The organism is Streptomyces sp. P13-3-3 (genome assembly GCF_050571355.1).
GTDB classification, from domain to species: Bacteria; Actinomycetota; Actinomycetes; order Streptomycetales; family Streptomycetaceae; genus Streptomyces; species Streptomyces althioticus.
The window spans coordinates 2,612,501-2,668,132 of the sequence record NZ_CP192228.1; the positions used below are offsets into that span (position 1 = coordinate 2,612,501).

At 72.1% G+C, this 55,632-nt stretch carries 55 protein-coding genes, 2 rRNA genes and 1 riboswitch (2 of these 58 only partly in view); of the genes, 33 read left to right on the plus strand and 24 right to left on the minus strand.

The window, feature by feature from the left end:
- From ACQZOG_RS11830 to ACQZOG_RS11885, 12 genes are all read left to right on the plus strand, one after another.
- Positions 1-2,252 (plus strand): 23S ribosomal RNA (locus ACQZOG_RS11830) (it extends 875 nt beyond the left edge of the window).
- Between the two features lie 84 nt (positions 2,253-2,336).
- A 5S ribosomal RNA gene (rrf, locus tag ACQZOG_RS11835) occupies positions 2,337-2,453 on the plus strand.
- A 109-nt stretch (positions 2,454-2,562) separates the two neighbouring features.
- Positions 2,563-3,171: a CDP-alcohol phosphatidyltransferase family protein gene (locus tag ACQZOG_RS11840; RefSeq protein WP_033278099.1), complete on the plus strand. Its 609-nt coding sequence runs from the start codon at positions 2,563-2,565 to the stop codon at positions 3,169-3,171.
- A 114-nt stretch (positions 3,172-3,285) separates the two neighbouring features.
- Positions 3,286-5,781 (plus strand): mannose-1-phosphate guanyltransferase, encoded by a 2,496-nt coding sequence (locus tag ACQZOG_RS11845; RefSeq protein WP_033278098.1) that lies wholly within the window; start codon positions 3,286-3,288, stop codon positions 5,779-5,781.
- 110 nt (positions 5,782-5,891) lie between these two features.
- Entirely contained in the window at positions 5,892-6,794 is a 903-nt protein-coding gene (locus ACQZOG_RS11850; RefSeq protein WP_193456285.1) for a DUF881 domain-containing protein, read from the plus strand.
- Positions 6,791-7,123, plus strand: coding sequence for a small basic family protein (locus ACQZOG_RS11855; RefSeq protein WP_006134295.1), 333 nt, complete (start codon positions 6,791-6,793; stop codon positions 7,121-7,123). Before ACQZOG_RS11850 ends, ACQZOG_RS11855 begins: the two co-directional genes overlap by 4 nt.
- Positions 7,124-7,128: 5 nt before the next feature.
- Entirely contained in the window at positions 7,129-8,157 is a 1,029-nt protein-coding gene (locus ACQZOG_RS11860) for a DUF881 domain-containing protein (protein WP_058915694.1), read from the plus strand.
- A 61-nt stretch (positions 8,158-8,218) separates the two neighbouring features.
- A complete protein-coding gene (locus tag ACQZOG_RS11865) occupies positions 8,219-9,145 on the plus strand; it encodes an FHA domain-containing protein (RefSeq protein WP_078492761.1) in 927 nt (308 codons plus the stop codon).
- Positions 9,146-9,184: 39 nt separating this feature from the next.
- Positions 9,185-9,925, plus strand: coding sequence for a transcriptional regulator FtsR (locus ACQZOG_RS11870; RefSeq protein WP_351030751.1), 741 nt, complete (start codon positions 9,185-9,187; stop codon positions 9,923-9,925).
- 99 nt (positions 9,926-10,024) lie between these two features.
- On the plus strand, positions 10,025-10,498 hold the full coding sequence (locus ACQZOG_RS11875) for a bifunctional nuclease family protein (protein ID WP_004934251.1): 474 nt from the start codon (positions 10,025-10,027) through the stop codon (positions 10,496-10,498).
- 187 nt (positions 10,499-10,685) lie between these two features.
- Positions 10,686-11,369: a MerR family transcriptional regulator gene (locus ACQZOG_RS11880; RefSeq protein WP_078492760.1), complete on the plus strand. Its 684-nt coding sequence runs from the start codon at positions 10,686-10,688 to the stop codon at positions 11,367-11,369.
- Positions 11,370-11,434: 65 nt separating this feature from the next.
- Positions 11,435-12,835, plus strand: a complete 1,401-nt coding sequence (locus ACQZOG_RS11885) for a DNA polymerase IV (protein WP_078492759.1) — start codon at positions 11,435-11,437, stop codon at positions 12,833-12,835.
- A gap of 906 nt (positions 12,836-13,741) precedes the next feature.
- On the opposite strand, the gene ACQZOG_RS11890 is transcribed toward ACQZOG_RS11885, so the two are convergent.
- Positions 13,742-14,107, minus strand: coding sequence for a PRC-barrel domain-containing protein (locus ACQZOG_RS11890; protein WP_033278091.1), 366 nt, complete (start codon positions 14,105-14,107; stop codon positions 13,742-13,744).
- 113 nt (positions 14,108-14,220) lie between these two features.
- Positions 14,221-14,316: riboswitch (glycine riboswitch) on the plus strand.
- A 175-nt stretch (positions 14,317-14,491) separates the two neighbouring features.
- On the opposite strand from ACQZOG_RS11890, the gene gcvP reads away from it, so the two are divergent.
- On the plus strand, positions 14,492-17,380 hold the full coding sequence (gene gcvP / locus ACQZOG_RS11895) for an aminomethyl-transferring glycine dehydrogenase (RefSeq protein WP_037638501.1): 2,889 nt from the start codon (positions 14,492-14,494) through the stop codon (positions 17,378-17,380).
- Between the two features lie 69 nt (positions 17,381-17,449).
- Here the strand turns inward: gcvP and ACQZOG_RS11900 are convergent, their stop codons facing one another.
- From ACQZOG_RS11900 to ACQZOG_RS11930, 7 genes are all read right to left on the minus strand, one after another.
- Positions 17,450-18,508 carry an ABC transporter ATP-binding protein gene (locus ACQZOG_RS11900; protein WP_033278089.1) on the minus strand — a complete coding sequence of 353 codons (1,059 nt, stop codon included), beginning with the start codon at positions 18,506-18,508 and terminating at the stop codon, positions 17,450-17,452.
- A 4-nt stretch (positions 18,509-18,512) separates the two neighbouring features.
- Positions 18,513-19,346, minus strand: coding sequence for an ABC transporter permease (locus ACQZOG_RS11905; RefSeq protein ID WP_193456290.1), 834 nt, complete (start codon positions 19,344-19,346; stop codon positions 18,513-18,515).
- On the minus strand, positions 19,343-20,113 hold the full coding sequence (gene modA / locus ACQZOG_RS11910; RefSeq protein WP_193456291.1) for a molybdate ABC transporter substrate-binding protein: 771 nt from the start codon (positions 20,111-20,113) through the stop codon (positions 19,343-19,345). The genes ACQZOG_RS11905 and modA overlap by 4 nt, the downstream gene beginning before the upstream one ends.
- Positions 20,114-20,272: 159 nt before the next feature.
- Positions 20,273-20,653 carry a TOBE domain-containing protein gene (locus ACQZOG_RS11915; protein ID WP_261676247.1) on the minus strand — a complete coding sequence of 127 codons (381 nt, stop codon included), beginning with the start codon at positions 20,651-20,653 and terminating at the stop codon, positions 20,273-20,275.
- Complete coding sequence (locus ACQZOG_RS11920; protein ID WP_382004295.1) at positions 20,535-20,891, minus strand: substrate-binding domain-containing protein; 357 nt, start codon at positions 20,889-20,891, stop codon at positions 20,535-20,537. The genes ACQZOG_RS11915 and ACQZOG_RS11920 overlap by 119 nt, the downstream gene beginning before the upstream one ends.
- A 159-nt stretch (positions 20,892-21,050) precedes the next feature.
- A complete protein-coding gene (locus tag ACQZOG_RS11925) occupies positions 21,051-21,251 on the minus strand; it encodes a DUF5999 family protein (protein ID WP_033278085.1) in 201 nt (66 codons plus the stop codon).
- A gap of 331 nt (positions 21,252-21,582) precedes the next feature.
- Positions 21,583-22,167 carry a hypothetical protein gene (locus ACQZOG_RS11930; RefSeq protein ID WP_380826427.1) on the minus strand — a complete coding sequence of 195 codons (585 nt, stop codon included), beginning with the start codon at positions 22,165-22,167 and terminating at the stop codon, positions 21,583-21,585.
- Between the two features lie 565 nt (positions 22,168-22,732).
- On the opposite strand from ACQZOG_RS11930, the gene ACQZOG_RS11935 reads away from it, so the two are divergent.
- A complete protein-coding gene (locus tag ACQZOG_RS11935) occupies positions 22,733-24,253 on the plus strand; it encodes a glutamate--cysteine ligase (protein WP_430741489.1) in 1,521 nt (506 codons plus the stop codon).
- Between the two features lie 100 nt (positions 24,254-24,353).
- Positions 24,354-25,157 (plus strand): CPBP family intramembrane glutamic endopeptidase, encoded by an 804-nt coding sequence (locus ACQZOG_RS11940; protein ID WP_037638492.1) that lies wholly within the window; start codon positions 24,354-24,356, stop codon positions 25,155-25,157.
- Positions 25,158-25,207: 50 nt separating this feature from the next.
- Here ACQZOG_RS11940 and ACQZOG_RS11945 read toward each other — a convergent pair whose 3' ends face one another.
- Positions 25,208-26,017, minus strand: a complete 810-nt coding sequence (locus ACQZOG_RS11945) for a PhzF family phenazine biosynthesis protein (RefSeq protein WP_193456292.1) — start codon at positions 26,015-26,017, stop codon at positions 25,208-25,210.
- A gap of 102 nt (positions 26,018-26,119) precedes the next feature.
- Between ACQZOG_RS11945 and ACQZOG_RS11950 the strand changes: the two genes are divergently transcribed.
- The 4 genes from ACQZOG_RS11950 to ACQZOG_RS11965 all read left to right on the plus strand — a co-directional run bounded on the left by ACQZOG_RS11950 (position 26,120) and on the right by ACQZOG_RS11965 (position 29,829).
- Entirely contained in the window at positions 26,120-26,767 is a 648-nt protein-coding gene (locus tag ACQZOG_RS11950) for a PadR family transcriptional regulator (RefSeq protein WP_084207107.1), read from the plus strand.
- A gap of 187 nt (positions 26,768-26,954) precedes the next feature.
- A complete protein-coding gene (locus tag ACQZOG_RS11955) occupies positions 26,955-27,488 on the plus strand; it encodes a Clp protease N-terminal domain-containing protein (protein WP_430741872.1) in 534 nt (177 codons plus the stop codon).
- Between the two features lie 170 nt (positions 27,489-27,658).
- Entirely contained in the window at positions 27,659-28,642 is a 984-nt protein-coding gene (locus ACQZOG_RS11960; protein WP_193456294.1) for an EamA family transporter, read from the plus strand.
- A gap of 224 nt (positions 28,643-28,866) precedes the next feature.
- A complete protein-coding gene (locus tag ACQZOG_RS11965) occupies positions 28,867-29,829 on the plus strand; it encodes a DMT family transporter (protein WP_430741490.1) in 963 nt (320 codons plus the stop codon).
- Between the two features lie 795 nt (positions 29,830-30,624).
- Here the strand turns inward: ACQZOG_RS11965 and ACQZOG_RS11970 are convergent.
- Both ACQZOG_RS11970 and ACQZOG_RS11975 read right to left on the minus strand, forming a co-directional pair.
- On the minus strand, positions 30,625-31,260 hold the full coding sequence (locus tag ACQZOG_RS11970) for an FMN-binding negative transcriptional regulator (protein WP_033276895.1): 636 nt from the start codon (positions 31,258-31,260) through the stop codon (positions 30,625-30,627).
- On the minus strand, positions 31,260-31,946 hold the full coding sequence (locus ACQZOG_RS11975) for a pyridoxamine 5'-phosphate oxidase family protein (RefSeq protein ID WP_430741491.1): 687 nt from the start codon (positions 31,944-31,946) through the stop codon (positions 31,260-31,262). Before ACQZOG_RS11975 ends, ACQZOG_RS11970 begins: the two co-directional genes overlap by 1 nt.
- A 35-nt stretch (positions 31,947-31,981) precedes the next feature.
- On the opposite strand from ACQZOG_RS11975, the gene ACQZOG_RS11980 reads away from it, so the two are divergent.
- Positions 31,982-33,319, plus strand: coding sequence for an aminotransferase class I/II-fold pyridoxal phosphate-dependent enzyme (locus ACQZOG_RS11980; RefSeq protein ID WP_193456298.1), 1,338 nt, complete (start codon positions 31,982-31,984; stop codon positions 33,317-33,319).
- 99 nt (positions 33,320-33,418) lie between these two features.
- On the opposite strand, the gene ACQZOG_RS11985 is transcribed toward ACQZOG_RS11980, so the two are convergent.
- A complete protein-coding gene (locus tag ACQZOG_RS11985) occupies positions 33,419-34,375 on the minus strand; it encodes a DMT family transporter (protein ID WP_037638472.1) in 957 nt (318 codons plus the stop codon).
- A 75-nt stretch (positions 34,376-34,450) separates the two neighbouring features.
- Here ACQZOG_RS11985 and ACQZOG_RS11990 point away from each other — a divergent pair, with 75 nt between their 5' ends.
- Positions 34,451-35,401, plus strand: coding sequence for a LysR family transcriptional regulator (locus ACQZOG_RS11990; RefSeq protein WP_351030730.1), 951 nt, complete (start codon positions 34,451-34,453; stop codon positions 35,399-35,401).
- Here the strand turns inward: ACQZOG_RS11990 and ACQZOG_RS11995 are convergent.
- Together ACQZOG_RS11995 and ACQZOG_RS12000 are read right to left on the minus strand one after the other, a co-directional pair.
- Complete coding sequence (locus ACQZOG_RS11995) at positions 35,376-35,846, minus strand: pyridoxamine 5'-phosphate oxidase family protein (protein ID WP_033276899.1); 471 nt, start codon at positions 35,844-35,846, stop codon at positions 35,376-35,378. The two genes, ACQZOG_RS11990 and ACQZOG_RS11995, sit on opposite strands and share 26 nt — an antisense overlap.
- A 71-nt stretch (positions 35,847-35,917) precedes the next feature.
- On the minus strand, positions 35,918-36,412 hold the full coding sequence (locus ACQZOG_RS12000) for a Rieske (2Fe-2S) protein (protein ID WP_033276900.1): 495 nt from the start codon (positions 36,410-36,412) through the stop codon (positions 35,918-35,920).
- A 201-nt stretch (positions 36,413-36,613) separates the two neighbouring features.
- Between ACQZOG_RS12000 and ACQZOG_RS12005 the strand changes: the two genes are divergently transcribed.
- Both ACQZOG_RS12005 and ACQZOG_RS12010 read left to right on the plus strand, forming a co-directional pair.
- Positions 36,614-37,378 carry a HipA family kinase gene (locus tag ACQZOG_RS12005; protein ID WP_351030726.1) on the plus strand — a complete coding sequence of 255 codons (765 nt, stop codon included), beginning with the start codon at positions 36,614-36,616 and terminating at the stop codon, positions 37,376-37,378.
- On the plus strand, positions 37,375-37,758 hold the full coding sequence (locus ACQZOG_RS12010) for a DUF3037 domain-containing protein (RefSeq protein WP_033276902.1): 384 nt from the start codon (positions 37,375-37,377) through the stop codon (positions 37,756-37,758). Before ACQZOG_RS12005 ends, ACQZOG_RS12010 begins: the two co-directional genes overlap by 4 nt.
- A gap of 138 nt (positions 37,759-37,896) precedes the next feature.
- Here ACQZOG_RS12010 and ACQZOG_RS12015 read toward each other — a convergent pair whose 3' ends face one another.
- Entirely contained in the window at positions 37,897-38,445 is a 549-nt protein-coding gene (locus ACQZOG_RS12015) for an excalibur calcium-binding domain-containing protein (RefSeq protein WP_033276903.1), read from the minus strand.
- Between the two features lie 275 nt (positions 38,446-38,720).
- Here ACQZOG_RS12015 and fabG point away from each other — a divergent pair, with 275 nt between their 5' ends.
- The 5 genes from fabG (at position 38,721) to ACQZOG_RS12040 (ending at position 43,543) form a co-directional block, all read left to right on the plus strand.
- Positions 38,721-39,482, plus strand: coding sequence for a 3-oxoacyl-ACP reductase FabG (gene fabG / locus ACQZOG_RS12020; protein WP_033276904.1), 762 nt, complete (start codon positions 38,721-38,723; stop codon positions 39,480-39,482).
- A gap of 11 nt (positions 39,483-39,493) precedes the next feature.
- Entirely contained in the window at positions 39,494-40,252 is a 759-nt protein-coding gene (locus ACQZOG_RS12025) for an SDR family oxidoreductase (RefSeq protein ID WP_033276905.1), read from the plus strand.
- A gap of 272 nt (positions 40,253-40,524) precedes the next feature.
- Entirely contained in the window at positions 40,525-42,111 is a 1,587-nt protein-coding gene (locus ACQZOG_RS12030; protein ID WP_359497848.1) for an ABC transporter substrate-binding protein, read from the plus strand.
- Positions 42,112-42,202: 91 nt separating this feature from the next.
- Complete coding sequence (ung, locus tag ACQZOG_RS12035; RefSeq protein ID WP_048459475.1) at positions 42,203-42,886, plus strand: uracil-DNA glycosylase; 684 nt, start codon at positions 42,203-42,205, stop codon at positions 42,884-42,886.
- A 147-nt stretch (positions 42,887-43,033) separates the two neighbouring features.
- Positions 43,034-43,543 (plus strand): tetratricopeptide repeat protein, encoded by a 510-nt coding sequence (locus ACQZOG_RS12040; protein ID WP_058915679.1) that lies wholly within the window; start codon positions 43,034-43,036, stop codon positions 43,541-43,543.
- 227 nt (positions 43,544-43,770) lie between these two features.
- Here the strand turns inward: ACQZOG_RS12040 and ACQZOG_RS12045 are convergent, their stop codons facing one another.
- The 3 genes from ACQZOG_RS12045 to ACQZOG_RS12055 form a co-directional block, all read right to left on the minus strand.
- Positions 43,771-44,244: a hypothetical protein gene (locus tag ACQZOG_RS12045; RefSeq protein ID WP_359671001.1), complete on the minus strand. Its 474-nt coding sequence runs from the start codon at positions 44,242-44,244 to the stop codon at positions 43,771-43,773.
- A gap of 146 nt (positions 44,245-44,390) precedes the next feature.
- Positions 44,391-44,903 carry a DinB family protein gene (locus tag ACQZOG_RS12050; protein ID WP_359670778.1) on the minus strand — a complete coding sequence of 171 codons (513 nt, stop codon included), beginning with the start codon at positions 44,901-44,903 and terminating at the stop codon, positions 44,391-44,393.
- Between the two features lie 42 nt (positions 44,904-44,945).
- Positions 44,946-45,548 (minus strand): TetR/AcrR family transcriptional regulator, encoded by a 603-nt coding sequence (locus tag ACQZOG_RS12055; RefSeq protein WP_365164559.1) that lies wholly within the window; start codon positions 45,546-45,548, stop codon positions 44,946-44,948.
- A gap of 89 nt (positions 45,549-45,637) precedes the next feature.
- Between ACQZOG_RS12055 and ACQZOG_RS12060 the strand changes: the two genes are divergently transcribed.
- Both ACQZOG_RS12060 and ACQZOG_RS12065 read left to right on the plus strand, forming a co-directional pair.
- Positions 45,638-46,921, plus strand: a complete 1,284-nt coding sequence (locus tag ACQZOG_RS12060; protein WP_033276911.1) for an FAD-dependent monooxygenase — start codon at positions 45,638-45,640, stop codon at positions 46,919-46,921.
- A complete protein-coding gene (locus tag ACQZOG_RS12065) occupies positions 46,918-47,823 on the plus strand; it encodes a Gfo/Idh/MocA family protein (protein ID WP_033276912.1) in 906 nt (301 codons plus the stop codon). The genes ACQZOG_RS12060 and ACQZOG_RS12065 overlap by 4 nt, the downstream gene beginning before the upstream one ends.
- Here ACQZOG_RS12065 and lnt read toward each other — a convergent pair.
- Positions 47,747-49,315, minus strand: a complete 1,569-nt coding sequence (gene lnt, locus ACQZOG_RS12070; protein WP_430741492.1) for an apolipoprotein N-acyltransferase — start codon at positions 49,313-49,315, stop codon at positions 47,747-47,749. The two genes, ACQZOG_RS12065 and lnt, sit on opposite strands and share 77 nt — an antisense overlap.
- 59 nt (positions 49,316-49,374) lie before the next feature.
- Positions 49,375-49,857, minus strand: a complete 483-nt coding sequence (locus tag ACQZOG_RS12075) for a nuclear transport factor 2 family protein (protein WP_033276979.1) — start codon at positions 49,855-49,857, stop codon at positions 49,375-49,377.
- Between the two features lie 141 nt (positions 49,858-49,998).
- Here ACQZOG_RS12075 and ACQZOG_RS12080 point away from each other — a divergent pair, with 141 nt between their 5' ends.
- Positions 49,999-50,739 carry an SDR family NAD(P)-dependent oxidoreductase gene (locus ACQZOG_RS12080; protein ID WP_033276914.1) on the plus strand — a complete coding sequence of 247 codons (741 nt, stop codon included), beginning with the start codon at positions 49,999-50,001 and terminating at the stop codon, positions 50,737-50,739.
- Positions 50,740-50,766: 27 nt separating this feature from the next.
- Here the strand turns inward: ACQZOG_RS12080 and ACQZOG_RS12085 are convergent, their stop codons facing one another.
- The 3 genes from ACQZOG_RS12085 to ACQZOG_RS12095 all read right to left on the minus strand — a co-directional run bounded on the left by ACQZOG_RS12085 (position 50,767) and on the right by ACQZOG_RS12095 (position 52,628).
- The gene (locus tag ACQZOG_RS12085) at positions 50,767-50,946 is read right to left on the minus strand and encodes a hypothetical protein (protein ID WP_033276915.1); all 180 of its coding nucleotides are present in this window, start codon (positions 50,944-50,946) and stop codon (positions 50,767-50,769) included.
- 168 nt (positions 50,947-51,114) lie between these two features.
- Positions 51,115-51,993 (minus strand): undecaprenyl-diphosphate phosphatase, encoded by an 879-nt coding sequence (locus ACQZOG_RS12090; protein ID WP_033276916.1) that lies wholly within the window; start codon positions 51,991-51,993, stop codon positions 51,115-51,117.
- Between the two features lie 164 nt (positions 51,994-52,157).
- Positions 52,158-52,628: a winged helix-turn-helix transcriptional regulator gene (locus ACQZOG_RS12095; RefSeq protein ID WP_033276917.1), complete on the minus strand. Its 471-nt coding sequence runs from the start codon at positions 52,626-52,628 to the stop codon at positions 52,158-52,160.
- A 141-nt stretch (positions 52,629-52,769) separates the two neighbouring features.
- Here ACQZOG_RS12095 and ACQZOG_RS12100 point away from each other — a divergent pair, with 141 nt between their 5' ends.
- Positions 52,770-53,939 (plus strand): thiolase family protein, encoded by a 1,170-nt coding sequence (locus ACQZOG_RS12100; protein ID WP_033276918.1) that lies wholly within the window; start codon positions 52,770-52,772, stop codon positions 53,937-53,939.
- Between the two features lie 726 nt (positions 53,940-54,665).
- On the opposite strand, the gene ACQZOG_RS12105 is transcribed toward ACQZOG_RS12100, so the two are convergent.
- The gene (locus tag ACQZOG_RS12105; protein WP_230227259.1) at positions 54,666-55,454 is read right to left on the minus strand and encodes a TVP38/TMEM64 family protein; all 789 of its coding nucleotides are present in this window, start codon (positions 55,452-55,454) and stop codon (positions 54,666-54,668) included.
- 49 nt (positions 55,455-55,503) lie between these two features.
- Between ACQZOG_RS12105 and ACQZOG_RS12110 the strand changes: the two genes are divergently transcribed.
- Positions 55,504-55,632, plus strand: the beginning of a protein-coding gene (locus tag ACQZOG_RS12110; protein WP_359597570.1) for a DNA alkylation repair protein. 600 nt of this gene lie beyond the right edge of the window; the window shows 129 of its 729 coding nt (coding positions 1-129); it begins with the start codon at positions 55,504-55,506; the stop codon falls past the right edge of the window.

Here is a 55,632-nt window from a genome sequence, read left to right on the forward strand (position 1 = left end):
GGTTAGGGGTGAAAGGCCAATCAAACTCCGTGATAGCTGGTTCTCCCCGAAATGCATTTAGGTGCAGCGTCGTGTGTTTCTTGCCGGAGGTAGAGCACTGGATAGGCGATGGGCCCTACCGGGTTACTGACCTTAGCCAAACTCCGAATGCCGGTAAGTGAGAGCGCGGCAGTGAGACTGTGGGGGATAAGCTCCATGGTCGAGAGGGAAACAGCCCAGAGCATCGACTAAGGCCCCTAAGCGTACGCTAAGTGGGAAAGGATGTGGAGTCGCACAGACAACCAGGAGGTTGGCTTAGAAGCAGCCACCCTTGAAAGAGTGCGTAATAGCTCACTGGTCTAGTGATTCCGCGCCGACAATGTAGCGGGGCTCAAGCGTACCGCCGAAGTCGTGTCATTGCAGCATTAAGCCCCAACGGGTGCTGTGATGGGTAGGGGAGCGTCGTCTGCCGGGTGAAGCAGCCGCGGAAGCGAGTTGTGGACGGTTGACGAGTGAGAATGCAGGCATGAGTAGCGATTCACACGTGAGAAACGTGTGCGCCGATTGACTAAGGGTTCCTGGGTCAAGCTGATCTGCCCAGGGTAAGTCGGGACCTAAGGCGAGGCCGACAGGCGTAGTCGATGGATAACCGGTTGATATTCCGGTACCCGCTGTGAAGCGTCAAACATCGAATCCAGTGATGCTAAGCCCGTGAAGCCGCCGGCTGAGTCTTCGGACGAGGTCGGAGTGGTGGAGCCGGTGACCCGAGCTGGTAGTAGGTGAGTGATGGGGTGACGCAGGAAGGTAGTCCATCCCGGGCGGTGGTTGTCCCGGGGTAAGGGTGTAGGCCGGACGGTAGGCAAATCCGCCGTTCATTAAGGCTGAGACCTGATGCCGAGCCGATTGTGGTGAAGTGGATGATCCTATGCTGTCGAGAAAAGCCTCTAGCGAGTTTCATGGCGGCCCGTACCCTAAACCGACTCAGGTGGTCAGGTAGAGAATACCGAGGCGTTCGGGTGAACTATGGTTAAGGAACTCGGCAAAATGCCCCCGTAACTTCGGGAGAAGGGGGGCCACAACCGGTGATGAGCTTCGCGCTCTGAGCTGGGGGTGGCCGCAGAGACCAGCGAGAAGCGACTGTTTACTAAAAACACAGGTCCGTGCGAAGCCGTAAGGCGATGTATACGGACTGACGCCTGCCCGGTGCTGGAACGTTAAGGGGACCGGTTAGCTCACTTTCGGGTGGGCGAAGCTGAGAACTTAAGCGCCAGTAAACGGCGGTGGTAACTATAACCATCCTAAGGTAGCGAAATTCCTTGTCGGGTAAGTTCCGACCTGCACGAATGGCGTAACGACTTCTCGACTGTCTCAACCATAGGCCCGGTGAAATTGCACTACGAGTAAAGATGCTCGTTTCGCGCAGCAGGACGGAAAGACCCCGGGACCTTTACTACAGTTTGATATTGGTGTTCGGTTCGGCTTGTGTAGGATAGCTGGGAGACTGTGAACTCTGGACGCCAGTTCAGGGGGAGTCGTCGTTGAAATACCAGTCTGGTCGTGCTGGATGTCTAACCTGGGTCCGTGATCCGGATCAGGGACAGTGTCTGATGGGTAGTTTAACTGGGGCGGTTGCCTCCTAAAGAGTAACGGAGGCGCCCAAAGGTTCCCTCAGCCTGGTTGGCAATCAGGTGTTGAGTGTAAGTGCACAAGGGAGCTTGACTGTGAGACCGACGGGTCGAGCAGGGACGAAAGTCGGGACTAGTGATCCGGCGGTGGCTTGTGGAAGCGCCGTCGCTCAACGGATAAAAGGTACCCCGGGGATAACAGGCTGATCTTCCCCAAGAGTCCATATCGACGGGATGGTTTGGCACCTCGATGTCGGCTCGTCGCATCCTGGGGCTGGAGTCGGTCCCAAGGGTTGGGCTGTTCGCCCATTAAAGCGGTACGCGAGCTGGGTTTAGAACGTCGTGAGACAGTTCGGTCCCTATCCGCTGTGCGCGTAGGAGTCTTGAGAAGGGCTGTCCCTAGTACGAGAGGACCGGGACGGACGAACCTCTGGTGTGCCAGTTGTTCTGCCAAGGGCATGGCTGGTTGGCTACGTTCGGGAGGGATAACCGCTGAAAGCATCTAAGCGGGAAGCCTGCTTCGAGATGAGGACTCCCACCTCCTAGAGAGGGTAAGGCTCCCAGTAGACGACTGGGTTGATAGGCCGGATATGGAAGCACGGTAACGTGTGGAGTTGACCGGTACTAATAGGCCGAGGGCTTGTCCTCAGTTGCTCGCGTCCACTGTGTTGGTTCTGAAACCACGAACAACCCCATGTGCCACACATGGTGCGGTTGAATGTTTCATAGTGTTTCGGTGGTCATAGCGTAGGGGAAACGCCCGGTTACATTCCGAACCCGGAAGCTAAGCCTTACAGCGCCGATGGTACTGCAGGGGGGACCCTGTGGGAGAGTAGGACGCCGCCGAACTCCTTTTACAGCTCCGGCTCTTGGGCTCCCCGCCCGAGAGCCGGAGCTTTTTTGCGTTGCGGTAGGGTCAGGGAGCATCGTAGAAACGTTTCCCACAGGAGGATCCCGGGTGGAGGTCCAGGAGACACGGGTCCAGACAGACCGTGTCCTCACCATCCCGAACGTGCTCAGCATGGCGCGGCTCGTCGGCGTACCCCTGTTTCTCTGGCTGATCCTGAGGCCGGAGTTCGGCGGACCGAAGAGCGACGGCTGGGCGCTCCTGGTGCTGGCCTTCAGCGGCGTCAGCGACTACCTGGACGGCAAGCTCGCCCGTCGGTGGAACCAGATCAGCAGCCTCGGCCGGCTGCTCGATCCCGCGGCCGACCGGCTGTACATTCTCTCGACCCTGGTCGGACTGACCTGGCGGGAGATCCTGCCGCTCTGGCTGACCTGCGTCCTGCTGGCCCGGGAGCTGGTCCTCCTGGTCATGGTGGGCATCCTGCGGCGCCACGGCTATCCGCCGCCGCAGGTGAACTTCCTGGGGAAGGCTGCGACCTTCAACTTGATGTATGCCTTCCCGTTGCTCCTGCTCAGTGACGGTAGTGGCTGGATCTCGTCACTCGCTGCAATTTTCGGCTGGGCGTTCGCCGGATGGGGTACAACCCTCTATTGGTGGGCAGGAGTGCTCTATGTGGTCCAAGTCCGCCGCTTGATCCGTGCGGACGCCATGGCCGATTGACTCGCTTCCTCACGCGCAACGTGGCGCGCGATGTCCCACGCTGAATATGTGTGTGGCAATCCGGACGGGTGAAGTCGGCCAGACCGTCGTCTCTTCGAGGAGGACGCTTCCGACATGAAGGCCGTCGTGATGGCCGGGGGCGAAGGCACCCGTCTTCGCCCCATGACCTCAAGCATGCCCAAGCCGCTCCTGCCGGTGGCCAACCGGCCGATCATGGAGCACGTCCTGCGGCTGCTCAAAAGGCACGGGCTCAACGAAACCGTTGTGACCGTCCAGTTCCTTGCCTCGCTGGTCAAGAACTACTTCGGTGACGGCGAGGAGCTCGGAATGGAGCTCACGTATGCGAATGAGGAGAAGCCACTCGGTACCGCCGGGAGTGTCAAGAACGCTGAGGAGGCACTGAAGGACGATGCCTTTCTCGTCATCTCCGGCGATGCCCTCACGGACTTCGACCTCACCGAGCTGATCAATTTCCACAAGGAAAAGGGCGCACTGGTCACGGTCTGCCTGACCCGCGTGCCCAACCCGCTGGAATTCGGCATCACCATCGTCGACGACGAGGGCAAGGTCGAACGCTTCCTCGAGAAGCCGACGTGGGGCCAGGTCTTCTCCGACACGGTGAACACCGGCATCTACGTGATGGAACCCGAAGTGTTCGACTACGTCGAGCCCGACGTGCCCGTCGACTGGTCCGGCGACGTTTTCCCGCAGCTGATGAAGGAAGGCAAGCCGATCTACGGCTATGTCGCCGAGGGCTACTGGGAGGACGTCGGCACCCACGAGAGCTACGTCAAGGCGCAGGCCGACGTCCTCGAGGGCAAGGTCGACGTCGACATCGACGGGTTCGAGATGGCGCCCGGCGTCTGGGTCGCCGAGGGCGCCGAGGTGCACCCCGACGCCGTGCTCCGCGGCCCGCTGTACATCGGCGACTACGCCAAGGTCGAGGCCGGCGCGGAGCTCCGCGAGCACACGGTCGTCGGCTCCAACGTCGTCGTCAAGAGCGGCGCCTTCCTGCACAAGGCCGTCGTGCACGACAACGTGTACGTCGGCCCGCACAGCAACCTGCGCGGCTGTGTCGTCGGCAAGAACACCGACATCATGCGCGCCGCCCGGATCGAGGACGGCGCCGTCATCGGCGACGAGTGCCTGATCGGTGAAGAATCGATCGTTCAGGGCAACGTACGGGTCTACCCGTTCAAGACCATCGAGGCCGGCGCCTTCGTCAACACCTCGGTCATCTGGGAGTCCCGCGGTCAGGCGCACCTCTTCGGCGCGCGTGGCGTCTCCGGCATCCTGAACGTCGAGATCACGCCCGAGCTCGCCGTACGCCTCGCCGGCGCCTACGCGACGACCCTGAAGAAGGGCTCGACCGTCACCACGGCCCGCGACCACTCCCGAGGCGCCCGAGCCCTCAAGCGCGCGGTCATCTCAGCCCTCCAGGCCAGCGCCATCGACGTACGCGACCTGGAGAACGTGCCGCTGCCCGTGGCGCGGCAGCAGACCGCGCGGGGCAGCGCCGGCGGCATCATGATCCGCACCACGCCCGGCGTGCCCGACTCCGTCGACATCATGTTCTTCGACGGGCAGGGCGCCGACCTGTCGCAGGGCAGCCAGCGCAAGCTGGACCGCGTGTTCGCGCGGCAGGAGTACCGGCGTGCCTTCCCCGGCGAGATCGGTGACCTGCACTTCCCGGCGAGCGTCTTCGACTCCTACACCGGGTCGCTGCTGCGGAACGTCGACATCACCGGCATCGCCGAGGCCGGTCTGAAGGTCGTCGTCGACGCGTCCAACGGCAGCGCCGGCCTGGTGCTGCCCAGCCTGCTCGGCAAGCTGGGTGTCGACTCGCTGACCATCAACCCCGGTCTGGACGAGTCCCGGCCCACCGAGACGGCCGACATGCGCCGCGCCGGCCTGGTGCGGCTCGGGGAGATCGTGGCGTCCTCCGGCGCCGCCTTCGGCGTCCGCTTCGACCCCGTCGGCGAGCGGCTGTCGCTGGTCGACGAGAAGGGGCGGATCGTCGAGGACGACCGGGCGCTGCTCGTCATGCTCGACCTGGTCGCCTCCGAGCGGCGCAGCGGCCGTGTCGCCCTGCCGGTGACCACCACCCGCATCGCCGAGCAGGTGGCGGCGTACCACGGCACGCAGGTGGAGTGGACGACCACCTCGCCCGACGACCTCACCCGCGTCGGCGGTGAGGAAGGGACGATCTTCGGCGGCGACGGCAAGGGCGGCTTCATCGTCCCCGAGTTCAGCAGCGTCTACGACGGCACGGCCGCGTTCGTCCGGCTCATCGGGCTGGTCGCGCGCACGCAGCTCACGCTGAGCCAGATCGACGCCCGTATCCCGCGGGCGCACGTCCTCAAGCGGGACCTGGCGACCCCGTGGGCCGTGAAGGGCCTGGTCATGCGGCGCGTCGTCGAGGCGGCCGGTGACCGCTACGTCGACACCACCGACGGCGTGCGCGTGGTGGAGGCCGACGGGCGCTGGGTTATGGTGCTGCCCGACCCGGCAGAGGCCGTCACCCACCTGTGGGCCGAGGGTCCCGACGACGCCTCCGCGCAGGCGCTGCTCGACGAGTGGTCGGCGGTCGTGGACAGCGCCGGCAGGTGAGCCTCCCGCAGTAGACACGACGACCGGCGGCGTGCCGGACGGAACCTCGGAAGGGGCCCGTCCGGCACGCCGCCGGGGTCGTTCGGAGGTCGGGGGCGCGGCGTGCGACTATGTGCGGCATGCCGCAGCAACCCCCCGTTCGGAGCACACCCGCGCGGCCCGCGCGCCCGGACGCGTCCATGTCGTTGATCACCAACGTGATGGACCACAGTCTCGACGACGGCTACGCGGAGGCCGCCGCTCGGAAGCGGAGCGAGGGGACCGTCGGCCTGCCGAGGACCCTGCGGGCGAAGCTCGGTCTGGCGGCGGGGATCGTCCTCGCCGCGTGCGTGGTCACCGTCGGCGCGGCCCAGGCCCGGGTCGCCGCTCCGGTCGTCGCCAAGGAGCGCGAGGAGCTCATCGACCGTATCGACGAGGAGACCGCGGCCGCCGACCGGCTCGAGAAGAACGTCGACGAACTGCGCGAGGAAGTCGGCGCACGGCAGCGCGAGGCGCTGCGGGACAGCGGCGGCGACCGGTCGACGCTCCTGGGCATCCTGTCGGGCGCCACGCCCGTCCACGGACCGGGCGTGCGGCTCGTGGTCGACGACGCCGAGGACACCGCCTCCGGCGGCGACGGCGACGCCCGCTCCTCGTCCGGTTTCGCCGACACCGGCCGGGTCCGCGACCGTGATCTCCAGCGGGTGGTCAACGGGCTGTGGGAGTCGGGCGCGGAGGCCGTCTCGATCAACGGGCGGCGGCTGACCGCCCTGTCGGCGATCAGGGCCGCGGGAGACGCGATACTGGTCGACAACAAGCCGCTGGTGCCGCCGTACACGGTGCTGGCGGTGGGGGACGGCCAAGAGCTGGGGGACCGGTTCCAGGACAGCGCCGACGGGGTGTATCTGCACGTCCTGCAGGAGAACTACGGGATCCGTACATCCCTGTCCGTGGAGGACAACGTCCGGCTGCCCGCCGCACCGAGTGTGACCGTACGAACCGCACAGCCGATAACCGAGAAGGGCACATCGTGATCGCCGTACTGGGCCTCATTGTGGGAGTGGTGGCCGGCCTGTTGGTCCGGCCCGAGGTGCCGGCGGTCGTCGAGCCCTACTTGCCGATCGCCGTCGTCGCCGCGCTGGACGCCGTGTTCGGCGGTCTGCGGGCCATGCTCGACGGGATCTTCGACGACAAGGTCTTCGTGGTGTCGTTCCTGTCGAACGTCGTCGTGGCCGCGCTGATCGTCTTCCTCGGTGACAAACTCGGCGTCGGGGCGCAGCTGTCCACGGGTGTGGTGGTCGTCCTCGGCATCCGCATCTTCTCCAACGCTGCGGCGATCCGCCGCCATGTGTTCCGGGCGTGAGGCCGATGAGCGAGCGCGAACAGCCCGAGACGACGCGCCCGGCGGTCACCCCGCCGCGGTCCGCCCCCGACACGCCCGCGTCCACTCCCGACACGCCCGCGTCCGCACCCGAGGCGGCGCCGCCGGCCGGGCTGCGCCGGGAGCTCCCCGCGGAGGTGCCCCCGGCCGCCGCGCAGGCCGCGTCCGACAAGGCCGGTGCGGGCGGGACGCCCCGCCGGACACCCGCGCCCTCCGTGTCCCGACCGCACCAGGCGCCGCAGACGCCGCAGGCCTCCGCGACGCCCGCCTCCGACGAGCCGGGCGAGCCCGAGCTGACCGGTCGGCGACGGCTCGTCAACGGGCTGTGGCCGCCCCGCGTGACCCGCGCGCAACTCATCGTCGCCCTGCTGCTGTTCGGCCTCGGATTCGGCCTCGCCGTCCAGGTGGCCTCCACCAGCGACACCGACAGCGCGCTGCGCGGCGCGCGCCAAGAAGATCTTGTGCGCATCCTCGATGAACTCGACGACCGAACCGAGCGTCTTGAAGACGAGAAGCAGGGTCTCGAGAAGCAGCGGGAGGAGCTGGAGAACAGCTCCGACCAGGCCGAGGAGGCCCGCAGGCAGACGATCGAGAAGGAACGGCAACTCGGCGTCCTCGCGGGCACCGTGGCCGCGCAGGGGCCCGGCATCGAGATGACCATCGAGGACACGAAGGGGACGGTCGAGTCGGACATGCTGCTCGACGCCGTCCAGGAGCTGCGCGCCGCGGGCGCGGAGGCGATCCAGGTGAACGGGGTACGGGTGGTGGCCGGCACGTATCTGTCGGACGTGGACGGCGGAGTCTCCGTGGACGGGAACAAGATCAAGTCCCCGTATCGTTTCAAGGTCATCGGCAAGCCGCAGGACCTGGAACCGGCGCTCAACATCCCCGGAGGCGTGGTGCAGACGCTCGAGAAGGAACAGGCCACCGTTACCGTGGAGCGGTCGGACAAGATCGTTGTGGACGCCTTGCGAGCGCCGAAGCGGCCTGACTACGCTCGGTCGTCCTCCCAGTGAACCGGCGGTGCATGGGGGTTGTCCGGCCAGGGCATGAGGTTGCGGGGGGTCGGCGCACCGAATGGGTGGTGCGTGGTGGAAACTGTCTGGCGGAGGCGGACGTTGTGAAGATGTCCGGGTCGGCCAATGTGTTCAGTCAGGGTTCGTCCTGCCCCACGGGCGGGTCTGTTTCGGTCAAGGGGAATCGCCCGTGAAGTTGTTTGGGAAGTTGTTCGGCAAGAGCGCGCGGCGAGAGGACGGCGACAGCGCGACCGCTCGTCACCGCGCACAGCCCGGTGCGGAAGACCAGCGTCCGCTGTTCCGGGACGAGACGGGCGGGGCCTCCTTCGACCCTGCGCAGTCGGGCGGCATAGGTGCTGGACAGCCGTCGAGCCCAGGTGCGGGCGGAGGCCACTCCGGTCCGTACGCGTCCCACGCCCCCGGCGGGCAGCCGCGGCAGGAGGATCCGTCCATGTCGGCCCTGGTGTGTTCGAGGTGCGGCAACCGCAACGCGGAGAACAGCCGCTTCTGTTCCCACTGCGGTGCGCCGCTGAAGCCGGGCGTCACCCCGGAGCGCCCCTCCGAGACGACGTCCACGATCTCCATCTCCGGCCTCGAGGCCTACGACTCCGAGGCCACCGGCCAGCACCAGGCGCCGGCGCTCTCCCCGGAGGCGCAGGCCGCCGTCGACGCGCTGCCGGTGGGCTCCGCCCTGCTGGTCGTGCGCCGCGGACCGAACTCGGGCAGCCGCTTCCTGCTGGACGGCGACCTGACCACGGCCGGGCGTCACCCGCAGAGCGACATCTTCCTCGACGACGTGACGGTCTCCCGGCGCCACGTGGAGTTCCGCCGCAGCCCGGACGGCTCGTTCACGGTCGCCGACGTCGGCAGCCTGAACGGCACCTACGTCAACCGTGAGCGGATCGACCAGGTCGCCCTGTCCAACGGCGACGAGGTGCAGATCGGCAAGTACCGGCTGGTCTTCTACGCGAGCCAGCAGAACTACTGACGGCCCCCGGCCGTGGTCCGGGGACTCCAGGAAGGGTCGATGGTGCAGACACCGAGCGGCGGCGCCGGCAGCGGCGCCGCCGTCACGGACACCGGACTGCTGAGCATCGGTGCGGTGCTGAACGTGCTGCGCGAGGAGTTCCCCGAGGTCACCATCTCCAAGATCCGCTTCCTGGAGTCGGAAGGGCTCGTCGAGCCGCGCCGCACCCCGTCGGGGTACCGGAAGTTCAGCGCCGAGGACGTCGACCGCCTCGGCCATGTGCTGCGCATGCAGCGCGACCACTACCTGCCGCTCAAGGTCATCCGGGAGCACCTGGAGGCCATGGAGCGCGGCGAGGCCCCGCCCCTGCCGGCGCTGAGCCGTCCGGGTGACGACGAGGACCCCGCCGACTGCGCCCCGGAGACGCCCGGCGCGGCCCGCATCGGGCGCTGCCAGCTGCTCGCCGCCGCCGGCGTGGACGAGCAGCGGCTCGCGGAGTGGGAGTCGTACGGACTGCTCGTCCCGGTCGGGGACGGGGTGTACGACGCGGAGGCGGTCACCGTCGCCGGGCTCCTCACGGAACTGGGGCGGTACGGGATCGAGCCCCGCCATCTGCGCGCCATGAAGGCGGCCGCCGATCGCGAGGCCGGACTGGTGGAGCAGGTCGTCGCGCCGCTGCGGCGCCACCGCAACCCGCAGACCAGGGCGCACGCCGAGGACCGCACCAGGGAACTGGCCGGCCTCACCATGAAGCTGCACGCGGCGCTGGTGCGCTCGGCGCTCGGGGTGCGGGGGCCCTGAAGGTCTCGGGCCTCCGGGAAACAGCACAGCGCGGCCCGATCGGCCACCCGATCCGGGCCCGACTACCCAAACGTCCCGGGCACGGCCTAGGGTTGCTGTGTGAACGAGCTCGATGTCGTAGGTGTCCGGGTCGAAATGCCCTCCAACCAACCGATCGTGCTGTTGCGTGAAGTGGGCGGCGACCGCTACCTCCCCATCTGGATCGGCCCAGGGGAGGCGACGGCCATCGCCTTCGCCCAGCAGGGCATGGCGCCCGCACGGCCGCTGACCCACGACCTGTTCAAGGACGTGCTGGAGGCCGTGGGACAGGAGCTCACGGAAGTGCGCATCACCGACCTGCGGGAAGGCGTGTTCTACGCGGAGCTGGTCTTCGCCAGCGGTGTCGAGGTGAGCGCCCGTCCCTCCGACGCCATAGCACTTGCCCTGCGCACGGGAACGCCGATCTACGGAAGCGACACGGTGCTGGACGACGCCGGCATCGCGATTCCGGACGAGCAGGAGGACGAGGTGGAGAAGTTCCGCGAGTTCCTCGACCAGATCTCACCCGAGGACTTCGGGACCAGCAACCAGTGAGCCGTTTCCCGGGGTGCCGCGTCGGCGGCGTCCCGCGCCGAGGACATTCGGCTAGCCTTTCCCCGCGACGGGGCACGGGAAACCACTCTCAGGGTGATTATCACTCGGCGTGCCGAGTGTGGCGATCGTTGACGCACCCTTGGTGACTGCCTACCGTCGAGGAGGCAGGTCAAGGACGGAGGTCGGCGTGAGAAGCAGCGGCGACGGTACGGCTGGGGGTGCCCCCGGACGCGTTTTCGGGGCGGGCGGGCCGTATCCTCCCCAGAGCTTTCCGCCCCGCTCGGGCGGGGGCCATCCCGCGCGTGACGGTGCGATCGATCCCGCTCCGCAGCGGCCGACGGCTGTGCCGGGTGGTGGAGGGGCGGTGGCCATGGCGTCCGAGGAGATCGGCTATCGGGGGCCCACGGCCTGTGCCGCGGCCGGCATCACCTACCGCCAGCTCGACTACTGGGCGCGTACAGGGCTGGTCGAGCCGAGCGTGCGCCCCGCCCACGGGTCCGGCACGCAGCGGCTGTACAGCTTCCGCGACGTCGTCGTGCTGAAGATCGTGAAGCGGTTCCTGGACACCGGTGTGTCCCTGCAGAACATCCGCACCGCCGTCCAGCACCTGCGTGAGCGGGGGTTCGACGACCTGGAGCGCATGACGCTGATGAGCGACGGCGCCACGGTCTACGAGTGCACGTCGCCCGACGAGGTCCACGCCCTGCTCCAGGGCGGCCAGGGCGTCTTCGGCATCGCCGTGGGCGTGGTGTGGCGGGACGTCGAGAGCGCCCTGTCGCAGCTGCACGGCGAGCGGGTCGACACGGGGGAGACCCTCATCGGCCACAACCCGATGGACGAGCTGGCCCGGCGCAGGAACCGCGCGGTCTGAGCCCGCGCCGCGCAGGGCCCGGCCCGGCGAGGACGTTGTCAGTGGCGTAGGGCAGCATCGGAGATGTGAGATCCGCTCCCACGATCCTGCATCTCGACATGGATGCCTTCTACGCCTCGGTGGAGCAGGCGTCCAAGCCGAGTCTGCGCGGCAAGGCCGTGATCGTGGGCGGACTCGGACCCCGCGGTGTGGTCGCCACCGCCTCCTACGAGGCGCGCGTCCATGGCGTCCACTCCGCGATGCCCATGTCCCAGGCCCGGCGGCTCGCGCCGAACGCCGCGTATCTGGTGCCCAGGTTCGCGCTGTACCGCTCGATCAGCGACCAGGTGATGGCGCTGCTGCGCGCCCTGTCACCCCTGGTGGAGCCGCTCAGCCTCGACGAGGCGTTCGTCGACCTGGAGGCCGGGGGCACGGCGTGGGACGAGCGGTCGGCGCGGCTGGTCGGCGCGAAGCTGCGCGCGGACATCCGCGCGGTCACCGGACTGACGGGCTCCGTGGGGCTCGCCGCCTCCAAGATGCTGGCGAAGATCGCGTCGGAGGAGGCCAAGCCGGACGGGCTGGTCGTCATCCGGCCCGGCACCGAGCGGGAGATGCTCGCACCGATGTCCGTGCGGACCCTCCCGGGGGTCGGGCCCGCCACCGGCGACCATCTGCGGCGGGCCGGCATCCACACGGTCGGTGAGATCGCCGAGGCGGGCGAGGACGAGCTGGTGCGGCTGCTGGGCAAGGCCCACGGGCACGCGCTGTACGCGATGGCGCTGGCCCGCGACGACCGGCCCGTCGTCGCCGAGCGCGAGACCAAGTCGGTGTCCGTCGAGGACACGTACGACGTGGACATCCACGACCGGGTGCGGGTCGGCCTCGAGGTGCAACGGCTCGCCGACCGCTGTGTGCGCCGCCTGCGGGGCGCGGGGCTGTCCGGACGCACGATCGTGCTGAAGGTACGGCGGTACGACTTCTCCACGCTGACCCGGTCCGAGACGCTGCGCGGCCCCACCGACGACCCGGCCGTCGTCCGGGAGGCGGCGGCGCGGCTGCTGGACTCGGTGGACACCACGGGCGGCGTACGGCTGCTCGGCGTCGGCGTCAGCGGGCTGGCCGACTACACGCAGGAGGATCTGTTCGCCCAGGCGGCGGGCGGTGCGGGGGAGGAGCCCGCCGACGGCGAGGAGCCCGAGCCCGCGCCCGAGCCGCGCCCGGAGGTCCCGGTGGAGCGGCGCTGGTCCGCGGGCCACGACGTCCGGCACACCGAGTACGGGCACGGATGGGTGCAGGGCAGCGGCCTCGGCCGGGTGACGGTCCGCTTCGAGACACCCGGCTCGGCGCCGGGCCGCGTGAAGACGTTCCGCGTCGACGACCCGGCGTTGGAGGCAGCGGATCCGCTGCCGCTGGTGGAGACGCCACCGGACCTCCCCCAGCCGATGCGACCACCGGAGGCGCCTCCGCCTTGTCCTCCGGAAGCGTGACGGCGCGGGCGGGGCCCGCGCCGGGGAGGCGTGACGCCGAGCGGCGCGGGCACGCCGCCCCTGGCCGCCGCGCCGCGCGACGGCCGCCCCACGACAGCGCCGGCCGGATGCCCAGAGAGGCCAGCACTTGCGGAGGTCGGGCAGGGGTCGGCCCTTGCTGCTGCTGTCCCGTGGGTGACCGGATGCGGGTGCCTACGGGCCCGGCTGGCTGCGGGAGGCGACGGCGCGGCATGGGCGGTCGGCTCCGCTGAGGAGCCGGCACTTGCGGAGGTCGGGCCGGAGATCTCGCTGTTGTGCTGCTCCGGCTGGCTGCGCGAGGTCGGTCGGCGGTATGGGCGGTCGGCTCCCCTGCGGAGCCGGCACTCGCGGAGCCGCTGCTCACGGCCCTACCGCACGGCGGGCGTGGACAAGCGCCGGCTCACCGCGTGAGGGCGGCCGCGTGACGTGGTCGGCGGGCTTGCCTCTGGAGCCGGCCTTCGGAGAGGTCGGGCCCGGAAGCTCGCCGTGCTGCCGCTGTCCCGCGGGCGGTCGGATGGCGGCGTCTACGGGGCTCGGCTCGCCACCGCGCGTGCGAGACGGCCCATCGCACCTCGCGGCCTCGCGGCGCACCGTAAGGCACCGCCGGCTGACGGAGCTGCGCCGTTGCCGGCTATGCGTTGCGGGCCGGTGGTGATCGCCGGGCCTGGGCCGGGCGGCCAGAGCCGGGGCTGTGGGCCGGACGCCGGGTCCCGGGCCGGCGGTGGAGCCGGGGCCGGGCGCCGTCAGTCGGTCGAGCCGGGGCCGGGGGCCGTCAGCCTGTCGGGTGGTGGAGGCGGGGCCGGAGGCTGGCGCGTGGGTCGGCGGGGCGGCCGGGGTGCGGGGTGGTGGGGCCGGCGGTTGTCGGAGGCGCCGGCCCCGTCGTGTCGGTTACTCCTGGCCCGCCAGTTTGCCGAAGTCGTGGTCCGGGAGCGGGGGAGGGGCGCCCACGTCCAGGCCGTAGTGGTGGTACAGCTGGAGCTCCTGCTCCGGGGACAGGTGGCGGCCGACGCCGAAGTCCGGCGCGTCCTTGATGAGGGACCGTTCGAACGGCACGTGCAGGGCCCCGTCGATCAGCTCGCTGGGTTCCAGGGGCACGAAGGCGTCCCGGCTGAACAGGCCGGTGCGTATCGCGGCCCACTCCGGCACACCGGTGGCGTCGTCGAGGTAGACCTCGTCGATCGTGCCGATGCGGGTGCCGTTGCGGTCGTACGCCTTGCGGCCGATGAGGTGGCGCGGGTCGATGTCGGTCTGCACGGGCCCTCCACTCGTAGCAAACTCATCCGATAGCACTACAGAAAGGCACAATCGGCGGAACGGCCACTCGAAGGCCGGGGTCCGGACCTCGCTGGTACGCTGGCAACGGCCGCTGACCCCGTGCGGGAGAGTCCTCCAGGCACCACCGGAGGCGCCGAAGGAGCAAATCCTCCCCGGAATCTCTCAGGCACACGTACCGCACGGACGAGGTCACTCTGGAAAGCAGGGCGGGTGTCGACGGCTTCCGCTCTCACCGACGGTGAAAACCGGACCGCCAGCGGCGTCCCGGTGAAACTCTCAGGTTGAGATGACAGAGGGGGAGGCCGTCCGGGCACCTGCGCCGTGGTGCCCCTCGAAGGTCGTTCGGACCAGGAGGCCTCCTCAATGACTGCCCCCCGTACCCCGCTCTCCGAGCTCGAACAGGGAATCCCCTTCGAGCAGCGCCACATCGGCCCCGACCACGAGGCCCGGGCGAAGATGCTGGCCCAGGTGGGCTACGGCTCGCTCGACGAGCTGACCGCCGCCGCCGTGCCCGACGTCATCAAGAACGCCGACGCGCTGGACCTGCCCGGCGCCCGCAGCGAGGCCGAGGTGCTCGCCGAACTGCGCGGCCTCGCCGACCGCAACCAGGTCCTCGGCTCCATGATCGGCCTGGGCTACTACGGCACGTTCACCCCGCCGGTCATCCTGCGCAACGTCATGGAGAACCCCGCCTGGTACACGGCCTACACGCCGTACCAGCCGGAGATCTCGCAGGGCCGGCTCGAGGCGCTGCTGAACTTCCAGACGATGGTCGCCGAGCTCACCGGTCTGCCGACCTCCGGCGCCTCCCTGCTGGACGAGGGCACCGCCGCCGCCGAGGCGATGGCGCTGTCCCGGCGCATGGGCAAGAACAAGAAGGGCCTGTTCCTGGTCGACGCGGACGCCCTGCCGCAGACGATCGCCGTGATCGAGACGCGTGCCGAGCCGACCGGCGTCGAGGTGGTCGTCGCCGACCTGAGCGACGGCATCCCCGCCGACCTCGACGGCCGTGACATCAACGGCGTCCTGATCCAGTACCCGGGCGCGTCCGGCGCCGTCCGCGACATCAAGCCCGTCATCGACCAGGCGCACGAGCGCGGCGCGCTCGTCACCGTCGCCGCCGACCTGCTCGCCCTCACCCTGCTGAAGTCCCCCGGCGAGCTGGGCGCGGACATCGCGGTGGGCACCACGCAGCGCTTCGGCGTCCCCATGGGCTTCGGCGGACCGCACGCCGGCTACATGGCCGTCCAGGACAAGATGGCCCGCAGCCTGCCCGGCCGCCTCGTGGGCGTCTCCGTCGACGCCGACGGCCACAAGGCGTACCGCCTGGCGCTGCAGACGCGTGAGCAGCACATCCGCCGTGAGAAGGCCACCAGCAACATCTGCACCGCGCAGGTGCTGCTCGCCGTCATGGCCGGCATGTACGCCGTCTACCACGGCCCCGAGGGCCTGCGGACCATCGCCCGCCGCACCCACCGCTACGCCGCGATCCTCGCCGAGGGCCTGCGCTCCGGCGGCGCGGAGGTCGTCCACGGCTCCTTCTTCGACACCCTCACCGTGCGGGTCGCCGGCCGGGCCGCCGAGGTCGTCGCCGCCGCCCGCGACAACGGCGTCAACCTGCGCCTCGTCGACGCCGACACCGTCTCCGTCGCCTGCGACGAGACCACCACCCGCGACCAGCTCGCCGCCGTGTGGCGCGCCTTCGGCGTCGAGGCCGACGTCGAGTCCCTGGACGCCGCCGCGCGGGAGGACGCCCTGCCGGACGCGCTGCTGCGCACCGACGACTACCTCACCCACCCGGTCTTCCACCAGCACCGCTCCGAGACGGCCATGCTGCGCTACCTGCGCCGCCTCGCCGACCGCGACTACGCGCTGGACCGCGGCATGATCCCGCTGGGCTCCTGCACCATGAAGCTCAACGCGACCACCGAGATGGAGCCGGTCACCTGGCCCGAGTTCGGCCAACTGCACCCGTTCGTCCCGGCCGAGCAGGCCGAGGGCTACCTCACGCTCATCCGCGAGCTGGAGGAACGTCTCGCCGAGGTCACCGGCTACGACAAGGTGTCCCTCCAGCCCAACGCCGGCTCCCAGGGCGAGCTGGCCGGCCTGCTCGCCGTCCGCGGCTACCACCGCGCCAACGGCGACGAGCAGCGCACCGTCTGCCTCATCCCGTCCTCCGCGCACGGCACCAACGCCGCGTCCGCCGTGATGGCCGGCATGAAGGTCGTCGTCGTCAAGACCGCCGAGAACGGCGAGGTCGACGTCGAGGACCTGCGCGCCAAGATCGAGCAGCACCGCGACGAGCTGGCCGTGCTGATGATCACCTACCCGTCGACGCACGGCGTCTTCGAGGAGCACGTCGCCGACATCTGCGCCCAGGTGCACGAGGCCGGCGGCCAGGTGTACGTCGACGGCGCCAACCTCAACGCCCTGGTCGGCCTGGCCAAGCCCGGCCACTTCGGCGGCGACGTCTCGCACCTGAACCTGCACAAGACGTTCTGCATCCCGCACGGCGGCGGCGGCCCCGGCGTCGGCCCGGTCGGCGTCCGCGCCCACCTCGCCCCGTACCTGCCGAACCACCCGCTGCAGCCGGAGGCCGGACCGGAGACGGGTGTCGGCCCCATCTCGGCCGCCCCGTGGGGCTCGGCGGGCATCCTGCCCATCTCCTGGGCGTACGTCCGCCTCATGGGCGGCGAGGGCCTGAAGCGCGCCACGCAGGTGGCCGTGCTCAGCGCCAACTACATCGCCAAGCGCCTCGAGCCGCACTACCCGGTGCTCTACACCGGCCCCGGCGGGCTCGTCGCGCACGAGTGCATCATCGACCTGCGCCCGCTCACCAAGGCGACCGGCGTGACCGTCGACGACGTGGCCAAGCGCCTCATCGACTACGGCTTCCACGCGCCGACGATGTCCTTCCCGGTGGCCGGCACGCTGATGATCGAGCCCACCGAGTCCGAGGACCTCATCGAGCTCGACCGGTTCTGCGAGGCGATGATCGCCATCCGCGCCGAGATCGAGAAGGTCGGCGCCGGGGAGTGGCCCGCCGACGACAACCCGCTGCGCAACGCCCCGCACACGGCGTCCGTGCTCGGCGGGGAGTGGGCGCACGCCTACACCCGCGAGGAGGCCGTGTTCCCCGGCGAGGTGAACGCCGCCGACAAGTACTGGCCGCCGGTGCGCCGCATCGACCAGGCCTACGGCGACCGCAACCTGGTCTGCTCCTGCCCGCCGCTGGACGCGTACGAGGACTGACCCCCGCGGAAGTGAAGGGGCCCCGCCCGGGCGATCCGGGCGGGGCCCCTCCGCGTGTCCGTGGGCGTGTCAGGCGGGGTAGGCGTGCGTCTGCGTGGCCTTCACCGCCGCCCAGACGGCTGAGCCGGGGTGCAGGCCCAGTTCCGCCACGGCGACGGCGGTGAGGTCGGCGGCCAGGGACAGGTCGCCCGTCAGCTCCACGCGGATCTGGTCACCGTGGCTCTCCAGCCCCGCCACCTCGCAGCGCCACAGGTTGCGCGCGCTGGAGCCGGTGGGCCGGTCCCGGTACAGGGTGACCGCGCCGGGCGGGAACGCGACGAACGCGGGCCCCGACAGGTTCTCCGTGGTGCTCACCTCCGGTCCCGCGTCGAGCCGTACGGTGTGGCCGTCCGCCCGCCCGCGGTACAGGTTCAGGCCGACGAGCTGGGCGATGTACTCGGTGCGCGGGTGGCGGGCGATGTCGGCGGGGGCGCCCTCCTGCACCACGCGGCCGTGCTCCACGACGACGAGCCGGTCGGCCAGCACCATCGCGTCCAGCGGGTCGTGCGTCACCAGGACCGCGACGGCCTCGAAGTCGGCCAGGTGGCGGCGCAGTTGTGCCCGGACCTCGAGACGGGTGCGGGCGTCGAGGGCGGCGAGGGGCTCGTCCAGGAGCAGCAGGCGCGGGTCGGTGGCCAGGGCGCGGGCGAGCGCCACGCGCTGGGCCTGGCCGCCGGAGAGACGCTTGGGCTTGGCGCCCGTGTACTCGGCCAGCCCCATCCGCTCCAGCCACGCGGCGGCCCGCGTACGGGCCTCGCTCCTGCCGGCGCCGCGGCAGCGCGGGCCGAACGCCACGTTGTCGAGGGCGGTGAGATGCGGGAAGAGCAGGTAGTCCTGGAAGACGACGCCCACCGGACGGGACTCGGGCGGGGTGCGGGCGAGGTCGGTGCCGTCCAGGCGTAGACGGCCGTCGGTGAGGGGCGCGAGTCCCGCCAGGGCCCTCAGGGCGGTGGTCTTGCCCGCCCCGTTGGGGCCGAGCAGGGCGACCACGTCACCGGGGGCGGCCGTGAGCGTGACGTCGAGGCGGAAGGAGCCGCGTTCGACGACGAGGTGGGCGTCCAGGCCCTCGGGTGCCGGGTGTGTCGTCATGGGGTCAGACGGCTCTCGTCCAGCGGTCCCGCAGCCCCGCCAGCACGGCCACGGACACCGCGAGCAGCACGAGGCTGAGGGCGATCGCGGCGGCCGGGTCGTTCTGCAGGGCGAGGTAGACCGCGAGCGGCATGGTCTGGGTGCGGCCCGGGAAGTTGCCGGCGAAGGTGATCGTCGCGCCGAACTCGCCGAGCGCGCGGGCCCAGGCCAGTACGGCGCCCGCCGCGACGCCCGGGGCGATCAGCGGCAGGGTGACCCGGCGGAACGCGGTGAAGCGGGACGCGCCCAGGGTGGCCGCGGCCTCCTCGAACCGCGGGTCGGCGGCCCGCAGCGTGCCCTCGACGCTGATCACCAGGAACGGCAGCGCGACGAAGGTCTCCGCGAGGACGACGCCGGCGGTGGTGAACGGCAGGGTGACGCCGAACCACTCGTCCAGCCACCGGCCCACGACGCCGTTGCGGCCCAGCGCCAGCAGCAGGGCGACACCGCCGACCACCGGCGGCAGCACCAGCGGCAGCGTCACCAGGGCGCGCACCAGGCTCCGTCCGGGGAAGTCGGTGCGGGCCAGCAGCCAGGCCAGCGGTACGCCGACGACCAGGCTCAGCGCGGTCGCGGTGGTCGCGCAGACCAGCGACAGGCGCAGCGCGTCCCACACGGCGGGGCTGGTCAGCTGTTCGGGCAGATCGCTCCAGGGCGCCCGGACGACGAGGGCCAACAGGGGCACCAGGAGGAACGCCAGACCGATCAGGGCGGGCGCGAGGAGGGCGAGCGGGACACCGCGGCCGGGGGCGCGGGGGCGACGGGCCTTGCCGAGGGTGTCCTGGGCGGTGCTGGTCACGGGGCGAGGAAACCGGCCTTCCCGAGCACCTTCCGCCCCTCGGGGGATGTCACGAACGCGACGAAGGCGTCCGCGGCCGGGGCGTCGGGGGCGTTCTCGAGCCGGGCGATCGGGTAGTCGTTGACGGCCTGCGCGGCCTCCGGGAAGTCCACGCCCTCCACTGTGTCACCGGCCGCCCTCACATCCGTGCGGTACACGACGGCGGCGTCCGCCTCGCCGAGCCGCACCTTGGTCAGGGCGCTCTTCACGTCCTGCTCGTAGGAGGCGGGCGTGACGTCGGTCCCGGCCGCCGCGAGGGCCTTGCGGGCGGCTGCGCCGCAGGGGACGGTCGCGTCGCAGAGCACGACCTTGAGGCCGGGGGTGGCCAGGTCCTCCAGGGAGCCGATGCCGTGCGGGTTGCCGGGGGCCGTGGCGATGGCCAGGCGGTTGCGGGCGAAGGTGACCGGGGCGTCCGCCGTGAGCTTCTCGTCCGTCACGCGCGCCATCGTGGAGGGGCTGGCGGCGGCGAAGACGTCGGCGGGGGCGCCGCCCACGATGCCGGCGGCCAAGGAGTCGCTGCCGTTGAAGTTGAAGGTCACCTCGATGCCCGGGTGTTCCTCCTCGAAGCGCTCGCCCAGCTCCGTGAAGCTCTCCTTCAGCGAGGCGGCGGCGAAGACGGTCACGGTGCCGCCGGAGCTGCCGTCGTCGCCGTCCGACGCGGAGCAGGCGCCGAGCCCGAGGGAGGCGAGGAGCACGAGCGCGGCCAGGCGGCGGGCGGAACGGATCATCCGGTGAACTCCCTCGCGGCGGCGGGCAACGCGCGGGGAGGCTCACCCCGCGCGTTGCCCCATCATGACGCATCTGCGAGGCAGACTGCACCTGTCTCTTCGTACGAGCGAGGACTTGACGCGTTGCAAGCTCGCATGTGCGACTCGACAAAGGCGCACTCAGGTTCGGTCGATATGGACGTTTGTCGACTTCACCCGGGCTGTGGCCTCCACCCCGACCTCCAGGCCCAGTTCCTCGACCGCCTCCCGCGTGAGCAGCGATACCAGACGGTGGGGGCCCGCCTGGATCTCCACCTGGGCGGCGACGTCACCGAGCTTGATCGCCGTGACGATGCCCGGGAACGCGTTGCGGGCCGAGGTGTACGGAGTGTCCTCCTCGGGTGTGGCCGACTTGGCCAGTTCGACGGAGAACGCCGCCAGGTCACGGCCGTCGACCACCCGGTGTCCCGCGTCGTCGCGACGGGTGGTGAGGCGTCCGGCGTCCGCCCAGCGGCGTGCGGTGTCGGGGCTGACGCCGAGCAGCCGCGCTGCCTGACCGATCGTGTAGGACTGCATGCCGGTCACGATAAGGCGCGACGCGTGTCGCCTCCCGCAGGTCGTCGAAGCCGACGGCGGTCATGTTCTGCGGCACCCGTAGCCTTCGGCCGCGCAGTGCCTCGACGGCCCCGCGCGCCATCCGGTCACCGGCGGCGAAGATCGCGGCGGGCGGTTCGGGCAGGTCGAGCAGGGTGTGGCAGGCCGCGTGCCCTGACTCGGGACGGAAGTCGCCGGGCGCCACGAGGGCGTCCTCGGGAGCGCGTCGACCGTCACCGTGTCCTTCCGTCGGGCCACGGTGGGTGAGGAGCCGTGCTTGCGCTTCGGGGCCGGGTCGCGGAGGCGTCGTCCAGCGGTCCGGCCCCTGTGATGCTCCGGGCGGCCCCGTTCCGCCCGGCCGTGCTCAGGCGGGCGTCAGCGTGACGTCCCGGGCCCGCTGCGGGGCGATGATGCTGCCGTCGGGCAGCAGTTCACCGGTGTCCTCGAAGAGCACGACACCGTTGCACAGCAGGCTCCAGCCCTGCTCCGGGTGGTGCGCCACGAGACGGGCGGATTCCCGGTCGGCGGAGTCGGCTGAGGGGCACGGTGGCTGGTGCTGGCACATGGGTGGGTTCTTTCGCTCTGTGATGACCTGTGTGTGGGCTGTCGTGTCAGTTGCGCGGCGTGAAGCGTCGTTCATGGCCGCCCCCCGTGGTGATGAGTCGGTCGGGATCCAGTGTTGCCCCGCGGACGAGGATCCGCAGGCATTTCGCGGCACCGCTCCTCACAGGTTCATGACGCGTCACCCACGCGGACGGTTCAGCCCAACTGCACTGTCCTTTCGGGTGGTTCGCAGTGGCCGGACAGGACTAGTCCGTACATGTGCACGTCCTGTCACCCGACGCACCCGCACCCCGCCGCCCGGTGGGGCGATGGGGTGCGGGGAAGCGGGCGGGTCAGGCGGGTGAGCCGAGCAGCCGGGTGGGCGTGACGCGGTGGGTGAGCACCGGGAGCAGTTCGGTGACCTGGTGCGGCCGGTGGGCGGCGATGCCGGGCGGGGCGGGCGCGAGCGGCACCAGGAGGTCGGTGGCGGCCGGGCCGCCGGCGGCACCGTCCGCCTCGGTGTCGCCGTGCAGCCAGAGCGCCAGCATGTACAGGCCGGGCACGGACAGCAGACGGGGCTGGTAGGGCTGCGTCATCGTCTCCGCCTGGCGCAGGGCCAGCTCGGTCGACGCGATGTACGGGCCCTCGAAGAAGCGGGAGAAGGCCCAGCCGTCGGCGGTGAGCACGGTGTCGGCGGCGGCCACCGCGCGGTCGCCGGTGTGGATCAGGAAGCGCCATCCGGCGAGCGTCGTCGAGGTCTCGCCGTCGGCGGTGACCCGGTCGAGGACGTGCACGGGCAGCGGGAGTTCGGCCGAGGCGGGCCCTTGTGCGCGGAGCAGCGAGGGAGTTCGGGCGTCCCGCACGGCGGTCGGTGACGAGAGCGCCGTCAGGACGGAACGCAGTGCGGGCGCGGGAGCCGGGGGTACGTGCAGCGGCATGGTGGGTCGCCTCTCATTCGAAGGCACAGTGGCGCGAGGGCGGGGCGTGGCGGTGCGGACGGCGCTGTCAGCTCGCGAAGGTCAGAGAGGCAGGGGCCCGGAGGGTCTGAGCGGGAGACGGGGGTGAGGAGAGCCGCACGCCGTCTCACGGCTGGATCACTCGACCGTGGGCGCCAACCTGGTTCTGCCTTGTGAAGGGAGTTTATACGACACGGGTTGAGACTATGTTTCGTCTAGCTGTCCCCGGCGGCCCCGGCAAGGGTATTTCCGGTCGGCGATATGCGAAAAAGATGGCGATTTCTCAAAGGGTTCACCGCACTGACCTCGGAGAATGACCGCCGAGCGGTCGGCCCATTCCGGTCGGCGTTTTTCACGAGTTCGCAACGGCGCCGTGATACGCGTTCTCGCGTATTGCCCCGTGAATGTGCCACTGGACACCTCGACCAGAGTAGCGGGCGCCACACGGCTCCGGGGCGTTATCGATCGCATCCGCGGGGCATCCTTGCTTGTGGACCGGGACCCCGGCGGCCGATCTTCGGTACGCCATCCGAGGAGGGACGCTTCGATGGGGGAAAAGGTCGTGGCAGGTCAGTTCGACCTGTCCGATCGCCAGCGCTACCGCGAGAAGCTCCGCAGGTGCCTGACAGGCCTGGAGCGACTCCTGGCGGAGAAGCGGTTCGACCGCCCCAGGAACCTGATGGGGCTGGAGATCGAACTGAATCTCGCGGGCGCCGACGGCATGCCGAAAATGTTGAATGCGCAAGTCCTCGAACGCATCGCGAGCCGGGACTTCCAAACGGAACTCGCGATGTTCAATCTGGAAGTGAACATCGCCCCCCACCGGCTGGGCGGAAGGGTATTCGACCGGCTGGACGAGGAACTGCGCACCTCGCTCTCCTACGCCGACCGCAAGGCCCGGGAGGTGGACGCGGGCATCGTGATGATCGGCATCCTGCCGACCCTCGACCGCGACGACCTCGTCTCCTCCAACCTTTCCGCCGTCGACCGCTACGCGCTGCTCAACGATCAGATCGTGGCCGCGCGCGGCGAGGACTTCACCCTCGACATCGACGGCGTGGAGCATCTCAGGTGCACCTCCAAGTCGATCGCCCCGGAGGCCGCCTGCACCTCGGTGCAGCTGCACCTCCAGGTCACGCCGGAACGCTTCCCCGACGTGTGGAACGCGGCGCAGGCGGTCGCCGCCGCGCAGATCGCGGTCGGCGCCAACTCGCCCTTCCTGTTCGGCCGTGAGCTGTGGCGCGAGTCCCGGCCGCCGCTGTTCCAGCAGTCCACCGACACCCGCCCGCCCGAGCTGCAGGCACAGGGCGTGCGGCCGCGCACCTGGTTCGGGGAGCGCTGGGTGACCTCGGCGTTCGACCTCTTCGAGGAGAACCTGCGCTACTTCCCGGCCCTGCTGCCCATCTGCGACGAGGAGGACCCGCTCCAGGTGCTGGACCGCGGGGGCGTCCCCGCGCTCTCCGAACTCGTCCTGCACAACGGCACCGTCTACCGCTGGAACCGGCCCGTCTACGACGTCGCCGACGGCGTTCCCCACCTGCGGGTGGAGAACCGTGTGCTGCCCGCCGGGCCCACGGTGACCGACGTGATCGCGAACGCGGCCTTCTACTACGGACTCGTCCGCGCCCTCGCCGAGGACAGCCGCCCGGTGTGGAGCCGGCTGCCGTTCGAGGCCGCCGCCGCCAACTTCGACGCCGCCTGCAAGGACGGCATCGACGCCCGCTTCACCTGGCCCCGGCGCGGACGCCTCGGCGGCCTGGGCGAGGTGGACGCGGTCACCCTCGTACGGGAGGAGCTGCTGCCGCTCGCCGAGGCCGGGCTGGACGCCTGGGGGATCGAACCCGCCGACCGGGACCGGTACCTCGGGGTGATCGAGGAGCGCTGCCGGCGCCGGGTGAACGGCGCGTCCTGGCAGGCCGCCACCTTCCACCGGGCGCTGGACGCCGGACTCGGCCGGGAGGAGGCGCTGGCGGCCACCACCCGCCGCTACCGCGACCTGACCAAGCGGGGCGAGCCCGTCCACACCTGGCCGGTCGGGCTGCCGGAACCGGTGCCGACGACGGCCTGACCGGAGCCAGGGAGGAGCTGATCGGCCCCCGGGACTCGCAGTCCGCCGCACAGGTACTGCCTTCATACTGATCGGACCGATCGGTGATGTGGAGGCAGGTGTGCAGGCGGAGGCGGCGGGCCCGGGGGCCGATGCGTATCCGGAGCGGACCCTCTCGCGGAGGACGCTGCGCGACGAGACACTGCTCGTCCTCGCGCTGTCGCTCGGCGCGAGCGGAGTGTCGGCGCTGATCAGCTTCATCGGCTCGGTCACCAGGCCGGGCGGACTGAAGGACCAGGCGGCCACCCTCAACGCCTCGGCCGCGCCGGGCCGCCCCTGGCTGGACCTCGCCTGGCAGCTGTTCGGCATCACCACCGCGCTGGTGCCGGTGGCCCTGGTCGCGCACCTGCTGCTGCGCGAGGGCGCCGGACTGCGCACCCTCGGCTTCGACCGCACCCGCCCCTGGTCCGACCTCGGCCGCGGCGCGGCGATCGCGGCGGTCATCGGCAGCAGCGGCATCGCCTTCTACCTCGCCGTGCGCGCGCTCGGCTTCAACCTCACCGTGGTGCCGGAGGCACTGCCCGAGGTGTGGTGGAAGTACCCCGTGCTGATCCTGTCGGCCGCGCAGAACTCGATCCTCGAGGAGGTCGTCGTCGTCGGCTACCTGCTGCGCAGGCTCGACCAGCTCGGCTGGTCGCCCACCGCCTCGATGGCGGGCAGTGCGGTGCTGCGCGGGTCGTACCACCTGTACCAGGGCATCGGCGGCTTCATCGGCAACATGGTCATGGGCGTGGTCTTCGTGTACCTGTACCGCCGCTGGGGGCGCGTCGGACCGCTGGTGGCCGCGCACACGCTGCTCGACATCGGCGCGTTCGTCGGGTACGCGCTGCTGGCGGGGAAGGTCGGCTGGCTGCCGACCGCGTGAGACGAAGGGGGCCGGTGGTCCGGTCCCCTTCGTCATGACGGGGGCGGGGCTCAGACCAGCAGCTCGCCCTCGACGACCGTCACCGCGCGGCCGCCCAGCAGGGTGCGGGCGCCGCGCACCTCGGTACGGACGAGCCCGGAGCGGGGCGAGGCCTGGAGGCCGGTGAGGGCGGCGCGGCCGAGGCGCTGCGACCAGAGCGGGGCCAGCGCGGTGTGCGCGCTGCCGGTGACCGCGTCCTCGTCGATGCCGACGTTCGGGAAGAAGCACCGCGAGACGAAGTCGTATCCGGCCGCCGGGTCCTCGGCGCGGGCGGTGGCGATGATGCCGCGCTCCGAGTGCGTCGTCAGTGCCTTGTGGTCGGGGCGCAGGGCGCGCACGGCCCGCTCGTCGGCCAGCTCGACCACCAGGTCGCCGACGTAGGGGCCGGTGTCGAACGCCGCCAGGACGGGTGCGCCGAGCGCTTCTGCGACACCCTCGGGCACGTCGACGGCGCTGAGCGGGGCCGTGGGGAAGTCCAGGGTGACGGTGCCGTCCTCGGCGGTCTCCGCGACCAGCACGCCGCTGCGGGTGGCGAACCGCACCGGGCCCTTGTGGGCGCCGGTGGTGTGCAGGACGTGCGCGGTGGCGAGTGTGGCGTGGCCGCACATGGCGACCTCGGTGGCAGGCGTGAACCAGCGCAGTGCCCAGTCGGCCTCGCCGCCCTCGGGCAGCGGGTGGGCGAAGGCCGTCTCGGCGTGGTTGATCTCCAGAGCGACGTTCTGCAGCCAGGAGTCCTCCGGGAAGGCATCGAGCAGCATCACTCCGGCCGGGTTGCCGGTGAAGGGACGGTCGGTGAAGGCGTCGACGATTCGGATCCGCATGCCCCGACCGTAAGGGGCGGGACCGAGCGTCTTGTCGCGCGATCGGTTCCGATATATCGTTGAAGTATCGCAATAGATCAACGATGGAATGGAGTGGTGGCGATGCGTGGCTACGGTCATGAGCACGGACACGGTCATGGACACGGGCATGGTGGTCCGCGAGGCGGTGGACGGGGCGACTTCGAGCGCCTGCGCGCGGCCTTCGGTCCCTTCGGTCCCGGCGGTCCGGGAGGGCCCGGCGGCCCCTGGGGTCCCGGATTCGGTCACGGCGGCCCCTGGGGCGGCCGAGGACGCGGCGGGCCCAGGGGGAGGGCGCGGCGCGGTGACGTCCGCGCGTCGATCCTGGCCCTGCTGAAGGACCGCCCGATGCACGGCTACGAGATGATCCAGGAGATCGCCGAACGCAGCGGCGGGGCGTGGAAGCCCAGCCCCGGCTCGGTCTACCCCACCCTCCAACTGCTGGAGGACGAGGGCCTGATCGTCAGCGAGTCCGAGGGCGGCAAGAAGCTGTTCTCCCTCACCGAGGCCGGCCGCACGGCAGCCGAGGACGGACCCGAGGCCCCCTGGGAGGAGGCCTCGCGCGGGGTCGACTGGGAGGCGCTGACCGAGATCCGGCAGGCCGGGTTCGGTCTGATGGAGGCCTTCGGGCAGGTCTGGAAGACGGGGAGCAAGGAACAGCGGGAGAAGGCCCTCGCGGTCATCAACGAGGCCCGTAAGAAGCTGTATCTGATCCTCGCCGACGAGCACTGAGCCGGCCTTCGGCGGTCGGTGGGGGACTGAGGGGCGTGCGCCGTGTGGCGTGCGCCCCTTGGGCGTGTGCGCCCTGATCTCGTTCGGAAGGAGGAGATTTCGCCACGCGATGTCCACTTTTCGCGGGACGGCAAGATGCGTCCCGCCGCCGATGTGCCGGGCTGCCGGGACTGATGGGGTGAGCGATGTGCGATCCCGTATCCCCCGGCAGCAGGCCCAGTGGCCCCAGGCGCAGGCCGCCCGCGGCGCGGACGACGACGCCGGGCTCGGCCCGGAACTGGCGGAGGTCGTGGCCGGCGCCCGGCGCAGGGTGGTCCGGGGCGGCGACCGTCACATCGACACCGCCCATCTGCTGCACTCCCTGCTCGAGTCCGACCCCGAGGTACGGGCCGCGTTCGGCGAGGGGGCCACGGTGGCGCGGCTGCTCGGCTATCTGGTGCAGCGGAGCATCGGGTACGGGCTGAGGTGGCAGGGGAGCGTCGAGGACTCGGGCGGGCTGCCGGTCGTGGAGGGGGCGACCGGGTTCTCCCCGTTGGCGGCGGTGTGCGTGGAGCGGGCTCGGGAGCGGGCTGCCCGGCGGGGGGACGGGGCGGTGCGGGGGACCGATCTGCTGGCGGCGCTTGTCGCCGAGCCGCGGGCTCGGGCTGTCGAGGTGGTGCGGCGGGCCGGGGTGGAGCCGGGGGAGGTGGTGCGGGGGGTGGATGCGAGGGCTGGGGGGTGAGCGGGGTGCTGCGAGCCTGGTCTTCTTCGCCCCCTCCGCCCCTTCCCTTCCCGTCCCTCGGGGGGCTTCGCCCCCCGGGCCCCCCTTTTTTGCGCAGTTCCCCGCGCCCCTGAGAGGGTTTTCCGTCAGGTGTCTTGAGGGGTGACGGTGCTGTCGGCGGGTGGCATCATGTGGCGGTGTTCAAGACTCACCCCAAGGGCGTCGGGCTCACCCTCGCGCTGGTGTCCGCCGTGGCCTTCGGCGGATCCGGTGTGGCGGCCAAGCCGTTGATCGAGGCCGGGCTCGACCCGCTGCACGTCGTGTGGCTGCGGGTGGCGGGCGCCGCGCTCGTCATGCTGCCGCTCGCCGTACGCCACCGCGCGCTGCTCAGGCGGCGGCCCGCGCTGCTCGCCGGGTTCGGGCTCTTCGCCGTGGCCGGCGTGCAGGCCTGCTACTTCGCCGCCATCTCCCGCATCCCCGTCGGCGTCGCCCTGCTCGTCGAGTACCTGGCGCCCGCGCTCGTCCTCGGCTGGGTGCGGTTCGTGCAGCGGCGGCCGGTGACGCGGGCCGCCGCCGTCGGCGTGGTGCTCGCGGTGGGCGGCCTGGCGTGCGTCGTCGAGGTGTGGGCGGGGCTCGGCTTCGACGCCCTCGGGCTCGCCCTCGCGCTCGGCGCCGCCTGCTGCCAGGTCGGCTACTTCGTCCTGTCCGACCAGGGCAGCGACAGCGAGGAGTCCCCCGACCCGCTCGGCGTCATCGCGTACGGGCTGCTGATCGGCGCCGCCGTGCTCACCGTGGTCGCGCGGCCCTGGTCCATGGACTGGTCCGTACTCACCGGCACCGCGGCGATGGACGGCACGCCCGTCGCCGCCTTCCTGCTCCTGGGGTGGATCGTCCTCGTCGCCACCGTCGCCGCGTACGTCACCGGCGTGCTGTCGGTGCGCAGACTCTCCCCGCAGGTCGCGGGCGTCGTCGCCTGTCTGGAGGCGGTCATCGCCACCGTCCTCGCCTGGGTGCTGCTCGGCGAGCATCTGTCGGCGCCGCAGATCGTCGGCGGTGTGGTCGTCCTCGTCGGCGCCCTCATCGCCCAGTCCTCCGCCCCGGCGAAGACCCCCGAGGAACCCGTCGCGAGCGGCGGTCCCGAACGGGAGTTGTCCACTCCCGGAACCACCGCTTAGGGTACTGATCATGCATACGCACGCACGTGTTCTTCCGCCGCCGGCCGCCTGAGGCGGGCGTTACGGCGCATACGCCCGGCAGCGTGCCGGGCGTCGCGGTGCTGCCCGCAGACGAAGTCCGCGGACCCCGGTCCCTCGGCCCCGTCCGGGCCTGAGCCGGGCTCCCTTCCGAACTTCCGCGCCCACGCCGACGCGTGGTGCGCGCCTCTGCGGAGAGAGAACACGTGTCGAACCATGTCTCCGGCCTGCCCGTAGGGCGTGGCCTGATCTACCTCGTCGTCGCCGGTGCCGCCTGGGGCACCGCGGGCGCCGCGGCCTCGCTGGTGTACCGCACCAGTGACATGGGCCCGGTTGCCCTGTCCTTCTGGCGGTGCGCCCTCGGACTGGCCGTGCTGTACGCGGCGCGCCTGCTGTCCGGGCGCTCCCGCGCCTCCGCCGCTCCGGCGCCGCTGCGCCGCCGGGTCGCGCGGGCGACGGCCACCGGCGCCGGACTCGCGGTGTTCCAGACGGCCTACTTCGCCGCCGTGTCGGCGACGGGGCTCGCCGTGGCCACCGTCGTCACCCTGGGCGCGGGGCCCGTGCTGATCGCCGTCGGCGCCCGGCTCACCATGGGCGAGCGACTGGGACGCGGCGGGCTCGCGTCCGTCGCGGGCGCGCTGACCGGGCTCGTGGTGCTCGTTCTCGGGGGAGGGGACGCGATGGTGGACCCGGCGGGTGTCCTGCTCGCCCTGCTGTCCGCGGCCGGCTACTCCGCGATGACCCTGCTCACCCGCTGGTGGGGGCGCGACGGCGGCACCGACTCCTCCGGCGCGACGGTCGCGGCGTTCGCCGTCACCAGCCTGGTGCTCCTGCCGTTCGCCGCGGTGGAGGGGCTGATGCCGCACACCGACGCGCCCGGCACCCTGCTGCTCCTGCTCGCCTACGTCGCCACGGTGCCGACCGCGCTGGCCTACGGCCTCTACTTCGCGGGCGCCGCGGTCGTCCGGTCGGCGACCGTCTCCGTGATCATGCTGCTCGAACCGGTCAGCGCGGCGGTGCTGGCCGTGGCCCTGCTCGGCGAACGCCTCACCGTGGCCACGCTGATCGGCACCCTGCTGATGCTGGGCTCGGTGGCGGGCCTGGCGGTGGGGGAGGCCCGGGACGCGAGGGCCGCCCGGAGGGCGCGAGGGGAGGCCGTTCCGGTGTGAGGTGAGGGGGTCTCGGTGGGTTGGCGGGGGACCCTTGGGCGCCGGGTGGGGCTTGGTCGGTCGGGGCGGCCGGTGGCGAGGAGGCTCTTCACGACCGGGCGGCGGGCGCGGCTTCGTCGGTGCGGGCTCGCTGGGAGCCGGCCTGCGCGGCAGTCGTGCCCGCTCGCCGGAGGGGTTCATATGGCTGTGTCCCGGCGCGCGAGCCAGCGGTCCGGGGGTGCCGGGATCGGTCTCAGGAGACCTTGCGCGTCCGCGATCCGTCGGCCCGGAGGATTCGCGTCGACGACGCATGCCCGTTGGGGCCACTGACCGGTGGCCGGTGTACTTGCTCGTCGCGCGCAGCACCGCAGCACCGGCCGGCTCCCACCGGGCGCGGGCGCGGGCGTCACGTCGACGGGGAGTGCGTGCGACGGCCGCGTGACCGGGCCGGGCGGCACGGCCGGGGAACGAGGGCGTCGGTCTGAGAGCCGGTCGGCGCCCCGGGTCCGGCGGGAGGCAGCGCGCACCGCCGACCTGGGCGCCGGACGGGCCCTCCACGTCCGTGCTGACTTACCCGCGCCGCACTCGCGCGTCCGTGCTGAGGTCCCCGCCGCGCCCCCACGTCTGTGCTGGGTTTCCGCGCCGCACTCGCGCGTCCGTGCTGAGGTCCCCGCCGCGCCCCCGCGTCTGTGCTGGCCTACCCGCGCTGCACCCCCGTGTCCGCGCTGAGGTACCCCGCCGCGTCCGTGCGAACGTGCCCGCGCTGCCCGCGCGCGCCCGTGCGGACGTACCCCCTCTCCGCCCCCCCGCGTCCGCTCAACCGGCCGTCGGCCCCGTCCGCAGGACGTGCCCCCGGGCGGCGGCGTCCCGAGCCTGACCTCGGTCCTCGAGAGCGGCCGCGATGCGGTCGCGGACCGCCTGGGATCGTTTGCCCGCGTACTTGAACTTCGCCCGCACCCCGGTCACTTCCAGGCGCAGGCCCCGGATGCCGGACAGCAGCCTGCCGTATGGCGTCTCGCCGGCCGCGGCGCGTGCGGAGCCGCCCTCCGGCTGGAAGTGGCCGACCTGGCGGTTCAGCAGGGCCGCCTTCTCCGCCGGGTCGTCCACGACGTGGGCGCGGCAGCGGAGCTGCACCGCCGCGTACAGGCTCGTCGGGACGCCGTGTTCGGGCGGTGTGCCCGGTTCCGCCTGCCAGGGGCCGGGGACGAACGCGTAGTCGTCGACCACGCTCAGCAGGACGTCCGGGGCGGACTCGACCGCGGGCCAGAGCGGGTTGGGGCGGGCGAGGTGGGTGACCGCCTCGCCGCGTTCGGCGTCGTAGGCGAAGTGCAGGGGCTGGACGAACGGCGGCTCTCCGGGCGGGCCGTTGACCGCGAGCTGGCCGAAGTCGTGGGTGGCGAGCCACCGTTGCCACGTGTCGTCGCGGGGTGCGTCCCAGGGGTGGATCAGCATCAGAGTGCCGTCAGGTAGCCGGGGACCTCCGTGCCGGGGGTCAGGTCCGGGGACGGTTCGGGAGCCCCGTAGGCGGTGCGGACCGGGAGGACGCCCGCCCAGTGCGGCAGGGACAGGTCCTCGGGCTCGTCGTTGACGCCCCCCGTGCGCGCCTTGGCGGAGACCTCGTCCAGGCGGATGCGGAGTACGGCCGTGGCGGCCAGTTCCTTCTTGTCGGCCGGGCGGGAGTCGGCGCTGCGGCCTGGTACGACGTGGTCGACGAGCGCGTCGAGCGCCTGCCGCTTCTCCTCTGCGTCGGTCACGTCGTGCGCCGTGCCGTGCACCACCACGGAGCGGTAGTTGATCGAGTGGTGGAACGCGGAGCGGGCCAGCACCAGGCCGTCGACGTGGGTGACCGTGACGCACACCGGGAGCCCCTGGTCGGATCGTCCGGCCGTGCGCAGGGGGCGTGAGCCGGTGGAGCCGTGGACGTAGAGGACCTCGCCGACGCGGCCGTAGAGCGTGGGCAGGACGACGGGGGCGCCGTCCCGGACGAAGCCGAGGTGGCAGACGTAGCCCTCGTCGAGTATCGCGTGCACCAGGTCCTTGTCGTACGACGCGCGCTGGGGGGCGCGGGTGGGGACGGTGCGCTCGGTGGGCGTGTAGGCGGTGTCGGGTCGCTGCTGCGGTCGCTGGGGCCCCTGCATGGCCAACTCCATTGCACTAGTGCATAATATGGTTTGTGCTAGGAGAGTATCGGATCAGTGGGCGGCGCGCAGCGGAGATTTCCGCGAGCATCGAGCGGGCGGTGGGGGAGGGTGCCCTGCAACCGGGCGAACTCCTGCCCCCCATGCGGGAGTTGGCGGAACGGCTCGGGGTGAACCCGAACACCGTGGCCGCCGCGTACCGGACCCTGCGCGAGCGCGGGGTCATCGAGACGTCGGGCCGGCGGGGCAGCCGGGTGAGGCCCAAGCCGGCCACCACCGCGCGCGAGATGATCCGCGTGGAGGCTCCGCCGGGCGTGCGCGACCTGTCCGACGGCAACCCGGACCCCGCGCTGCTGCCCTCGCTGGCCGGGGCGTTCGCGGCGGCCGCGGCGCAGGGCGACAAGGAGCCCGTGCTGTACGGGCACGCGCCGGTGGACCCCGGGCTGGAGCGGCTCGCACGGGCCGGACTGGACGCCGACGGGGTGCCCGAGGGGCCGGTCGCCGTCACCTCGGGCGCGCTCGACGCGGTGGAGCGGGTGCTCGCCGCGCATCTGCGGCCGGGTGACGCGGTGGTGGTCGAGGACCCGGGGTGGGGAAGTCTGCTGGACCTGGTGCCGGCGCTCGGTCTGCGGACCGTGCCGGTGGCCGTGGACGACGAGGGGCCGCTGCCGGACGACGTGCGCAAGGCGCTGGCGGGAGGCGCGCGGGCACTGATCGTCACCGACCGCGCCCAGAACCCGACGGGCGCCGCGCTGACCGCAGGGCGGGCGGAGGCGCTGCGGGCGGTGCTCGCCGACCACCCCGAGACGCTCGTGATCGAGGACGACCACGGTCACCACATCGTCGACCTGCCGCTGCACCCCCTCGCGGGCGTCACCCACCGCTGGGCCTTCTCCCGCTCGGCCGCCAAGGCGTACGGTCCCGACCTGCGCCTCGCGGTCCTCACCGGCGACCCGCTCACCCTCGACCGGGTACGCGGACGGCAGCGGCTCGGGCCCGGCTGGGTCAGCCTGACCCTCCAGCGAGCGGTGGCGCGACTGTGGGCCGACGGCGCGGTGGACCCGGCGGACGTGGCGGCGCGCTACGGGAAGCGCCGGGACGCGCTGGCCGCGGCGCTGCGCCGCCGCGGGGTCGTGGCGCGGGGGCGCACCGGCATGAACCTGTGGGTGCCGGTCCCCGACGAGACCGGGGCGGTCGCCCGACTGCTCCACGCCGGCTGGGCGGTGGCCCCCGGAGCACGCTTCCGCCTGAACACGCCCCCGGGCATCCGCGTCACCGTCTCCACCCTCACGAACGCGGAGATCGAACCCCTGTCCGAGGCGATCGCGGCAGCGGTCCGGCCGAGGGAGGGAGACAGGCGAACGTACGCGTGAGGGACGCTGCGCACGCGAGTCAGTTCGTCTGACTGCCGCGGCCGGCCGGGCCGGGTGCGCCCAGTGGCCCCCCGCTCGGGTCCGGGGCGGCGCGTCCGGTTAGCCCGCCCGCTTCGGCTTCACCTGGGTCAGTGCCGCCCCCGCCAGTACCACCGCCGCCCCGACCGGTGTCGACCATGTCAGTGTCTCGCCCAGCAGCAGGATGCCCGCCGCCGCGGCGATCACGGGGACGAAGTAGGTGACCATCTGGCCGGTCGTCGGGCCGACCTCGGCGACGATGCCGTACTGGACGAGGACCGCCAGCCCCGTGCCCAGCGTGCCCAGGGCCGCGATCGCGAGCAGCGGGCCGACCGCCAGGCCCGACGGCACCGAGGTGAACAGCGGGGTCACCACCGCCAGTTGCACCGTCGCGAGCAGCAATTGCCCGCCGGTCAGGGACAGGTGCGACGCGCTGCTGCCGGCGAGGGTGCGGCGGACGTAGATCCAGCCGACGGGATAGCTCAGCGAGGCGAGCAGGGCCAGACCCGTACCGCGTGCGTCCAGGCCGTGGAAGCCCTGCCAGGCCCCCAGCACGGTCAGCACCCCGAGGAAGCCGAGGCCCAGGCCCGCCACCCGCACCCGGGTCGGCCGGTCCTCGCGCAGCGCCACCAGGGACAGCGCCATGCCCCACAGCGGGGAGGTGGCGTTGCAGATGCCGGCCAGGGTGGACGGGATGGTCAGTTCCGCGAAGGCGAACAGCGAGAACGGCAGCGCGTTGAGCAGGAAACCCGCGACCGCCAGGTGCATCCAGGTGCGGGCGCCGCGCGGCAGCCCCTCCCGCCGTACCGCCATGGCCACCGCCAGCACGGCCGTGCCGAACGCCAGGCGGCCCAGGGTGACCTGGAAGGGGGCGTAGCCCTCGGTGCCGACCTTGATGAGGAGGAAGCTGAAGCCCCAGATCAGGGACAGGGCGGCGAAGCGCAGCCGCCAGTCGAGGCGCGGTCGGGCGGGTGCGGGCGCGGAGCCTTCGGGGCCTGGTGCGGTGACGGGGGCGGTGGACGAGGTGACGCTGCTCATGCCGGTAACGATGAGGGAGACCTACCTCGTAGCACAATCGAGAAATCGCACGCGGTATCTCGTAGCATCGCTTACATGTTGAATCTGGAGCGCCTGCGCACCCTCGACGCCCTCGCCCGGCACGGCTCGGTCAGCGGTGCGGCGGAAGGGCTGCACATCACCACCTCGGCCGTCTCGCAGCAGATGGCCAAGCTGGAGCGCGAGGTGGGGCAGCGGCTCCTCGCCAAGCACGGACGCGGGGTGCGGCTCACGGACGCGGGCCGGCTGCTCGCCGAGCACGCCGCGCGCATCCTGTCCCAGGTGGAGCTGGCCCAGGCCGATCTGGAGGCGCAGCGCGGGCAGGTCGTGGGCGAGTTGCGGGTCTCCGCGTTCCCGACCGCCGCGCGCGGGCTGTTCCCGGTGGCGCTCGCCGACCTGAGGGAACGCCACCCGGCGCTGCGGGTGCGGTCGCGGGAGATGGAGCCCGAGAACGGCATCCGGGGTGTCGTCCGTGGCGACCTCGACCTCGCGGTGGTGCTCGACTGGTACAACAAGCCGATGCCGCTGCCCGACGGGCTGGTCAAGGCACTGCTCCTCGACGACCCCGCCGATGTCGCGCTGCCGGACGCCCACCCGCTCGCCGGCCGCGAGGAGGTGGATCTCGCCGAGCTGGCCGAGGACGAGTGGATCACCTGGGGCGAGGGCGAGTTCTGCCACGAGTGGCTGATGTTCACCCTGCGCTCCAAGGGCGTCGAGCCGATCGTCGCCCACCGCGCCGCCGAGAGCCACACCCAGCTCAACCTGGTCGCGGCCGGCCTCGGCGTGTGCATCGCCCCGGTGCTGGGCCGCGACCCGCTGCCCGCCGGGGTGGTGACCGTCCCGCTCCGCCAGCGCGTCCGACGGCACGTGTTCGTCGTCTGGCGCGCCGACGCGGACCGCCGCCCGTCGATCCGGGCGGCGGTGCGGGCGCTGCGGGCGGCCGGTGAGCGCTTCGGGGGCGCCCCCGAGGACGGCGCTCCGGTCAGGACAGCCGCGCCAGCTTCCTGAAGTCCCACGACACGATCTTCTCCGGGGTCAGCCGCAGCCACGCGTGCCGCCCGTCGTGCGGCATCTCGTCCAGGCCGAAGTTCTTCCGCGCGAACAGCGTCTCCGGCACGTCCAGTTCCGCCCGCAGCTCGCCGGTGCGCGGGACCTCGCCCACGAACTCCACCCGTCCGGACAGCTCCGCGCCGCGCAGCTCGTCGTACTCCTCGCCCGTGTCCACGACGATCGCCACCCGGGGGTCACGCCGCAGGTCCGCGAAGCGCCTGCTGCGCACCACCGAGTACAGCCACATCGAGTCGCCGTCCCACACGAACCACAGGGTGCTCACGTGCGGCATGCCGTCGGCGGACACCGTGGCGACCCGGCAGGTGCGCTGTTCGGTGAGGAAGTCGTCCAGCTCCCCGGGCGTCATCATGATCTTGCGACCCCGGCGCTGCGTGGCGGTCATACGGCCCCTTCTGCTGTCGTGCTGTGCGTGTGCCGTGCACGGATCACCCCATCGTGCACGGGTCCGGCGGTTCAGGCGAGAGTGATGGAGTCACCGTCGACGGTGATCCGCACCTCGGGCAGCGGCTTGGTCGCCGGGCCGCTGTTCACACTGCCGTCGGTGACGGAGAAGTTGCTGTTGTGGCAGGGGCAGTTGATGAGCCCGTCGGAGACGCTCTTCACCGCGCAACCCTGGTGGGTGCAGGTCGCGGAGTACGCCTTGAACTCGCCCGCCGACGGCTGCACGACCACCACCTTCTGGTCGGCGAAGACCTTGCCGCCGCCCTCCGGGATGTCGGCGGTGGAGGCGAGCGGCGTGCCGCCGGCGGCGTCACCACCGGAATTCCCGCCCGAGCCGGAGCCGTTCGCGGTGTCGTCCGCCGCGCCGCCGGACTCGGCGGGAGCGGCCGACGCGTCGTCGTCGGAGCCTCCGCACGCGGTCAGCGCCACGGCGAGGCCGGCCGCCCCCGCGGCGGCCACCACCGTGCGGCGGGCGGGTCCCGATGCGGGCTGGAACGATACGGTCATGCCGGTGTGTCCCTTCCGGGGATGAAGCGTGATCTGGAAACAGGTACGGTCGGCGGGCCCACGCCGTTCATGCAGTGCCGAGAGCTTCGCCTGCGCGCGGTCGGAGGGGCGTAAGCCACAGCTGTCGGTGACCTGTCGATCACCGGCGGCGCGCCACCGGGCCGCCTCCGACGTGCGGCGACACGCCAGTAGCCTGGGGCGATGCTCAAGGAAGTCATCGCGACCCGATTCATCGCGCCGCTGCGCGAGGGCGGCTCGCTCCCCGGACTGATCGAGGCGGACGACCTCGGCACCTACGCGCTGAAGTTCACCGGCGCCGGACAGGGCCGCAAGACGCTCGTCGCCGAGGTCGTCTGCGGGGAGCTGGCCCGCCGGCTGGGGCTGCGGGTGCCGCGCCTGGTCACCGTCGAGCTCGACCCGGTGCTCGGGCTCGGCGAACCCGACCCGGAGGTGCAGCAGTTGTTGAAGTCCAGCGGCGGCACCAACCTCGGGACGGACTTCCTCTCCGGCGCGCTCGGCTTCGACCCGCTCGCCTTCGAGGTGAGCCCCGAGGAGGCCGGGCGGATCCTCTGGTTCGACGCCCTGGTCAACAACGTCGACCGGTCGTGGCGCAACCCGAACATGCTGCGTTGGCGCGGTGAGCTGTGGCTCATCGACCACGGCGCGAGCATGATCTGGCACCACAACTGGCCCGGCGCCGAGGCCTCCGCCGCCCGCCCCTACGACGCCTCCGACCACGCCCTGCGCGGTTCCGCCCCGGACGTCCGCGCCGCCGCGGCGGATCTCGCCCCGCGCATCACCGAGGACCTGCTCGCCGAGGTCACCGCCCAGGTCCCCGACGTCTGGCTGGCCGGCGAACCCGGCTTCGACAGCCCCGACGACCTGCGGCGCGCCTACGCCCGCCCGCTGCTCGCCCGCGCTGCCGGGATCCACGACCGCATCCAGGGCCTCGAGGGGGACCGGTGAGCGACCTGCACGTCTACGAGTACGCGGTGCTGCACGTCGTGCCGCGCATCGAACGCGGCGAACGCATCAACGCGGGGGTGCTGGTGTACTGCCGGCCCCTCTCCTACGTCGGCGCCCGCACCCACCTCGACGAGGCCCGGCTGCTCGCCCTCGACCCCGCCGCCGACATCGCCGGCGTACGGGCCGCGCTGCGCGCCGTCGAGGGCGTCTGCGCGGGCGGCGACGCGGCGGGCCAGGCGTCCCACGACGACCCCGGCCGCCGCTTCCGCTGGCTGATCGCCCCCCGCTCGACGATCGTCCAGCCGGGCCCCGTCCACACAGGCCTGACGACGGACCCGGGGGTGGAGACGGAACGGCTGCTGGACCTGCTGGTCCGGTAGGTGCGGGGGTTCGCTTGCGCGGGCGGGGCGGGTGAGGGGTGCCCGTTCGGGCGGTGCCGGCTGTGCCGGGTATCGGAGGCGTCGGCCCGCCGGACTTCGGGTGCGCTGCTGCCATGGGTGGTGAGTCGCGCCCGCGTGTCAGGTCCGCCGGCGGCGGATGACGTACCCCGTCGCCAGGAGCGCGCCGCTGACGAACGTCGCGCCGATGCCGACGTCCCAGTGTGTCGGGCCGTCGGGCGAGGTGCCGCCCAGGCCGCCCTGGACGCCGCGGGTCGGGGTTGGAGCCGCGGAGGTGCGCGTCGGGGACGCCGTCGCGGTGGGCGTGGGCGTCGGCGTCGCGGTCCGGGTCGGGGTCGCCGTCCGCGTCGGTGTGGGCGTGGGCCGGGTGGGGGAGACCGTCGGCGTGCGGCTCGGGGTAGGCGAGGGCGGGCGGGAGGCCGGGGCCGGGCGGGACGTGGAGGAGGTCAGCCCGCGGCGGGGAAGCGCCTCGCAGGCGATGCCGTCGTCCGGGCCGGGGTCCTCGTCGAGCCGATGCGGGTCACTGCGGTCCATCTCGAAGAAGGTCTGCGCGTCCTCCTGGTAGGTGAAGTCGCTGCAGTCCAGGTCCTGGGCGTGGGCGATGTCGGCCATCGGCACGATCGCGGCGAGCGCGATCAGCGTGCCTATGGCACCGGTGCGACGGCGCATCGGGCGCCTCCTTTACGGCCGCGGGAGCTCGCGCTTCGACGCTAGGTTCCGCCCGCCCCGACGGCGCGCAGCGCTGGGCCGATCGGGTGCCGGGGAGGGGAACGGGACGGCGGAGAGGTCCGCCCGGCCACGGGGAATGGATCACACACGGGCGGTGCGCCGTTGACACCGGGTGCCAGGGCTTCTAGCGTCACGTCTGCTGAAGGTACTAAGCGGTCGCTCACCGATTCGAGCGGGCCGCAGGAGCCGCATCCCAAGGGCGAGGAGAAGCAGCAATGTCCACCACTGAGCAGCGGGTCGCGGTCGTCACCGGCGCCGCGCGCGGCATCGGCGCCGCCACCGCCGTACGACTGGCCGCCGAGGGTCGCGCGGTCGCCGTGCTGGACCTCGACGAGGCCGCCTGCAAGGACACCGTCGAGAAGATCACCGCCGCCGGTGGCAAGGCGATCGCGGTCGGCTGCGACGTCTCCGACGAGGCGCAGGTCGAGGCGGCCGTCGCCCGCGTCGCCGAGGAGCTCGGCGCGCCGACCATCCTGGTCAACAACGCGGGCGTCCTGCGTGACAACCTGCTGTTCAAGATGAGCGTCTCCGACTGGGACACCGTCATGAACGTGCACCTGCGCGGCGCCTTCCTGATGTCGAAGGCCTGCCAGAAGCACATGGTGGACGCCAGCTTCGGCCGCATCGTCAACCTGTCGTCCTCCTCCGCGCTCGGCAACCGCGGCCAGGTCAACTACTCGGCCGCGAAGGCCGGCCTGCAGGGCTTCACCAAGACCCTGGCCAAGGAGCTCGGCAAGTTCGGCGTCACCGCCAACGCCGTGGCCCCCGGCTTCATCGCCACCGAGATGACGAAGGCCACCGCCGACCGCGTCGGCATGGGCTTCGAGGACTTCAAGGCGGCCGCCGCCACCCAGATCCCCGTCGCCCGCGTCGGCGAGCCCGAGGACATCGCCAACGCCATCGCCTTCTTCACCGCCGACGCGGCAGGCTTCGTCTCCGGCCAGGTGCTGTACGTGGCCGGCGGACCGCTCGACTAAAGGACCCGGACATGACGACAGTGGAACCCACCGGCAAGGTCGCCCTGATCACGGGCGCCAGCCGCGGCATCGGCTACGGCGTGGCCGAGGCGCTGGTCGCGCGCGGCGACCGGGTCTGCATCACCGGACGCAACGAGGACGCCCTCAAGGAGGCCGTGGAGCAGCTCGGCGCCGACCGGGCGATCTACGTGGCCGGCAAGGCGCACGACGAGGCCCATCAGGCGCTCGCCGTCGAACGCGTGATGGAGGCCTTCGGCCGGGTCGACCACCTGGTCAACAACGCGGGCACCAACCCCGTGTTCGGGCCGATCGCCGACCTCGACCTGAACGTGGCGCGCAAGGTCTTCGAGACCAACGTGATCTCGGCGCTGGGCTTCGCGCAGAAGACCTGGCACGCCTGGCAGAAGGACAACGGCGGCGCGATCGTGAACATCGCCTCCGTCGCGGGCATCGCGCCCTCGCCCTTCATCGCCGCCTACGGCGTCAGCAAGGCCGCGCTGATCAACCTCACCCAGCAGCTGGCGCACGAGTTCGCGCCCAGGGTGCGGGTCAACGCCATCGCCCCGGCGGTGGTGAAGACCAAGTTCGCGCAGGCGCTGTACGAGGGCCGCGAGGAGGAGGCCGCCGCCTCCTACCCGCTGGGCCGGCTCGGCGTGCCGTCCGACATCGGCGGCGCGGCCGCGTTCCTCACCTCGGACCAGTCCGACTGGGTCACCGGCCAGACCCTGGTCGTCGACGGCGGCATCTTCCTCAACGCCGGCGTCGGCTGATCCGTACGACCGCATCCGTACAACCGGATCCGTGAGCCGGATCCCCCGGCCCGGAGCCGCGCACCACGCGTGCACACCGGTCACCACCGCCCCGTCCGACACGGACGCCGTTGACGAAAACGGCGTCCGTGTCGGCGATTTGGGCACGAAACGCCGGTGACAACGTAGTCATCCGCGAGTTGATCTCAAGGGTCCTCCCGAGGAGGGTCAGCCGGTGTGTCACTGCGGTATCGTTCGCCGACCCTTGGTATGGCAGATCGAGGAGCGTGCGCGTGTTCAACCGGAATCGATGCCTGCGGCGGGTGGCGGCCATCGCGTCCATATCGTCCCTGGTGACCGGATGTGGCGTCCTGGCGTCCGACAGCCCGGAGGACGAGGGCCCCATCGTCGTGGGAACCACCAGCTCGCCGAGCACGCTGGATCCTGCCGCGTCCTGGGACAGCTCCTGGGAGCTGTTCCGCAACATCTACCAGACGCTGCTGAGTTACCCGATCGGCGCGACGACCCCCCAGCCGGACGCGGCGGAGAAGTGCGAGTTCTCCGACACCTCCAACCAGGTGTTCCGCTGCGAGCTGCGCGAGGGTCTCACCTTCTCCGACGGCGGCAAACTGGACGCGAAGGCGGTCAAGCACTCCATCGACCGCATCCGCCAGATCAACGTCAACGGCGGTCCGGCCGGTCTGCTGGGCAGCCTCGAGCGGGTCCAGGCGCCGAACGAGCGCGAGGTGGTCTTCTACCTCAACAAGCCCGACGCCACCTTCCCGTTCGTGCTCGCGACCCCCGCGATGTCGATCGTCGACCCCGACTCCTACCCCGCGGGGCAGCTCCGCGAGGAGAAGAGCGTCGTCGGATCGGGCCCGTACACCCTCCAGTCGTACGAGGAGGGCAAGGAGGCCCGGCTGGTCAGCAACGAGAACTACAAGGGCTACGCCGACCGGAAGAACAACGCGGTCACCATCCGCTACTACCAGGACTCCGGCGAGATGGTCGGGGCGCTGCGCGACAAGCGGATCGACCTCACCTACCGTGGTCTGGCCGCGGGCGACATCGTCGAGCTCCAGGGCAGGTCCTCCAAGGAGGAGGAGCTGCAGCTCATCGACGGCACCGGCACCGACATCAACTACCTGGTCTTCAACCCGAAGGACCCGTGGGTCGGGAAGAAGGCCGTGCGCCAGGCCATCGCGCAGCTCGTCGACCGCGCCGCGATCGCGCACAAGGTCTACAAGGACACCGTCGACCCGCTGTACTCGATGGTCCCCAAGGGCCTGACCGGACACACCACCGGCTTCTTCGACAACTTCGGCGAGCCCGACGCCGACAAGGCCCGCGAGATCCTCCGCGACGCCGGCATCACCGAGCGGGTGCCGCTCACCCTCTGGTACACCTCGGACCGCTACGGCTCCGAGACCGCCCTGGAGTTCAAGGAGCTGGAGCGGCAGCTGGAGGCTTCGGAGCTGTTCGACGTCACGCTGAAGAACCGCCCCTGGAAGACCTACGTCGAGGGCTACCAGAAGGGCGAGTACCCGGTGTTCGGCCGTGGCTGGTTCCCGGACTTCCCGGACGCGGACAACTTCATCGCCCCGTTCGTCGGCGAGCAGAACGCGCTCGGCACGCCGTACGAGGCCAAGAAGATCGTCAACGACCTGCTGCCCAGCTCCCGCCGCGAGAGCGACCGGGGCAACGTGGTGAAGCAGTTCGAGGAGGCCCAGCAGATCCTCGTGAACGACGCGCGGCTGCTCCCGCTGTGGCAGGGCCGGCAGTACGTCGCGGCGAGCCGGGAGATCTCGGGCGCGGAGCGCGCCCTGGACCCCTCCACGATCATGATGATGTGGCAGCTCTCCCGGAAGACCAGCTGGTAGAGCGCCCCGGCAGCCGGCCGAGAGGCCGGCTGTCAGTGGTCGCCGGTAGGTTCGGAGAACCGGAAACGACCATGTGAGCAAGGGAATCGACGTGACCGACATCGCCATGCTGCCCGAGTCCTGGCGCGGGGTTCTGGGTGACGAGCTGCAGCAGCCCTACTTCAAGGAGCTGACCGAGTTCGTCGAGGAGGAGCGGGCGCGCGGTCCCGTCTACCCGCCCCGCGAGGAGGTCTTCGCGGCGCTGGAGGCCACGCCGTACGACGAGGTGAAGGTCCTGGTGCTCGGCCAGGACCCGTATCACGGGGAGGGCCAGGGGCACGGGCTGTGCTTCTCTGTCCGGCCGGGGGTGAAGACCCCGCCGTCCCTGCGGAACATCTACAAGGAGCTGCACGCCGACCTGGGTACGCCCGTCCCGGACAACGGTTATCTGATGCCGTGGGCCAGGCAGGGCGTGCTGCTGCTCAACGCGGTGCTCACGGTCCGCGCGGGCGAGGCCAACTCGCACAAGGGGCGCGGCTGGGAGCTGTTCACCGACGCGGTGATCCGCGCGGTGGCCGACCGGCCCGACCCCGCGGTCTTCGTGCTGTGGGGCAACTACGCGCAGAAGAAGCTGCCGCTGATCGACGAGAGCCGGCACGTGGTGGTGAAGGGGGCGCACCCCTCGCCGCTGTCCGCGAAGAAGTTCTTCGGCTCCCGGCCGTTCTCGCAGATCGACGAGGCGGTGGCGGCGCAGGGGCACCAGCCGATCGACTGGACCATCCCCGACCTCGGCTGATCCGCCCGCGTCCGCGCCCCGCCCGGCCGGGTGCGGGCCGGCGTCGGGCCGTCTCCGCCTCGGCACGTCGCGGGGCGGCCTGTCCGGAATCGTCCGAGTCTGCGACTAGCGTCGGAGGCGACAGCGGGCGACGGTGCGGAGGACGCGGTGACGGAGCGACAGGAGCAGGCGGCGCCGGACGCCCTGCTCACCCGGATCGGCCAGGTCGTGATGCTGCACCACGCGGGGGACCGGGAGGAGGCCCGGCACCGTTTCCTCGGCCTGTGGGCGGAGATCGGCGAGGACGGCGACCCGCTGCACCGCTGCACCCTCGCCCACTACCTCGCCGACACCCAGGACGACCCCGAGGACGAACTGGCCTGGGACCTGCGGGCGCTGACGGCGGCCGATGAGGCCGGCGGGACCCCGGCGCACGACGGCGGCCCGGCGGTGCGTGCCCTGTACCCGTCGCTGCACCTGAATCTGGCCGCCGACTACGTCCGCCTCGGCCGCCCCGACGCGGCCCGCGCCCATCTGGACCGGGCCCGGGGCGCCGCCCGCACCCTCGCCGACGACCGCTACGGCGAGGGCGTACGGGCCGCAATCGGCCGGCTGGAGGCGCGGCTAGGGGAGGACGGGATGCCGCCCGGGGGGCCGGGGCCGCCGCGGCAGAGGTGAGAGACCTGGTCCCGCTCGGCGGCTGTGGTGTCCCGGCGGGGGTGGGAGCGGGGCCCGCTCAGTGGCTGTGGAGTCTCGGCGGGGTGGGACCGGGGCTCAATCAGCGGTTGTGGAGTCTCGGCGGAGGCGGGAACAGGGCCCGCTCGGCGGCTGTGTGTCCCGGCGGAGGTGGGAACAGGGCCCGCTCGGCGGCTGTGTGTCCCGGCGGAGGCGGTAGCGGGGCCCGCTCAGCGGCCGTAGGTGTCCCGGCAGATGCGCGCCTGCGGGCTGTCCGCCGGCCAGCCGCCGTACTCCCTGCCCAGTGCGCAGACGTCCGAGCCGCCGGAGGTGCCCCCGGTCAGGGACCCGCCGCCGCCCGGGAGCTGGGCCGGCGGGCGTGGGGCCGGGGTGCGCCGGGTGGGCTGCGGCCGCTCGGGGCCGCGGGGCCGCTGCGTGCGCGGCGCCTGCCCGTCGCGCGCGTCGGAGGGCACGTGGATCCGCGAGGGCTCGGCCTTCGGGGTGGCCCGGTCCGACGGGGACGCCTCGGGGGCGTCGGCCGGCACCCGCTGGAGCGCCTCGCGCGCGGGCGCCTGCACGACCGGCGACGCGTCGCGCCCCGCCGCATCGTGTCCTGCCCCCGGCGGCGGCGCGGTCGCCGGGCCCGGTGCGAGGGGACGCTGGACCGTCACACAGCCCGAGAGGGCGGCGACCGCCACGGTCATCAGAAGCGTTGCTGTGGTCGTCGTTCGCTGCACCCCCGCCACTTTGCTGGCTCCGCCCGGCGGGCGGTGGAGGGACAGGCTCGGTGGTCCCCCGCACGGGTGATGTCCGCCCACCTTCGAGGGCCCCGTCGGCGTGGCGGGTGACGTCACTCGCCGATGGCGCCGTCGATCGCCTCCCGGATCAGGTCCGCGTGGCCGTTGTGCCGGGCGTACTCCTCGATCATGTGCGTGTAGATCCAGCGCAGGGAGCACGGCTCGGGGTGCGAGTGGTGGCGGCCCTGGGAGCGCTCGTCGAGGGAATGGCCGGCTGCGTTGCGCCGGGCGGCCTCGATCTCCGCCTGCCAGGTCTCGTAGGCGTCCTTCCAGGTGTCCGCCTCGCCGGGGTGGAACTCCCCGTCCGGGTCGGCCTCCCCGAAGTAGATCGGCCCGGCGTCCTCACCGGCGAACACCCGCCGGAACCACGACCGCTCCACCTCCGCCATGTGCCGCACCAGCCCCATCAGCGACAATTCCGACGGCGCCACGGACGCGGCCCGCAACTGCCCGTCGGTCAGCCCCGCGCACTTCCAGGCGAGCGTCGCCCGGTGATAGTCGAGCCACCCTTCGAGCATGGTCCGTTCATCGGCGTTCTGCCCGGGTTCACTGCGCTGGGTCGTCATCCCGGCATCCTTTCCCGCTGACGGGAGGTCACACCAGGGGTTTTATGCCGCCCGCGTCCCCAGCATCCCGTCGATGATCTCCCGGAGGTCCGTCCGGAGGTCCGGGATCGTCGGGGGCTCGGCGTGGTACGAGCCGGCCACGCAGGAGAAGAGGAGGCCGTCGGCCCAGGCGATCAGGGTGAGGGCGTGGCGGTCCGGGGTCGGGGAGCCCAGGGCGGTGGCCAGCGCGGTGAGCTGGGTGCGGAAGCGGGCGCCGGCCGCGTCGAAGTGGGCGCGGAGTTCCGGACGGCGGGTGGCCTCCAGGGCGAGTTCGTAGCGGGCCAGGGTGAGGTCGCGGTTCCGGGTCAGGGTGCGGTGGACCGTCAGGGCCAGGGCATCCAGGAGGGCGTCGGTGCCCTCGCGCGGGTCGGGGAGGTCCTGGAGGGCCAGGACCCGCTCCTCCCGGTCGGCGAGACGGCGTACCGCCAGTTCCAGCAGTGCCTGTCTCGTGCGCGCCACGTTGGACGTCGAGCCCTGGGGGAGTCCGGCCGTCTCGTCCACCGCCCGGTGGGTCAGGCCCCGCATGCCCCGCTCGGCGAGCAGGGCGAGTGCGGTGTCGGCGACGAGGTCGGCGCGGGCGGCAGGGGTGGTGGGGCGTTCGGACATGCGGCCAACCTACTCGGTTCACTACGGCTGTAGTACGGTGGAGAGGAGCTTCACTACAGATGTAGTGGATCAACCTCCGGGAGGAAGCCATGGCAGCGGCCGAGCGGGCGATCGTGATCGGCGGGGGCATCGGCGGGCTGGCCGCGGCGGCCGCCCTGCACCTGCGTGGGGCGCGGGTCACCGTGCTGGAGCGCGCCCCCTCCCTGACACCGGTGGGCGCGGCGATCTCGCTGTCCCCCAACGCGCTCCGCGCCCTGGACGTCATCGGCCTGGGCGACGACGTCCGCGCCCTGTCCGCCTGGCAGGGCGACGCCGGGCTGCGGGCGCCGAGCGGCCGGTGGCTGGCCCGTACCGAGGCGGCCGCCGCGGCCGAACGCTTCGGCGGCCCGCTCGTCCTGCTGCACCGCTCCACCCTCGTCGAACTCCTGGCAGGGCAACTTCCGTCCGACGCCGTCCGCACCGGCGCCCCCGCGCGCCTGACGGACCCCGGAGCCCCGGGCGACCCCCGCAGGCCGGCCCGCGTGGAGACGCCCGACGGGGAGCTGGAGGCCGACCTGGTGGTGGCCGCCGACGGCATCCGCTCCGCCGTACGCGGCACCCTGTTCCCCGGCCATCCCGGCACCGTCCACAGCGGCTTCACCACCTGGCGCGTCGTCGTTCCGCTGCCCGGCGTCGCGTTCCCCTCGCACGAGACCTGGGGCCGGGGCGCCATCTGGGGCACCCATCCCCTCAAGGACGGCCGGGTGTACGCCTACGCCGCCGCCGTCGCACCCGCGGGGGAGAAGGCCCCCGACGACGAACGGGCCGAACTGCTGCGCCGCTACGGCGACTGGCACAGCCCCATCCCTGAAGTACTGGCCGCCGTCCGCCCCGAGGACGTCCTGCGGCACGACGTCCACCACATCGCCGAACCGCTGCCCGCCTTCCACCGGGGCCGCGTGGCCCTCGTCGGCGACGCCGCGCACGCCATGCCGCCCAGCCTCGGCCAGGGCGGCAACCAGGCCGTCGAGGACGCGATCACCCTCGCCTTCCCCCGCCCGGGCATGCCCTCCTCCGCCGACGAGCCCGTCGCCGGCACCCTCCCCGGCTACACCGCCGCCCGCCTTCCGCGCACCACGGCCGTCGCGCGCCGCGCGGTGCGGGCGGCCCGCCTCAACGTGCTGACGACCGGCCGCGCCGGCACCGCCGTACGGAACTCCGCGCTGGCCGCGCTGTCCAAGGTGGCGCCGTCGCTCTTCCTGCGCGGGTTCGACGGGGTGGCGGACTGGCGGCCGCCGGGAGGACCGTCCGGTGCGGACGGGGACGGCTCCGGGGCACCCCGTAAGCTCGCAGCGGACCACACCAGGCGAGGACCAGAGGAGAACACACCGTGAAGGTCGGCTGCATCGGGCTCGGCGACATCGCGCAGAAGGCCTATCTTCCGGTGCTCGCCGTCCAGCCCGGCGTGGAGCTCCATCTGCAGACCCGCACCCCGGCCACCCTGAAGCGCGTCGGCGACTCCCTCCACCTGCCGGACGCGCAGCGTCACGCCGACCTCGACGCGCTCATCGCCGCCGGCCTCGACGCGGCGTTCGTGCACGCCCCGACCGACGTCCACCCGCAGATCGTGACCCGGCTCCTCGAGGCGTGCGTGCCGACCTACGTCGACAAGCCGCTCGCGTACGAACTCGCCGACTCCGAGCGGCTGGTGGAGCTCGCCGAGGAGCGCGGCGTCAGCCTCGCCGTCGGCTTCAACCGGCGCCACGCCCCCGGCTACGCGCAGTGCGCCGACCACCCGCGCGAGCTGATCCTCATGCAGAAGAACCGGGTCGGGCTGCCCGAGGAGCCGCGCCGGATGATCCTCGACGACTTCATCCACGTCGTGGACACCCTCCGCTTCCTGGTGCCCGGCCAGGTCGACGACGTGACCGTGCGCGCCCGAGCCGAGGACGGACTGCTGCACCACGTGGTGCTCCAGCTCGCCGGCGACGGCTTCACCGCCCTCGGCGTGATGAACCGGCTCAGCGGTTCGACGGAGGAGATCCTCGAGGTGTCGGGCCAGGACACCAAGCGCCAGGTGGTCAACCTCGCCGAGGTGATCGACCACAAGGGCCAGCCGACCGTGCGGCGGCGCGGCGACTGGGTGCCGGTGTCCCGGCAGCGCGGCATCGAGCAGGTGACGCTCGCCTTCCTGGACGCGGTGCGCGCCGGGAAGACACTCAGCGCCCGTGACGCACTGGCGACCCATGAGCTGTGCGAACGGGTGGTACGAGCGGTCGACGAGCGCCTCGCCTAGACCGCACGAGACCCACCGCGCCGTAGACGGCGAGCACGACGAGCGCCGCCTGCGGGGGCCAGTCGCCGAAGCGGACGTACAGCGTGGTCCCCCGGGCGAGCGGCACCTCGTAGACCTGCGCGGCGGACGCGTCCGTGCCGAGCCACGGGCCGATCCGCCCGCCGTCCGCGCCGTACACGGCGGACACCCCGGTCAGCGTCGCGTGCACCATCGGGCGGCCGGTCTCGGCGGCGCGCAGCGCGGCGAGCGAGGCGTGCTGCTCGGGCGCCCAGCTCCGCTGGAACGTCGACGTCGAGGACTGCGCGAGCAGCACGCCCGCGCCGTCCTGCACGAGATGGCGGCTCATGTCGGGGAACGCCGTCTCGAAGCACACCATCGGGCCGATCCGCAGCCCGTCGCCGACGTCCATGACGACCTGCTCGGAACCGCGCCGCCGGTCCTCCCCGGCCGCCTTGCCGACGGACGTCGCCCAGCCCAGCAGCGGGCGGGCCGGGACGTACTCCCCGAACGGCACCAGCCGCATCTTGTCGTACCGGTCGCCGGTGGGGCCGTCCGGGCCGATCAGCACCGAGCTCTTGTAGATGCCGGGCCTGTCCGAGCGCCGCGCGTCCACGTTGACCAGGATCTCCGCGTCCGTCCCCCGGGCCAGCGCGGCGAGCCGCCGGGCCAGGTCGGGGCGGTCGCCGAGGTCGAAGCCGACGCTGCTCTCCCCCCAGACGACCAGGTCGACGTCCTGCCCGGCCAGCTCACGGGTCAGCCGCTCCTCGCGGTCGAAGCGGCGGTCGGCGCTGTCCGGACCGGCTATGACCCCCGGCTGGACGAGCGCGATCCGTGTCCGCTCCCCGGTCTGCTCGGGGCGCGGCGCCCCCGCCCAGGCGGCCGACCCCGCGGCGGCCACGGCGACCAGCCCCGCCACGGCCGGCACCCGCGCCCGGCGCTCCGCGACCAGCACGGCCACCGCGACGTTCAGCGCCACCACCAGGAAACTCGGCAGCCACACGCCGCCCACCGACGCCAGCCGCAGCGCCGCCTCCACCCGCCACTGGCTCGCGCCCAGCACACCCCACGGTCCGCCGAGCCCCTGCCAGGAGCGGATCAGCTCGATCGTCAGCCAGCCCGACGGCACCACCAGCAGCGCCGCCGCCACCCGGCGTCCGGACGGCGGACCGCCCAGCGTCCGGCGCACCAGCCACCCCCACGGCGCCCACAGCGCGCCCAGCAGCGCGGCGAGGACGAACGTGAACACGTGCAGGCTGGGCAGCAGCCAGTGGTGCATGACCAGCATGAACCCGAACCCGCCCCACCAGCCGTCGAACGCGGCCCGGCGCCCGGTTGGCGCGGCGCGGATCAGCAGCAGCCAGGGGACGAGGGCGACATAGGCGATCCACCACAGGTCCGGGGCGGGGAAGGCAAGGACGGGCAGCGCGCCGACGACGGCGGCAACGGCGGAGCGGCGCCACGGGGAGGCGAGGTGGTGGCCGAGATTCCTCATGGGCGCCTCCCTACCCCGTGATGCCTCCAGTGTGCGTCCCGGACCCGGCCGGCGCGGGTTCAGTCGATCACACCGTCCGGCCGTCCGCCGGTCGGGCGCCGCCACGTCTCGCGCACGGCGACCCGGCTCAGCCGCCAGCCGTCGGGTGTGCGCACCGCCGTGAACACGCACCGTCCGCCGCTCAGCAGGTCGAGCACGGCGGCCCCGTCCCCGCCGCCCCGGCAGGCGGGGCTGACGTAGTCGGTCCGCACCTCGGCCGTGTCCCCGGTGTCCCGCTCCCACGTGCCGAGCCGCACCCGGCGGTTGACGAACAGATGCTGCCGCACGGGGAACCGGGAGAACCGGTCCGCCAGCCAGGCGGCCACCGCCCCGGCGTCCCCCTCGACGCCGCCCGCGCCGCGGTAGTCCGCCCGCCCGTCAGGGGTGAACAGCCGCCGATAACCCGCCCAGTCGCCGTCGTCGACGGCCACCGCGTAGTCGGTGACGAGACCGTCCAGGTCCAGCCGGTCCCGTACGGTCGCGAGCTCCACACGCTGCGTCATCGGCTCAGTGTTGACCATGCGGGAGGCGCAGCCAAGGGGCGTGCGCGGACATTCCCCGGCCCGCGGGGCCGCGCGCGACGCGGACGGGGGCGTCTGCGAGTCTGGGGATCTTCGTTCCGCGTTCTGCGCCTGGAGGTACTCATGAAGCGTCTGGTCACGGTGGTCACCGGGGGGAGCCGGGGCATCGGCGCCGCGACCTGCCGTCGGCTGGCGGCGGAGGGGCACGACGTGGCGGTGAACTACGTGCGGGACGCCGACGCGGCCGAGAAGGTGGCCGAGGATGTGCGGGCCGCGGGGGCGCGGGCGGTGACCGTGCGGGCGGACACGTCCGTCGAGGCCGACGTGGAGCGGCTGTTCGAGGTGACGGAGCGCGAACTCGGGCCGCTGACGGGGCTGGTGAACAACGCGGCGGTGACCGGGCCGCTCGGGCCGTTCACCGAGGTGGGTACGGACACCCTCCGCCGGGTCGTCGACGTCAACGTCGTCGGCACGCTGCTGTGCTCGCGGCGGGCCGCCCAGCTGATGACGCCGCGCGGCGAGGGCGTGATCGTCAACATCTCGTCGGGCGCCGCGACCTTGGGCAGCCCCGGCGAGTACGTGCACTACGCGGCGACCAAGGCGGCCGTGGACGCGCTGACCGTGGGGCTGTCGAAGGAACTCGGCCCGGTGGGCGTGCGCGTCAACGGGGTCGCCCCGGGTCTGATCGACACGGAGATGCACGCCGCGATGGGGGCGCCGGACCGGGTCCGGGAGATGGCCGGGACCATTCCGCTCCGGCGGGCGGGACAGGCGGAGGAGATCGCGGCGGCGGTCGCCTGGCTGATGTCGCCGGACGCCTCGTACACCACGGGGACGGTGCTGAGGGTCGCGGGCGGACGCTGAGAAGGGGGGGCGCGGAGCGGGCGGGCGTCAGGCCGCCTCGACGACCCGTCCGCGGATCGCTGCCGCCCACTCGACGACCAGCATCTCGTACTCCTCACGCTCCTGGGCGGACAGGGAGCCGCCCGCCCGCAGCCACAGGGCGCGGATCTGTTCGTTCACCTCGGCGGCGGACCGCGCGGAACCAGGGGGCGTTAAATCGGGGGACATGCGGACAAGCCTAGGGCCATGGACTGACGGTGCGCTACCGGACGGCTACGGGACCCGTATGGGTTCGGTCACGTGCCACGGACACGGGCCGGGCGTACGTTCCGCGGCAGAACCGTTTCCGCACCGCCCGGTGCGTGGCGCGCGTCTCGGCCGCCCTCACGCCCGCGTTCAGCCCGCCGACTCCGCCGCGTGCGGACTGAGCACGCCGGCGGCGACCAACGCGATGATCACCACGCCGAGTGCGATCCGGTACCAGACGAACGGCATGAAGCTCTTGGTCGAGATGAACTTCATGAACCACGCGATCACCGCGTACCCGGTGGCGAACGCGATCACCGTGGCGAAGAGCGTCGGCCCCCAGGAGACGTGCCCGCCGTCCGCCGCGTCCTTCAGCTCGAACAGGCCGGAGGCCAGCACGGCGGGAATGGCGAGCAGGAACGAGTAACGGGCCGCGGCCTCGCGCCGGTAGCCCATGAACAGGCCGCCGCTGATGGTGGCCCCTGAGCGGGAGACGCCCGGGATCAGGGCCAGCGCCTGGCACGCGCCGTAGATCAGACCGTCCCGGACCGTCAGGTCGGTCAGTTCCTTGCGGGGCGCGGCCACCCGGTGCCGGCCGCCGCCGCTCTCCGCGCGTGCCGCGAGCCGGTCGGCGACGCCCAGCACGACGCCCATGCCGATCAGCATCGCGGCCGTCAGCCGCAGATCGCGGAACGGCCCCTCGATCTGGTCCTTGAGCGTCACCCCGAGCACGCCGATCGGGATCGAGCCGATGACGACCAGCCAGCCCATGCGCGCGTCCTGGTCCCGGCGCATCTCCTTGTCGGTGAGTGAGCGGGACCACGCGGACAGGATGCGCCCGATGTCCTTGCGGAAGTAGATCAGCACCGCGGTCTCCGTGCCGATCTGCGTGATCGCGGTGAAGGCGGCGCCGGGGTCCTCCCATCCGGAGAAGGCCGCGGTCAGCCGCAGATGCGCGCTTGAGGAGACGGGCAGGAACTCGGTCAGACCCTGGACGAGGCCGAGGATCAGGGATTCGAACCAAGACATGGGGCAGCGGGATCCAAGTGCCGATCGCGGAAAGGTCGAAGGGCCCGCCCCCACCGCCGGCTGCGGTGCTGTCGATCATCGGGCGCGCCGGAGGCGAACTGTAGCGCCCGGAGATGAAGCCCCGGCGAAGGTGCGACGACCCGCCGGGGCCGTACGGGTGACGCTCAGGCGGCGGCCGGGCCGCGCACCGTCCAGCCGGGGACCTGGGGCTGCGCGGTGAGGTCCTGGTGGCGCGCCTCCTCCCCGCACGCCCGGCAGGTGACGACCGGCACGAACTCGTCACCGCAGTGGTGCTCCAGCCTCATCGGCGTGCCGCTGTCGGCCCGCAGATGCCGGTCGCCCCACTCCTTCAGGGTCCACAGCACGGGCTCCAGTTCGAGGCCCGCCGGGGTCGGCCGGTACTCGAAGCGCTGCGGGCGCTCGCTGTACGGGCGCTTGGTGAGGATCCCGGCATCGACCAGGCGGCGCAGCCGCGTGGCCAGGATGTCGCGCGGCGCGCCGATGTTGCGCACGAGCTGGTCGAAGCGGCCGTTGCCGAGGCACACCTCGCGCAGCACGAGCAGGGAGTACTTCTCGCCCACGAGCGCGAGCGCGTCGGCGACGGAGCAGGGGCGCGGTTCTTTGGAGGCGGCCATGGGGCCAGTTTACGGCCACCACCGATAAGGGTTTGATTTTCCAACCCACCGCGTTATGGTGAGTTCGGATTTCCTACTCACCGGTAGCAACGCCCCGGTGGCATCCCGTCCTGAACCGGTCCGGCCAAGGAGGCCCGCACCATGCGTGACGCAGTCATCGTGGAAGCCGTACGCACCCCCGTCGGGAAGGGCAAGCCCAACGGCTCCCTCGCCCACGTCCACCCCGTCGAACTGCTCGCCCACACCCTGCGCACCCTCGTCGAACGCTCCGGCGTGGACCCCGAGCTGATCGACGACGTCATCGGCGGCACCGTCGACCAGGTCGGCGAGCAGGCCATGAACACCACCCGCTACGCCGCCCTCTCCGCCGGACTGCCCGAGTCCGTGCCCGCCACCACCGTCGACCGCCAGTGCGGCTCCTCCCAACAGGCCGTGCACTTCGCCGCCCAGGGCGTCATCTCCGGCGCGTACGACATCGCCGTCGCCTGCGGCGTGGAGTCCATGAGCCGGGTGCCCATGTGGTCCAACGTGCCCGAGGGCAAGGACCCGTTCGGTCCCGGGATCGCCGCGCGCTACCCGGAAGGGCTCGTCCCGCAGGGCATCAGCGCCGAACTGATCGCCGCCAAGTGGTCGATCACCCGCGAGCAGATGGACGCCTTCGCCGTGGCCTCGCACCGCCGGGCGGCCGCGGCCTGGGAGACCGGGCTGTTCGACGCCGAGGTCGCGCCCCTGGAGGGCGTCACGCGCGACGAGTGCGTACGGCCGGACACCGGCACCGATGTCCTCGCCGGACTCCGGCCCGCCTACCACGACCCGCACTTCGCCGAGCGCTTCCCGCAGATCGAATGGAACGTCACGGCCGGCAACGCCAGCCCCATCAACGACGGCGCGTCCGCCGTCCTCGTCATGTCCGGGGAGACGGCCGCGAAGCTCGGACTGCGCCCGCTCGCCCGGCTGCACAGCTTCGCCGTCACCGGCTCCGACCCGCTGCTGATGCTCACGGGCGTCGTCCCGGCCACCGAGAAGGTGCTGCGCCGGGCCGGGCTCTCCCTCGACGACATCGACCTGTTCGAGGTCAACGAGGCGTTCTCCAGCGTCGTCCTCGCCTGGCAGCAGGAGACCGGCGCCGACCTCGCCAAGGTCAACGTCCACGGCGGGGCCATCGCCATCGGCCACCCGCTCGGCGCGAGCGGCACCCGGCTGACGACCACCCTGGTCCACGCCATGAGGGAACGAGGCGCGCGCTACGCCCTGCAGACCATGTGCGAGGCCGGCGGGCTCGCCAACGCGATGATCCTGGAGCGGGTCTGACGGGGGCTCCGCCGCAGGATGGGGCGTCGGTGCGGCGGGGTGATCCCCGTCGCACCACCCCCCGGGACGGGCGCGGCGATCGGCCGCGCCACGTGGCGGAACGGAACGGGCCGACGGATGCTGCGGCCCGCTGCCGACGGGAGGTGGGACGGCCGGACGGGTCCGTCGTGCCGCAGCCGCGGTGCGGGGAGGGCGAGCGTCGTCCGGGCACGGGTCTGGGTTGGGTCGGCGTTCCGTCCCGCCGCGGTGGGGGTGGTTGTGAGGGGCCGTTCGTCGGGTCTCGGCCGCGGGGTGGGGGTGACGGGCGTGGTGATGTGTGCCGGTGTGGGCTGTGGGCGAGATGGGGGGCCGTCCGTCGTGCCTCGGTCGCGGCTCGGGGAGGGCGAGCGTCGTCCGGGCACGGGTCTGGGTTGGGTCGGCGTTCCCTCCCGCCGCGGGCGGGGTGGTTGTGAGGGGCCGTACGTCGGGTCTTGGCCCCGAGGCGGGGGTGACGGGTGTGGGTCGGCGTGGGCCGTGGGCGAGATGGGGGGTCGTCCGTCGTGTCGCAGCCCCCGGTGCGGGTAGGGCGAGCGTCGTCGGGGCACGGCTCCGGGTTGAGCCGGCGTTCGGTCCCGCCGCGGTAGGGGTGGTCGTGACGGGCCGTTCGTCGTGCCTCGGCCGCGGGGCGGTCACGGCAGGCGGCTGTCGTGGCGCGAGCCGGTGTGGAACCGGGGTCCGCCCGCGCCGCTACCCGGCGCGCAGCCGGTGCCGCTTGCGCCACGCCACGACCGCGCCGGCGAGACCCGGCACGGCGATGCAGGCCAGCGCGATCAGGAAGGCCGGGGACGTCGGGGTGGAGGCACGGGCGCCCGCCACCACGTAGGCGGCGGTGTTCGGGATCGAGCCGAGCGCCGTCGCCAGCAGGAACGGCAGCAGGCCCATCCGGGAGACCGAGGCGCAGTAGTTGGCGGCGGCGAACGGGATTCCGGGGAACAGCCGGGCAGCCAGCATCGACCGGAAGCCGTGCCGGCTCAGCTGGTGGTCCGCGGCCTTCAGCCAGCGCCCGCGCAGCAGCGGACGCAACGCCTCCTGGCCGAGCACCCGGCCCAGGCAGAACGCGAGACCGGCACCCAGCACCGTCCCGCCCAGCGCCGCCACCAGACCGAACTGGGAGCCGAACAACGCCCCCGCGGCCAGGTTCAGCAGCGGACGCGGCACGAACGCCACCGTGCACGCCCCGTACGCGACCGCGTAGGCGACGACGCCCACGGCGCCGCCGAGCCGGGCCGGCAGGCCGTCGGTCAGCAACTGCTGCGGCTCCAGCACCACCATGACCGCCGCCGCCGAGGCGAGCAGCACGACCAGCAGGGACAGCCGGGACCACGGCGACAGCAGGACTCTCGCGCACCGCCCGGCGAGACCGGGAGCGGGCGCGAGAACGGGAGCGGCCGTGGGGACGGCGACCGCGAGGTCGGACGAGCCGGCCCGGGGACGGGCCGCGGCGGTGCCCCCAGAGCGGTTGGTGGCATCGAGCATCCGGTGACACTAACCGACATATGTGCGAGATCGCCGTAGTGTTCGTCTCATGCGCGTCACAGAAGACGGTCCGGCGCCGCCGCGGGTGCCGGACAGCCCGCTGGCCGACACGGTCGTGGAGCGGCTCGTCGCCGCGTACGCGTCCGCAGCCGATCCCGCCGCGGCCGACGCCATGCGG

Coding starts and splice junctions, on each gene's coding strand:
- ACQZOG_RS12075 (WP_033276979.1), bottom strand. CDS start 49,857: ATGACGCAGCGTGTGGAGCTCGCGACCGTACGGGACCGGCTGGACCTG.
- lnt (WP_430741492.1), bottom strand. CDS start 49,315: ATGAGGAATCTCGGCCACCACCTCGCCTCCCCGTGGCGCCGCTCCGCC.
- ACQZOG_RS12000 (WP_033276900.1), bottom strand. CDS start 36,412: ATGACCGTATCGTTCCAGCCCGCATCGGGACCCGCCCGCCGCACGGTG.
- ACQZOG_RS11935 (WP_430741489.1), top strand. CDS start 22,733: ATGGGGGAAAAGGTCGTGGCAGGTCAGTTCGACCTGTCCGATCGCCAG.
- ACQZOG_RS12005 (WP_351030726.1), top strand. CDS start 36,614: ATGCTCAAGGAAGTCATCGCGACCCGATTCATCGCGCCGCTGCGCGAG.
- ACQZOG_RS11850 (WP_193456285.1), top strand. CDS start 5,892: ATGTGCGGCATGCCGCAGCAACCCCCCGTTCGGAGCACACCCGCGCGG.
- ACQZOG_RS11860 (WP_058915694.1), top strand. CDS start 7,129: ATGAGCGAGCGCGAACAGCCCGAGACGACGCGCCCGGCGGTCACCCCG.
- ACQZOG_RS12055 (WP_365164559.1), bottom strand. CDS start 45,548: ATGTCCGAACGCCCCACCACCCCTGCCGCCCGCGCCGACCTCGTCGCC.
- ACQZOG_RS11985 (WP_037638472.1), bottom strand. CDS start 34,375: ATGAGCAGCGTCACCTCGTCCACCGCCCCCGTCACCGCACCAGGCCCC.
- ACQZOG_RS11975 (WP_430741491.1), bottom strand. CDS start 31,946: ATGCAGGGGCCCCAGCGACCGCAGCAGCGACCCGACACCGCCTACACG.
- ACQZOG_RS11900 (WP_033278089.1), bottom strand. CDS start 18,508: ATGACGACACACCCGGCACCCGAGGGCCTGGACGCCCACCTCGTCGTC.
- ACQZOG_RS12100 (WP_033276918.1), top strand. CDS start 52,770: ATGCGTGACGCAGTCATCGTGGAAGCCGTACGCACCCCCGTCGGGAAG.
- ACQZOG_RS12090 (WP_033276916.1), bottom strand. CDS start 51,993: ATGTCTTGGTTCGAATCCCTGATCCTCGGCCTCGTCCAGGGTCTGACC.
- ACQZOG_RS12085 (WP_033276915.1), bottom strand. CDS start 50,946: ATGTCCCCCGATTTAACGCCCCCTGGTTCCGCGCGGTCCGCCGCCGAG.
- modA (WP_193456291.1), bottom strand. CDS start 20,113: ATGATCCGTTCCGCCCGCCGCCTGGCCGCGCTCGTGCTCCTCGCCTCC.
- ACQZOG_RS12080 (WP_033276914.1), top strand. CDS start 49,999: ATGAAGCGTCTGGTCACGGTGGTCACCGGGGGGAGCCGGGGCATCGGC.
- ACQZOG_RS11990 (WP_351030730.1), top strand. CDS start 34,451: ATGTTGAATCTGGAGCGCCTGCGCACCCTCGACGCCCTCGCCCGGCAC.
- ACQZOG_RS12045 (WP_359671001.1), bottom strand. CDS start 44,244: ATGACCGTGGCGGTCGCCGCCCTCTCGGGCTGTGTGACGGTCCAGCGT.
- ACQZOG_RS11925 (WP_033278085.1), bottom strand. CDS start 21,251: ATGTGCCAGCACCAGCCACCGTGCCCCTCAGCCGACTCCGCCGACCGG.
- ACQZOG_RS12025 (WP_033276905.1), top strand. CDS start 39,494: ATGACGACAGTGGAACCCACCGGCAAGGTCGCCCTGATCACGGGCGCC.
- ACQZOG_RS11870 (WP_351030751.1), top strand. CDS start 9,185: ATGGTGCAGACACCGAGCGGCGGCGCCGGCAGCGGCGCCGCCGTCACG.
- ACQZOG_RS11865 (WP_078492761.1), top strand. CDS start 8,219: ATGGGTGGTGCGTGGTGGAAACTGTCTGGCGGAGGCGGACGTTGTGAA.
- ACQZOG_RS11945 (WP_193456292.1), bottom strand. CDS start 26,017: ATGCGGATCCGAATCGTCGACGCCTTCACCGACCGTCCCTTCACCGGC.
- gcvP (WP_037638501.1), top strand. CDS start 14,492: ATGACTGCCCCCCGTACCCCGCTCTCCGAGCTCGAACAGGGAATCCCC.
- ACQZOG_RS12095 (WP_033276917.1), bottom strand. CDS start 52,628: ATGGCCGCCTCCAAAGAACCGCGCCCCTGCTCCGTCGCCGACGCGCTC.
- ACQZOG_RS11845 (WP_033278098.1), top strand. CDS start 3,286: ATGAAGGCCGTCGTGATGGCCGGGGGCGAAGGCACCCGTCTTCGCCCC.
- ACQZOG_RS11995 (WP_033276899.1), bottom strand. CDS start 35,846: ATGACCGCCACGCAGCGCCGGGGTCGCAAGATCATGATGACGCCCGGG.
- fabG (WP_033276904.1), top strand. CDS start 38,721: ATGTCCACCACTGAGCAGCGGGTCGCGGTCGTCACCGGCGCCGCGCGC.
- ACQZOG_RS11970 (WP_033276895.1), bottom strand. CDS start 31,260: ATGCTGATCCACCCCTGGGACGCACCCCGCGACGACACGTGGCAACGG.
- ACQZOG_RS12060 (WP_033276911.1), top strand. CDS start 45,638: ATGGCAGCGGCCGAGCGGGCGATCGTGATCGGCGGGGGCATCGGCGGG.
- ACQZOG_RS12105 (WP_230227259.1), bottom strand. CDS start 55,454: ATGCTCGATGCCACCAACCGCTCTGGGGGCACCGCCGCGGCCCGTCCC.
- ACQZOG_RS11930 (WP_380826427.1), bottom strand. CDS start 22,167: ATGCCGCTGCACGTACCCCCGGCTCCCGCGCCCGCACTGCGTTCCGTC.
- ACQZOG_RS12050 (WP_359670778.1), bottom strand. CDS start 44,903: ATGACGACCCAGCGCAGTGAACCCGGGCAGAACGCCGATGAACGGACC.
- ACQZOG_RS12015 (WP_033276903.1), bottom strand. CDS start 38,445: ATGCGCCGTCGCACCGGTGCCATAGGCACGCTGATCGCGCTCGCCGCG.
- ACQZOG_RS11950 (WP_084207107.1), top strand. CDS start 26,120: ATGCGTGGCTACGGTCATGAGCACGGACACGGTCATGGACACGGGCAT.